This window comes from Bosea sp. 685, from assembly GCF_031884435.1.
Lineage (GTDB): Bacteria > Pseudomonadota > Alphaproteobacteria > Rhizobiales > Beijerinckiaceae > Allobosea.
Window position 1 is genome coordinate 4,407,628 of record NZ_CP134779.1, and the last position, 56,204, is coordinate 4,463,831.

Here is a 56,204-nt window from a genome sequence, read left to right on the forward strand (position 1 = left end):
AGCAGGTTCGCCGCGAAAAAGCTGACCGACCCCCACAGCCTGACGCGGCCATAGTCGATCGCGGCACCCGCCTTGATCTGCGCCGTCGTCAGCACATCGGCCAAGGGCACGACGCCGGAGATGGCGGCGGCGTTGAGCGCCATGGTCAGGCCGATCAGCCAGATGCCATACGCCGGCAGCAAGGCGAGATAGAGCAGCGCCGCCAGCCCATTGAGCGCAGCCAGCAGCAGGGCCGGCGAAAGGCGGCTGTCGGCGAGCCCCGTGACCCATGACGTAGCGACGACGCGCATCAGGATCGGAATCGTGAGAACGACGCTGATGGCGACATCGCCGAGCCCTCTGGAGGCAAGCCAGATCGGAAAGAACGGCATGTAGATGCCGACGCCGAGGAAATTCAGCGCATGCATCAGCGACAGTCGGGGCCCGATCCCACCCTGCGGAAGCAGCGCCATTTTCAAGCCCGATCGCATGGCGCCGGCAGCACTTCCTTAAGCAATACGGAGGCACGGTTGGAGATGGTGCATTTCGACTGACGAATGGCGATTCGGCCAGTCCTTCACGAGCAGGTTGGTCATGGTTGAGGCGCGTTCGCTAACGCCGCTGAGCGAAACCGACTACGAGGCCATCGCGGCCGCCGTCATGGAGACGGCGCGCGGGCGCTGGTTCATGGCCGAATTCGCCAAACGCAACCGTCAAGCCGATACTGCCCAGCTGCTCACCGCCATCGGCCGGATCGAGCGCGTCGTCGGTGTCAGTGCCCAGCCCTCGCCGCCCGAGCCCAGCCTGCGCGAGGCCGCCGCGCTGATCACCGATCTCAGGCTCGACCTCGAACGGATCAGCGGACGCAACCAGGAGCCGTCATCGGGCCTGGCAGCGCGCATCGAGGGCGCCTCCGGCACCATCGCTGCCGCGGTCGAGAGCATCCAGGAGGCGGCCTGGGGCCTGCGCGAGGCCGGCGCGGACGAGGCCCTCTGCGACATGCTCGACCGGCGCGCCACCGAGATCAACGCAGCGACCACCAGCATCGACGGCACGGCCCAGCAGATCGGCAAGATCGCCGATACGATCGCGATGCTCGACAGCAGCCTGCGGGCGTTCTGCGAGAGCGCGCAGGATGAGGGCGACGCAGGGCAGTTCCAACCGGCGCGCGGGCTCAGCCTGCGGGACGCAGCGCCGCTCGGCGCTTATGACGACGTCGAGATCATCGAGATCGACGAGGCTCCGACCTCAGCCGTGACCGCGCCGCGCAAGGTCTCCGCGCGGCCGACGACCGAGCTCAAGCACCAGGCGAGCTCGCTCATCCACGACGATGTCGACTTCGAATATATCGACGTCCCCAGCGAGGCGCCGCCTCCAGCTCCCGTCGCCCCCCCGGCCACCTCGGAAGCCGATCTGCGCGAGATCGACGCGCTGCGCGCCGACAAGAAGCTCGCCTACTTCGCGTAGTTCACGCGTTTGGAAATCTTCTGAGCCCTCATCCTGAGGAGCGCTCCGCAGGAGCGCGTCTCGAAGGATGCTCCAGGAGGCACCCGTGCAAGCTGGAGCACCCTTCGAGACGCCGCTTACGCGGCTCCTCAGGATGAGGGCTGGAGTTTCCAAACGGGCTCTAAACCGCTCCCGCGGCGACATAGCTCGCCATCTTGCCGGGGTTGAGCAGGCCGAGCGGATCGACCTCGCGCTTGAAGCCGAGCTGGTCCGCATCGGCGCGCTTGTGCCGGCTGCCGGCCTCGAGCGAGACCACATGCGGATTGGCGATCATCACGCCCGCCGCCTCATGCAGGGCGATGATCTCGTTCAGGCGCTCGGGCGTCGAATAGCGCAGGATCGGCAAGGCGCTCGCGGTCATGCGCCCGCCGAAGCGGATGAATTCGTGATGCGCCAGAACCTCGTCGGGAAAGCGCGTGATCATCTCAGCCGCGCTCTCGAGCAGCCGGTCATGCGGGAACATGCATTGCAGATAGGTGATCGAGCGGTCGCCCTTCAGCCATTGCAGCGTGGTGTGGTTCCAGGTGTATTCGTAGAGCGGGACCGTGCCCGGCCCCTCCTCCGAGGGCGCCTCATAGGTCACCGCGCCGCGCTGGCCGATGATCGCCTTGAACGGCCCGAGCGAGGCCTCGGCGATCATGCAGATCAGGAGGCTCTTGCCTTCAGGACAATGCTGCTTCAGCGCTCCGAACGTCGCCGGGATCGGCCATGAGATCGGCGTCACCAGCTTCTTGACCACGCCGTCGGCGAGCGCGACTTCGTAACCGGCCTGGAAGGCCTCCATATAGTCGTCGAAGGCGACGATGACGTCGATCCAGGGCCAGGCCGGAGCCAGCGGCATTTCGAGCGCCGTGATGATGCCGGTCGTGCCATAGGCGCGGTTGACCTTCTGGGCCGCGTCATCGCGCAGTTCGAGGATGCGCGGCTGCGCCTCCATCGTGACGATACGCGCGGCCAGGATGTTGCCGGGCTCGCGCAGGCCGCCATAGGTGACCGAGCCGACGCCGCCCGAGCCGCCGGCAACGAACCCGCCGATCGTGGCCGAGCGCTTGGTCGAGGGGTGCATGCGCAATTCGAAACCCGCCTCGCGCGTCGCCATGTCGATGTCGAGCAGGCGCGAGCCGGCAGCGACCCTGACCACGCCGGGCTTTTGCCAGGCGATGCCGCTCAGCGCGGTGATGTCGAGCAGAACGCCGCCTTCGAGCGGCACCGCCTGGCCGTAATTGCCAGTGCCGGCGGCACGGACCGTCAGCGGGATGCGCCGCTTCACGCAAGCCGCGGCGACCCGCACCACCTCGTCCTCATCGCGCGGGCAGGCGATGATGTCGGCGGATTTGTCGGCCAGTTCCTGGTTCAGGATCGGCGAATACCAGAAGAAGTCGCGCGAGCGCTTGCGCACCACCTGCGGCTCGTCGATCAAGGGCACGCCGTCGAGATCGGCCTTCAGCCCGGCGATGTCATAGCGCGAGGGCTGCGGGGCCTTCGGCCTGCGGTCCGGAGCAGCGCTCATGATCGTCTCTCCGCGTTACACGTCATTCTCATTGCCCGTCATTCTCGGGCTTGGCCCGAGAATCTCATGACGAGATGGCTGGTTTCCGAGATGCTCGGGCCAAGCCCGAGCATGACGTGCTTCAATTCTCCCGTTTCAGCGCGCTTTCATGCCAGCGCCGCAGCAGGAGATGCGAGATCCAGCTCGTTGCGAGGAAGATCGCTATCCCCGACAGCGAGATCATGATCAGGGCGGCAAAAACGCGCGGGATCTTGAGCTGATAGCCCGCCTCCAGAATGCGGTAGGCGAGGCCCGACGAGCTGCCGCCCGTGCCGGCGACGAATTCGGCGACGACCGCCCCGATCAGTGCGAGCCCGCCCGAGATCTTCAAGCCGGCGAGGAAATAGGGCAGCGCGGCCGGCAATCTGAGATGGCGCAATGTCTGCCAGCGCGTCGCGCCATAGAGCTGGAACAGGTTGATCAGGTTGTGGTCGGCCGAATTCAGCCCGAGGATGGTGTTCGACAGGATCGGGAAGAAGGCGACGATCCAGGCGCAGATCAGGAGCGAGAGGTTGATGTCTCCGGCCCAGATGATGATCAGCGGCGCGATCGCCACGATCGGCGTCACCTGCAGGATCACCGCATAGGGCAGAAGCGACATCTCCAGCCATTTCGACTGGGTGAACAGCACAGCCAGCGCAACGCCGACAATGACGGCCGCCGCCAGCGCCATGAAGGTGATGCGCAGCGTGATCCAGAGCGAGCCCGAAAGCGTGCCCCAATCGGCGACCAGCGTCTGGCCGATCAAGAGCGGCCCGGGCAGGACATAGGGCGGGATCTCCTTGTAACGGACCAGGAACTCCCACAGGCCGAGCGCCAGGACACCGATGACGATCGGCGCCAGGAGGCGCGGCCAGGCGCTGGCCGGCAGACCGAGGATGCGGGGCTCCGTCGCGAAGACGGGGCGGGCTTCAGCGTCAGTGCCGTCATGGGCGGGAGGTGGCAGGGCTGTCTCGAAGGATGGCGCGCTCATGAGCCGATCGCCTCCTTGAGCTTGCCGGAGACGACGCGGCAGAGATGGGCGTATTCCGGCGAGGTGCGGAAGAGATCGTCGCGCGGATAGGGCGCATCGACATCGAGATCGGCCATCACCCGGCCGGGCCGCGCCGCCATCACCACGATGCGCTTGGAAAGATAGACCGACTCGAAGACCGAATGGGTGACGAAGACGGCGGTGAATTTTTCTTTCCACCAGAGCTCGAGCAGATCGTCATTGAGGCGGTGGCGGGTGATCTCGTCGAGCGCCGCGAAAGGCTCGTCCATCAGCAGGATCTTTGGCCGCAGCACGAGCCCGCGCGCGATCGAGACGCGCATCCTCATGCCGCCGGAGAGCTCGCGCGGATAGGATTTCTCAAAGCCCTTGAGCCCGACCAGCGCCAGCATCTCGGCGGCACGCTCTTGCGCCTCGCGCTTGCGGACGCCCTTCAGCGTCAAGGGCATCATGACGTTGCCGAGCGCGGTCGCCCAGGGCATCAAGGTCGGGTCCTGGAAGACGAAACCGAGATCGCGCTCAGGCTCGCCCGAGGCGTCATGGCTGGTCGTGGGCCATTCGATCGTGCCGGCCGAAGGGGCGCCCAGCCCGGCGATCATGCGCAGCAGGGTTGATTTCCCGCAGCCGGAGGGGCCGAGCAGGCTGATGAACTCGCCGGCACCCAGATGCAGGTTGACGTCGCGTACGGCGAGCGTGCCGTTGGCGAATTGTTTGGAGACATGGCGCACGCAGACGAGCGGCTTGGCCTCGCTGCTGCGGACGGCATGGGGTGTGCTCAGATAGGCTGTGTCCAAAGCCTGATGATCCGTTGTCTGTGACAGTCACAACGAGTGCGACGTCATCCCGGGCTTGCCCCGGGATCCATCGAAGGGCGCCGCACTCTACGATGGATCCCGGATCTGCGCCGCTTCGCGGCTTGTCCGGGATGACGGCGAGGAGGCGGCCGCCGAACGCCTCACGCCTTGCCCACGCCCTTGTTCACGAACTCCAGGCTATAGGCCTTCTTGATATCGACGCCGGCCGGGAAGACGCCAGCCTCCGTCATCGTCTTGTAGAAGCTCGCCCAACGCGCATCGGTCATGGCGCCGATGCCCAGCGTCAGCGCGTCGCCGGAGAGCACGATGCCCTTCTCGTTCATGACCTTGACGGCGTAGTCGATCTTCTCCTGATCCATGTCGGGATTGTCCTTCAGGATCTGGGCGTTGGCCGCGGCCGCGCTCGGCCCGGCCTTCATGTACTCGGCCCAGCCCTCCAGCGAGGCGGTGACGAAGCGCTGGACCAGGTCCTTCTTCTCTGCGGCCATCTTCTGCGAGATGTTGATCGTGGTGTTGTAATTCTCGAAGCCGGCATCGGCGATGAGATGCACCACCGGATTCACCCCGCCCTTCTGGATGGCGAAGGGCTCGGACGACAGGAAGCCCTGCTGCGAGATGGTCTTGTCGGCCAGGAAGGGCGCCATGTTGAAGGTGTAGGGCCTGATCTGCTCGTCGGTGTAGCCGAACTTCGCCTTCAGGAAGGGCCAGTAGCTGGTGCGCCCGGCAGCGCCGACCAGGATCGGCTTGCCCTTCAGCGCAGCCAGCGAGTCATTGCCCTGGCCGGGATGCGAGATCAGGACCTGCGGGTCCTTCTGGAAGATCGAGGCGATGCAGAGGAAGGGGATGTTCTCCTGGGCGTAGCGGATCGCCTCGAAGGAGTTCGACATGATCATGTCGACACGGCCGCCGAGCAGGAGCTGCGAAGGGTTCTGCTGCGGTCCGCCGGGGCGGATGTCGGCGTCGATGCCGTATTTCTTGTAGATGCCGTTGGTGACGGCGAGATAGAAGCCGCCATGCTCGGCCTGGGCGCGCCAATTGGTCTGGTAGGAGACCTTGTCGAGGGTCTGGGCGCTGACCTTGCTGCCGGGCACCGGCACTAGGACGGAGGCGGCCGAGCCGCCGATGAGGCCCAGCGCCGCGCGCCGGTTGATGCGATACTTCATCATCATGCTGGAGACCTCCTGGACAAGGCTTTTGCGCAATTGCGCCGTGATCGCGGGCCAGCAACATACATGCCATGCAGCACCGCTGGCTGGAAATGCGGCATGACGCTCTTGCGCACAGAGAACGTGCAATTGCCCAGGCCGCAAGCAGAAACACCGCGCTGCACGCCGTCATTCCGGGGCAGGCCGCAGACCTGAGCCCGGAACCCAGAACCGATGCCGCTGCTTGGGAAGGCACAGGCAGCCGATCCGCTTCACGAGGACGCGCATCGGTTCTGGGTTCCGGGCCCATGGCGGAGTTTACCCTTGGGCCGATCGAAGATCGGACCCGAGGGCCATGTCCCGGAATGACGGCGGAGAATAACGCCAGCGCTCAGCGCTCAAGGCCGTCAATATCCTGCATCGGCTTGCCCCGAAAACCGGTTCCCACTTTTCGGGCCGATGCCCTAGGCTGGCGCAATGCGCTGCGAACAGGCCATCTCGGATACGGTGCTCGCGGTGCTCCGGCGGGCGCCCCTCGACAACGTCGTCCTCCTGAAGTTTCTGCTCGCCTCTCCGGAGGGCGCGACCGTGCATCAGATCGTCCGGGGCGATGATGCGGCGACATTGCTGCTGCTCGACCACCGCTTCAGCGATTTCGATCGCGAGACCTATCCGGCAGCCAGCGCGTCGGCCCTCATTGCCAGTAACCGCCCCGAACTCACGCGGGACCTGCTGGCTTTCGTGCCGCGGCGGGAGACCCTGGTCTTCAAGCTGGCGAACGAGGCCGATCGCCTTGTCGTCGCGGAGGAATTTCCCCTGGAACGGCGCACCGCCTTCCTGTCCTATACCGCGACAATCATGCCCGCGCTCGATACGGGCGCAGACATCGAGACGACCACCGCTGCGGCGCCGTTCGAGCTGTTGGCGGCGCAAGGCCACAGCGCGGCGTGGCTGGGCCCTCTCATCGAGAGCGGGCGCGCCTTCGTCAGTGTGATCAGGAACGGTCCCAGGTCGCTATCGGCCTGCTTCGCCTTCCAGATCGACGGCCCGGTCTGGGAGGTTGGAGGCGTCTACACGCAGCCGCAAGAGCGCGGCAAAGGCCTGGCCTCTCGCGTCGTCCACACGGCGCTGGCGGAATTGCAGCGTCGCGGCCATGTTGCGCGCTATCAGGTCGCCGAGGAGAACACGGCTTCCATCCGGCTGGCGGAAACCCTAGGCATGAGGCGCTACCTCACTCTCACCCACTATCTCAGCGCGCCGGATCTGCCATGACCAGCACCGCCATGATCCGTCCTGCCCTCGCCGCGCTTCGCGCTGAACTCGCCGATCTGACAATCTATCAGGATGCGCCGAGCTTGCGCATGCATAGCCGTGACTTCTTCTGGTTCTCGCCGGTGCTGAAGCCCGATCTCGAGGGCAAGCAGGCCGAGCTGATCATCCTGCCCAGCGACAAGGCTGAGGTCGCCCGCATCGCCTCGGCCTGCGCGCGCCATCGCGTGCCATTGACGGTGCGCGGCGGCGGCACCGGCAATTACGGCCAGGCCGTGCCGCTGGAGGGCGGCGTGGTGATGAACCTGACCCGGCTCAACCGCGTCGTCTCGACCACGCTCGGCGCCGGCCGCTTCGAGGCGGGCGCGAACCTGCTCGACATCGACAAGGCGCTCGCTCCCCTCGGCCAGGAGCTGCGCATGCATCCCTCGACCCGGGCGCAGGCGACGCTGGGCGGCTTCGTCGCGGGCGGCGCTGCCGGCGCCGGCTCCTGCACATGGGGCCAGATCGACAATCTCGGCGCGGTGATCGCGCTCGAGGTCATGACGGTCGAGCCCGAGCCGCGCCTGATCGAGTTGCGGGGCAAGGAGATCCTCAAGGTGATGCACGCCTATGGCGTCAACGGCATCATCACCGAGGTCGAGGTGCCGCTCGCGCCGGCCCATGCCTGGGCCGAGCGGATCGCGACCTTCGACAGCCTGAAGACCGCCGCCGCCTTCGGCCAGGCCTTCACCGAATGCGACGGCATCGCCAAGAAGCTGGTCAGCATCCACGCCCCGGCAATCGCGCCCTATCTCAAGCGCCTCGGGCCCTATCTCGGCGAGAACAAGGCCTTCGCCGTCCTGATGGTGTCGGAGCCACAGAGCGACGAGCTCGACCGGCTGATAGTGGAGATGGGCGGGACCGTGACCTTTGCGCGCGGGGCGCAGGCTGCAAGAGCTGCCGCCTTCGGCGAGCATCGGGACAAAGGCGCGCCCGGCCCGCTCTACGAATACACATGGAACCACACCACGCTGCACGCGCTCAAGCTCGATCCGACGATCACCTATCTGCAGCTTCGCTTTCCGCCCGGCCGCAATCTTGAACTGTTGGACTGGGCGGAAGAGCAGTTCCGCGACGACGTGATCTTCCACATCGAGTTCCAGCGCCGGCAGGGCAAGGTCTATCATTCCAGCCTGCCACTGGTGCGCTTCAGCACGGCAGAGCGCCTGTACGAGATCATGCGCCAGGCCGAGGAGGCCGGCATCCAGGCCTCGAACCCGCATACATGGGTTTTGAACAATGCCGGCTGGAAGCGCACCGACGCGCCACAGCCGGAGTTCAAGCGCCTCGCCGACCCCTATGGGCTGATGAACCCGGGCAAGCTGCTGGACTGGGAGGCCAAGAGCTCGGAAGCGAAGGCCTCGGAAGCGGCCGAGTGACAGCGCGGCAGTGACGGCGCGGCTCAGCCGCAGATCACCTTGCGCAAATCCGCGAAGATGCGCCTGGCATAATCCGCCGGCGGCTCGGCGCCGGCATGATCGAGCCAGAGATCGCTCGCGACCCGCATCGCCCCGATCGTCACCATGGCGACGAGCCGCGCCGGCAACGGATCACCGCCTGGAGCGGCGCGTTCGGCCAGGGCCGCCGCCAGCACACGTTCCAGCTTCTCGTATTTGACCTGATCATAGGCGCGCAGCGCCGGCGTCTCCTTCACCAGCCGGGAGAGGGCGATCGCCTCCTCGCGCTCATAGCCGCTGATGCTGGCGATCAGCGCCCGCTCCGCCGCCAGCAGCAGCGGCTCGGCTTGAGGCCGCTGCGCCAGCGCAGCCACAAGCCCGTCGCCGAAGGCATCCTTCCAGGCGAAGACGACCTCCTCCTTGGAGGCGAAATAGTGGAAGAAGCTGCGGCGCGACATCTCGGCCGCGGCGGCGATATCGTCCAGCGTCGTCGCCTCGAAGCCCTTCTCCAGGAACAGCGCCATGGCCGCATTCGTCAGCCTTTCGCGGGTCTGGAGCTTCTTGCGCTCGCGCAGTCCTGGCTTGGGCGTGTTGCGCCGGGGCGCACTGAGCGATTGATCAGGCATCGGAAAACTCTTTAATTTCATCTCTTGCAATTTTGCACTTGATGCAAATATTGGCATCCAAGTTAGCATTCGCCAGCGCTCCCGCCATCCCACCCCTGGAAAGAGCCATGAAAGACAACTGGACCACTGCCGATATCCCTTCGCAAGCCGGCAAGCTCGCCATCATCACCGGCACCGGCGGCCTCGGCTATGAAGACGCGCTCGAACTCGCCCGCGCCGGGGCGGAGATCGTCCTCGCCGGGCGCAACGCTGGCAAGGGCAGCGAGGCGGTGGCGCGGATCAAGGCCGCCGTTCCCGGCGCGGCGATCTCCTTCAGCCTGCTCGATCTCGCCGAGCTGTCCTCGGTCCAGGCTTTCGCGGCGAGCTTCGCCAGCAGGCATGACCGGCTCGACATCCTGATCAACAATGCCGCGGTGATGGCGTTGCCGAGGCGGGCGACTACGGCCGATGGTTTCGAGATGCAGATCGGCACCAATTTCCTCGGGCATTTCGCGCTGACGGCGCATCTGCTGCCGCTGCTGCGCAAAAGCGCCGCGCCGCGCGTGATCCAGTTGAGCAGCCTGGCGCATCGCCGCGGCACGATCGATTTCGACGATCTCCAGGGCGAGCGGCCCTATAATGCCTGGAAGGCCTACAGCCAGTCCAAGCTCGCCATGCTGATCTTCGCGCTGGAGCTGCAGCGCCGCAGCGACGCGCAGGGCTGGGGCCTGACCAGCCTTGCGAGCCATCCCGGCTGGGCGACGACAGACCTGATCGCGAACGGTCCGGCCCAAAGCGGGCCGGCGCTGCTCTGGCGGCTGACGCGCCTGTTCGCTCCCCTGTTCAGCCAATCTGCTGCCGCCGGCGCCCTGCCGACGCTCTATGCGGCGACCGCTTCCGACGCGGAGAAGGGCGGCTATTATGGTCCCAACGGCTTCCACGAAATGAAAGGCGCACCGTCGCATTCGAAGATGGTCGGGCAAGCGAATGATCCCGCTGTGGCGACACGGCTCTGGGACGCCGCCGAGCGGCTCACCGGCGTGAGTTTCGCCGAGCCTGCCCGTGCCGCGACGACCGTCTGAGACCGAATTCCATCGCTGAAGCTAAGGATACGATCCATGAAAGTCCTGATTTTCGGCGCGACCGGCATGGTCGGGCAAGGCGTGCTGCGCGAATGCCTGCTCGATCCCGATGTGAGCGAGGTCGTCACCATCGGCCGCAGCGCGACCGGGCAAAGCCATGCCAGGCTGCGCGAGATCGTTCACGCCGATCTGACGGACTACACCGCGATCGAGCCGCAGCTTACGGGCTTCGACGCCTGCTTCTTCTGCCTCGGCATCGCATCAGTGGGGATGAGCGAGGCCGACTACCGCCGCATCACCTATGACATCACGCTCGCTGCCGCCGGGACGCTGGTGCGGCTCAATCCGGCGATGGTGTTCGTCTATGTCTCGGGCGCCAGCACCGACAGCAGCGAAAAAGGCCGCTGGATGTGGGCGCGGGTGAAGGGCGCAACCGAAAACGCCATCATGCGCCTGCCTTTCAGAGCCTCCTACATGTTCCGCCCGGGCGCGATCCAGCCGCTGCACGGCATCCGCTCGAAGACCCGTCTGTATCGCGTGATCTACGACCTGACCGCGCCGTTGCTGCCCCTGCTGCAGCGCTGGCTGCCGAATTCCATCACCACCACCGAGCAGATCGGCAAGGCGATGCTCAAGGTGGCAAAGGACGGAGCGCCCAAGCCGATCCTGGAGAATGCCGACATCAACCGGCTTTAAGCCCGCATGCGATCCCATGCATTGAACGGATCGTCCCGGACTTTGATCTTGCATCGGCTTGCCCCGAAAACCGGTTCCCACTTTTCGGGCCGATGTCCTAGGGTTGTGGCCTGACACTGGCTGCAAGGACGAGAGCATGACCGCGCGCTTCTGGGGCGAGCTGAAGACCACTGAATTCGAGGGGCTGTCCGCCGACGACACCGTCGCGGTGCTGCCGCTGGCGGCGATCGAGCAGCATGGCCCGCATCTGCCGGTTTCGGTCGACACCACGATCATGAACGCGATGCTAGCTGAGGCGATGCCGCTCGTTCCGGCCGGGCTCGACGTGCTGGTGCTGCCGACCATGGCGATCTGCAAATCGAACGAGCACCTGCATTCGCCGGGCACATTGACCTTGTCCTGGGAGACCGCGACCAGCGCCTGGATCGAGATCGGCGAGAGCGTCAGGCGCGCTGGCTTGCGCAAGCTCGTGATCGTCACCTCGCATGGCGGCAATGTCGACCCGATGAAGGTGGTCGCGCGCGAATTGCGCGTGCGCCTCGGCATGCTCACCGTGACCACGGCCTGGCGCGCCTTCGGCCTGCCGCAGGGCCTTTTTGCCGATCTCGACGCCAATCACGGCATCCATGCCGGCGATATCGAGACCTCGCTGATGCTGCATTTCCGGCCTGACCTCGTCGATATGAGCAAGGCCAAGCGCTTCGAGCCGCTGACGATCGCGATGGCGCTGGACGGCTACACCTGGCTGCGGCCGACCGGGCTGCACGCCTTCGCCTGGATGGCGCAGGACGTTCACGGCTCGGGCGCGGCGGGCGATGCCAGCCTCGCTACGGCTGAGAAAGGCAAGGCGACGGCGGCGTTCCAGGCGAAGGGTTTTGCCGAGCTTCTGGCCGACGTCGCACGGTTTCCGCTGGCGAAACTGCACGAGGCGGGTTGAGGCTCGGCAGCCCTCACTTCACGGATCTGTGGCCATAGCCGCACAAATTCGAACTGGTTGCCGGCAGGCGATGACGGGACAATGCCGTCATCGCTACCGGAACCAGGAGAGACCATGCAGCTTCAGCTTCTCCGCAACGCCGCGCTCAAGCTCAGCTATGCCGGCAGGACGATCCTCGTCGACCCCGATCTCGGAGCGCGCCACAGCCGGCGCTCCATTGCCGGCCGCTCGAACAATCCCATGGTCGAGCTGCCGCTGCCGATCGAGGATATCCTCGCCGGGGTCGACCTCGTCATCGTCTCGCATCTGCATGCCGACCATTTCGACGAGGTCGCCAAGGAGCGCCTACCCAAGGACCTGCCGCTGATCTGCCGCGCCGGCGACGAGGAGGCCATCGCCAAGGCCGGCTTCCGCGCGATCACGCCGCTGGACTGCTATCTCCGGCTCGGCCCGATCATCCTCAAATCGCATCCCGCCCAGCACGGCACCGGCGCGGTCGTCGAGACGATGGGTCCCGTGATGGGCTTCGGCCTGGAGGCGCCGGGCGAGCCCGCCTTCTACTGGTGCGGCGACAGCGTGCTCTACCCGCCCTTGCTCGATGCCGTGAAGGCGACCGACCCCGATATCATCGTGACGCATTCCTGCGGCGCGCTCTGGGACGGCACATTGATCGTGATGGATGCCGGGCAGACGCTCGACCTCTGCGAGGCGGCGCCGCGCGCGACCGTGATCGCGACCCATATGGAAGCGCTCGACCACGCCACGGTCAGCCGCGCCGCCCTGCGGCAGGCCGCCGAGGGGCGCGGCATCGGCAGCGAGCGTCTGCTGATCCCGCGGGATGGCGAGACGATCGAACTGCGGGCCAACGTCGCGGCTTAAGGCTTAGAGCTCAGAGTCTATCCTCGGAACCACGTCGTCATCCTGGGCTTCGCGCAGCGAAGTCCCGGGATCCATCATAGAGCTCCGGAGCCCTCCGATGGATCCCGGAGCTGCGCCGCTGCGCGGCTTGTCCAGGATGACGGCGTGGTTCCGAGCGGTTCCGATGCCGGGCGAATGCCGGGCGAACGAGCGGGGGCTACTCCCCCGCCTTCATCTGCCTGGCGTAGATGTCCTTGTAGGTCTCGCGCAGCAGGTTCTTCTGGACCTTGCCCATGGTGTTGCGCGGCAGATCGTCGACGATGAAGACCTGCTTGGGCATTTTGAACTTGGCCAGGCGCTGCTGCAGCGTCTTGGCGATCGAGGCGGCGGTGATCGTCGCGCCGGGCTTGACCACCACGACGGCGGTGACGCCCTCGCCGAAATCAGGATGCGGGCAGCCAATGACGGCGCTTTCGACCACGCCTGGCATCTCGTCGATCTCGGTCTCGACTTCCTTGGGATAGACATTGTAGCCGCCGGTGATGATCAGATCCTTGCCGCGCCCGACGATGTGGACATAGCCGGCCGGGTCGATCTTGCCGAGATCACCGGTGATGAAGAAGCCGTCCGCGCGGAACTCGGCCGCCGTCTTCTCCGGGTTGCGCCAATAGCCCTTGAAGACATTGGGGCCCTTGACCTCGATCATGCCGATCTCGTCGGCGCCCAGAACCTTGGCCGTCTCGGGGTCGGTGACGCGGGCGGAGACGCCCGGCAGCGGGAAGCCGACCGTGCCCGCCACCCGCTCGCCCTCATAGGGGTTGGAGGTGTTCATATTGGTCTCGGTCATGCCGTAGCGCTCGAGGATGGCGTGGCCGGTGCGCTCGCGCCATTCGCGGTGGGTCTCGGCGAGCAAGGGGGCCGAGCCGGAGACGAAGAGGCGCATATGGGCGGTCGAAGCCTTGTTCAGCCGGTCATCCTGGAGCAGCCGGACATAGAAGGTCGGCACGCCCATCATGCAGTTCGCCTGGGGCAGGTATTTGAAGACCTGGTCCGGATCGAATTTCGGCAGCAGGATCATCGCGCTGCCCGAGAACAGCACGACATTGGTGGCCACAAAAAGCCCATGCGTGTGGAAGATCGGCAGCGCATGCAGCAGCACGTCGTCCTTGGTGAAGCGCCAGTAGTCGACCAGCGCCAGCGCGTTCGAGGCCAGATTGTCATGGCTCAGCATCGCGCCCTTTGAGCGCCCGGTCGTGCCCGAGGTGTAGAGGATCGCGGCGAGATCATCGGGACCGCGCGCGACATCGGCGAACTCGGTCGCAGCCGCCAGCGCCTTGTCGGAGAGCGTGCCGGCGGAGACATCGGCTGAGCGCCAGACGCCGAGCGTCTCCAGCTTCGCACCGGCCTTGTCGGCATAAGGCTTCAGCGCCGCAGCCTTGGCGGGATCGCAGACGAAGACCGCGGGCTCGGCATCGCCGAGGAAATACTCGATTTCGGCGGGGGTATAGGCGGTGTTGAGCGGCAGGAAGATCGCGCCCGCACGCACTGTGCCGAGATAGAGCATCAAGGCCTCGATGCTCTTCTCGACCTGCACCGCGACGCGGTCGCCGGGCTTCACACCGAGTGCGACCAGCGCATTGGCGAAGCGGGCGGAGACTGCGACCATGTCGGCATAGCTGTAGCTGCGGCCGTCATCGAGCGTCGCGAAAGGCGCAGCCTGCGCAGGGATACGCGACCTGACGAGGTCGAACAGGTGGTTGCCCATGATTTCGGGTCCTTTCAGGCGTTTCCGGTCAGTCGGAATTCAGGTTGCGGCCGGCCGCAGCAGCTTGCGCACGCCCGAGGAGGCGACGACCGTGTTGCGGGTGGCGAAGGCTTCGTGGTTGGTCTCGATATCGCCGAGGTCATAGCGATAATTGACCATCACGCCATGGGCTTCGCGCAGGCCCCGCGCCGAAAGGTTGCCGCCGACATTGATGCGCTCAAGCCTGGCGCCATTGCCGAGATGGAAGCGCGCCACGGGATCGATGACGCGTCCCGAGGCCGTGCGGGCGCGCAGCAGATATTGCGCGGCCATCTGGCCGAGCAGCTTGTCACGCCGAGCCTTGGCCGGATCGTCGAGCAGGCCCGTCTCGCTGGCCGGGCGCGCGAGCTCCGAGCGCTCCTCATTGCTCAGGTGGAAGTCTCCGGGATCGGCGATGATGCCGTCGAGCCAGCGCGCTAAACCCGGCACCGGCGAGAGCGTGACGAAGGTGTCGAGCCCCGGCAATTCGCGCTTCAGGTCCTCGGCCACCTGCTTGATCAGGAAATTGCCGAAGGAGATGCCGCGCAACCCCTCCTGGCAGTTCGAGATCGAATAGAACACGGCCGTCGTCGCGGCCTGGGCCGGCAGCAGCTCGCGCTCGCCGCTCAGCAATTCGCCGATGCTGTGCGGAATCGCGCCGGTCAGGGCGACCTCGACGAAGATCAAAGGCTCGTCGACAAGCTGCGGATGGAAGAAGGCGAAGCAGCGCCGGTCGCCCGGTTCCAGTCTGCGGCGCAGATCGTCCCAGCCTTGGATCTCGTGCACCGCCTCGTAGCGGATGATCTTTTCCAGGACATTGGCGGGGGTGCGCCAGTCGATCCGGCGCAGGACCAGGAAGCCGCGGTTGAACCAGGAGCCGAAGAGGTGGCGGAAATCGCTATCGACGGCCTTGAGCTCAGGCTCGACCTCCATCGCCTCGAACAATGCCTCACGCATCCGCACCAGCACATGCGTGCCGTCGGGGGCGAGATTGAGCCGGCGCAGCAATTCCTGCCGGCGCGGTTCGGAGGCGAAATGCAAGGCTGCGATCGCAGCCGTGCCGGGCTCCTTGCGATAGGCCTCGATCGCCTTGCCCAATCGCTCCTGATCCGGCCCGAAACGCTCCTGGAGCATCATGAAGAAGGCCTGGCGGCCCTCCCGGTCGAGCCCTTCCCAGGCGTTCAGGACCGCCTGCGCCAGCGCCATGCCCGAGGCTTCGCCGCGCCCCGACAGCAGATCCTCGCAGAGCCGGTCGATCGGCCGGTTGCGCCCGGCAAAGCGTTCGAAGCCGATCAGCGCCCGGCCGCGATCCGCTACGCTGGTCAGAAGCTCCCCGAGAAACGCCATGTCCATGCGGACCTCCAGTTGAACGCCAAGCATCGTATACGAGTTTCACGGGACCGGAACCGCCCCGGCAACGCCGCCTGGCCGAAACCGGACCCAAACCCTCAGGCCAGCAAGGCCCAGGCCTTGAGGAAGAAGTCAGGCGTGCCGAAATTGCCGGATTTCAGCGCGATCACGAGATCGGGACCCGCGACGACGCGCGTCCAGGGCACGCCCGGATCGATCTCGGGACCGATCTCCAGCGTCCTGATGTCGAGCCCCTGGACAACGGCTCCGGAGGTCTCGCCGCCGGCGACGAGCAGCTTGGAGACGCCGCCATCAGCGAGGAGCCGCGCGGTCTCGGCGAAGGCGTGCTCCACCGTCTCGCCCGCCTTGTCGCGGCCGAGCTTGTCCTGGATGGCCGCGACCTCGGCCGGATCATCGCTGGAATAGAGCAGGAAGGGCTTGTCCTGCGGTTGCGCCAGCGCCCAGGCGGCAAGCAGCGCCGCCGTCTGGGTGCCGGCCGTCAGCGCCAGCGGGTCGACCTTCAAGGCAGGGTAGCCGGCCGCGACCGCCGCCTTGATCTGCCCGCGCGTCGCCGTCGAGCAGCTGCCGGAGATGATGCCGGCGCGGCCCTTCGGCGCGCTCAGGCTCACAGGCGCGGCGCGCTGCCGCAGCAGCCCGGCCTCGCGGAAATTCTGCGGCAGGCCCATCGCGATGCCGGAGCCGCCGGTCAGCAGGACATGACCGGCGACGGCCTTGCCCAGCACCATCAGGTCGTCATTGGTCAGCGCATCCGTGACGACATAGCGCGCGCCCTCTCCCGCCAGCGCGGCGAAACGCGCCGTCACGGCCTCCGCCCCCGCCAGCACCGTGGCATAGCCGACATGGCCGACCGGAGCCTTGGTCTGCGCGCCCATCAACCGCATCAGGTTCGAATCGCGCATCGGCGTCAGCGGATGGTCCTTCATCGAGCTTTCATGCAGCGGCACCGCGCCGACGAAGAGATAGCCCTGGTAGATCGAGCGGCCATTGGCGGGGAAAGCCGGGCAGATGATCGCCATCTCCGCGCCGAGCCGCCGCATCAGCGCATCCGCGACCGGGCCGATATTGCCCTCGGCTGTCGAATCGAAGGTCGAGCAGTATTTGAACAGGATCTGCTTCGCGCCGGCCGCCAGCAGCGCCTCACAGGCGGCAAGCGAATCCGCCACCGCCTCGGCGACCGGGTTGGTGCGCGATTTCAGCGCCACGACGACCGCATCGGCATCGGGAAGCGATGCGCCGGCGCCAGATGCCCTGGTGCTTGGTGCGCCGATGACCTGGACGGTGCGCATGCCGGCGCGGTTCAGCATCAGCGCGACATCGGTCGCGCCCGTCATGTCGTCGGCGATCACACCCAGCAGCATCGGCTTCGTTCCATTCCCTGATCACAACTTGGTTAGTCTAACCATGGTGCGCTTCGCGCCATCCTTGCCGCGTTGTTACCAGAGATCGCGGCGCAAGTGACAGATGCGGACGCATGGCGCGTCCTTCGCATGGCGGGCTCCTTGGCCATCAACTTGCATGCAAGGTCGCGCGGCAACAGCATGCGGGATTGCGGCGCGGGCGACAGGATAGCCATCGACGCCGCGACGAAATTGCGCCAGCCTAGTACCGAGTGGAACGAAATCAGGCGCCCCTGCCGTTCACCACAGGCGCGAGGCAACGGGTCATCAGAACCCGGCTCGCGATGGAACGGAAGAGCGGCGCCATGAGACCGAACAAGACATAGACCGAACGAGACGAGAGGGGACCACCGCATGAAGCTCCTGACCACCCTGGCCTCGGCCGGCCTGCTGGCGCTGGCGGCGCTCCCTGCCGCGGCCCAGACGCCTTCGACCCTGCGCGTCGGACTGCAGGAAGACCCCGATATGCTCGACCCGCACAAGGCCCGCACCTTCGTCGGCCGCATCGTCTTCAAGGGGCTCTGCGACAAGCTGCTCGACATCACGCCCGAGCTGAAGCTGGTGCCGAGGCTCGCAACCGAATGGAGCTTCTCGGCGGACGGGCTGACGCTGACGATGAAGCTCAGGACCGACGCGAAATTCCATGACGGCGACGTCTTCAACGCGGAGGCCGCCAAGGCCAATCTCGAACGCGCCCGGACCCTGCCCGACTCGCTGCGCAAATCCGAGCTCGCCTCGGTCGACAGCATCGAGACGCCCGACGCCTCGACCATCGTGATGAAGCTGAAGCGCCCTGACGCGACGCTCCTGGCGCAGCTCACCGACCGCGCCGGCATGATGCTGGCGCCCAAGAGCCTGAGCGGCGACGTCGCCAACAAGCCGGTCTGCTCCGGCCCCTATAAATTCGTCGAGCGCGTCCAGAACGACCGCATCGTGCTGGAGAAGTTCAAGGAGCATTGGGAAGCGGCGAATTACCACTTCGACCGCATTATCTATCGCTCGATCCCCGACACCACGGTGCGGCTGGCGAATCTGCGCGCCGGCGAACTGGATATCCTGGAGCGGCTCGCGCCGACCGATGTGAAATCGGCGCAAGCCGACAAGGCGCTCAAGGTCGCGAGCACCGCCAATCTCGGCTACCAGGGCATCACCATCAACACTGGCAACGGCGAGGCCGCCAAGCAACCCATGGGCATGGACAAGCGCGTGCGCCAGGCGCTCTCGCTGTCGATCGACCGCAAGGTGCTGAGCCAGGTCGTGTTCGAGGGGCTCTATGAGCCGATGGTCCAGCCCTTCAACCCGGGCAACCCCTATGTCAGCGCCGAATTCCCGGTGCCGGCCCGAGACGTCGCCAAGGCCAAGGCGCTGCTCAAGGAGGCCGGGCTGTCGAAGGTCTCGGTCGAGCTCTTCGTCACCAACAACCCGGTCGACGCCCAGCTCGGCCAGGTCGTCCAGGCGATGGCGCAGGAGGCCGGCATCGACGTGCAGATCCGCTCGACCGAATTCGCCAGCCAATTGCGCGACCAGCAGCAGGGCAAGTTCCAGATGAGCCGAATCGGCTGGTCGGGCCGCATCGACCCGGACGGCAACATCCACCAGTTCGTGACCACGAAGGGCAACCAGAACGACGGGAAGTATTCCAACGCCGAGGTCGACCGGCTGCTCGACGAGGCCCGCACCGTCTATGACGTCGCCGAGCGCAAGAAGCGCTACGACGCCGCCCAGAAGATCCTCGAGGACGAATTGCCGATCATCTATCTCTATAACCAGACGGTCTTCTTCGCGATGCGCGCGAACCTCCAGGGTTTCGTGATCAATCCCGACGGGATGATCCGGCTGTCGGGGCTGAAGCGGCAGTGAGACCGGCAAGACGCTTTCTGCGACCGGGCCTGACCATGTCGTCATTGCGAGCACCCGGGTCTTGGCGAACACCCGGGTCTTGGCGAGCACCCGGGTCTTGCCTTCGGCAAGCCCGAGTGCAGGCTCCGCGAAGCAATCCAGGGGCTGCAGAGCGCTACGTCCCGCTGGATTGCCTCGTCGCTTTCGCTCCTCGCAATGACGCGGCGGCTCATCGACCAGTCCAATCGGGTGGCGCACCATGCTCGCGCTGATCGGCCGTCGCGTCCTGATCGCGCTGCCGACGCTGTTCCTGGTCTCGCTCTTCGTGTTCGCGCTGCAGCGGGCGCTGCCCGGCGATCCGTTCCTCGTCATAGCCGGCGAGGAGCGCGACCCGGAGGTGATCGCGCGCCTGCGCCATCTCTATCGGCTGGACGATCCGGTCGTGGTGCAGTTCTTCGCCTGGCTCGGCCAGGTCGTGCAGGGCGATTTCGGCCGCTCGCTGCGCACCGGCGAGCCGGTGCTCGGGCTGATCTGGCAAAAGCTCGGCGTCACCGTGCAGCTCGCCGTCGCCTCGATGATCGTCGCGATCGGCATCGGCCTGCCGGCGGGCATCATCGCGGCGCGGCGCAAGGACACGCTGGCCGATTATACGGCGAGCGCGGTCGCGCTGTTTGGCCTGTCGATCCCGCATTTCTGGCTCGGGATCATGCTGATCCTGGTGGTCTCGGTCGAACTCAAATGGCTGCCGGCCTCGGGCTTCGAATCGATCTTCGTCGATCCGAAAGCCTCGATCGAGCGCCTGATCATGCCGGCCTTCGTGCTCGGCGGCGGGCTGGCCGCCTTCATCATGCGCCATACCCGCTCGGCGATGCTGGAGGTGCTGCGCTCCGACTATGTCCGCACCGCCCGCGCCAAGGGCCTCGACGAGGACACGGTGGTGAACCGGCATGCGCTGCGCAATGCTCTGGTGCCGATCATCACCCTCTCGACGCTGCTTTTCGGCGAATTGCTGGCCGGCGCGGTTTTGACCGAGCAGGTCTTCACCATTCCAGGCTTCGGCAAGCTGATCATCGACGCCGTGTTCAACCGCGACTATGGCGTGGTCCAGGGTGTCGTGCTCTGCACCGCGATCGGCTTCATCCTGATGAACCTCCTGGCCGATGTGCTCTATGTCCTCGTCAACCCGCGCCTGAGGAGCGGCTGATGGCGGATGTGATCCTCGAAACGGCTACGCAAGCGAGCGCCATCGAGCCCGCCCCGCGCCCACGCCGCAGCGCGCTCAGCAAGCTCCTGCGCAACCGCTCGGCGCTGATCGGCGGCACGATCGTGCTCGTCTTCGTGCTGATGGCCGTTCTCGCACCGCTGCTCCCGCTCGCCGACCCGCTGAAGTCGAACTTCCTCGCCATCCGCAAGCCGCCCTCCGAGCTCCACTGGTTCGGCACGGACGAACTCGGCCGCGACCAGGTCTCGCGCCTGTTCTACGGGGCGCAGACCTCGCTGCTCGCCGGCATCGTCTCCGTCCTGATCGCGCTGGCGATTGGCATCCCCTTCGGCCTGCTCTCGGGCTGGTATGGCGGCTGGATCGACATCGCGATCTCGCGCGTGACCGAAGCGATGCTCGCCTGCCCCTTCCTGATCCTGGCGATCGCCTTTGCCGCGATCCTTGGCCCCTCGCTGACGAATGCGATGATCGCGATCGGCCTCTCCGCCGTGCCGATCTTCATCCGGCTGGTGCGCGGCCAGGTGATGAGCGTGAAGGCGGAGGATTTCGTCGAGGGGGCGCGGGCCGTGGGCGCGCGCGACCTGCGCATCATGTTCGTGCATGTGCTGCCCAACACGATGTCGCCCGTCGTGGTGCAGTCGACATTGTTCATGGCGCAGGCGATCATCCTGGAAGCCTCGCTCTCCTTCCTCGGCCTCGGCCAGCAGCCGCCCTCGCCCTCCTGGGGCCAGATGCTGAACGTCGCCAAGAACTTCATGGAGCAGGCGCCGTGGATGTCGGTCGCGCCCGGCGTCGCCATCTTCCTGGCCGTGCTCGGCTTCAACCTGCTCGGCGACGGCCTGCGCGACGCGCTCGATCCGAAGGAGGGGTGATTTGTGTTCGATCCTCCTCCCGTCATTCCGGACGCAGCGAAGCGGAGATCCGGAATCCATCGTAGAGTTCGGTGGCCTCCGATGGATTCCGGATCTGCGCCGCTATCGCGGCTTGTCCGGAATGACGGCGCGTTTTGTTTCTGGCCTTCATTGCCCTGAGGACGACTGACCATGTTCACCACCCGCCCCGAAATCCTCGGCACCTTCGGTGTCGTCACCTCGACGCACTGGCTTGCCACCGCCTCGGGCATGGCGATGCTGGAAAAGGGCGGCAACGCCTTCGACGCCTGCGCGGCGGCCGCGTTCGTGCTGCAGGTGGTGGAGCCGCATCTCGTCGGCCCCGCCGGCGACATGCCGGCCGTGTTCTACTCAGCGGAAAAGAAGAAGGTCGAGGTTCTCTGCGCACAGGGGCCTGCTCCCGAGGCCGCGACGATCGAGGCCTTCAAGGCGCTCGGGCTCGACCTCATCCCGGGCTCGGGCCTGCTCTCGACCGTGGTGCCCGGCGCCTTCGGCGGCTGGATGACGCTGCTGCGCGACCATGGCCGCCTGACGCTGCGCGAGGTGCTGGAACCCGCGATCGGCTATTTCGAGAACGGCCACCCGATGCTGCCGCGCGTCTCGCACTCGATCGCGGAACTGACCGAGCTCTTCACCGGGGAATGGCCGACATCGGGCGCGGTCTATCTGCCCGGCGGCCATGTGCCCAAGGCCAAGGAGCTCTTCCGCAACCAGGCCGCCGCCGACACCTATAAGCGCCTCCTCTCCGAGGCCGAGGCCGCCGGCTCCGACCGGCAGGAGCAGATCCAGGCAGCCTTCGACGCCTGGTACAAGGGCTTCGTCGCCGAGGCGATGGACAGATTCTGCCGCACGACGGAGGCGATGGATTCGTCTGGCCGCCGTCATAAGGGCCTGCTCACCGCAGACGACATGGCGCGCTGGCAGCCGAACTACGAGACGCCGGCGAGCGTGACCTATCATGGCTGGGAGGTCTTCAAGATCGGCCCCTGGGGCCAGGGTCCGGTCTTCCTGCAGACGCTGAAGATCCTGGAAGGCATCGACATCGCCGGGATGGGGCCGACGAGCCCGGAATTCATCCACCATGTCACGGAGGCGATGAAGCTCGGCTTCGCCGATCGCGAGGCCTATTACGGCGACCCGGATTTCGTGAAGGTGCCGCTCGCGACGCTGCTCTCCGAGGATTATGCGAGCGGCCGGCGCAAGCTGATCGGCGAGCAGGCCTCACATGAATTGCGGCCAGGCCTGGTCCCCGGATATGAGGAGCAGGTCGGGCGCATGCTCGCCGGCGTCCGCATTGCCGGCCAGTCGGGCAAGGGCGGCGCCAGCGTCGGCGAGCCGACCATGGCCTCGATGGTCGCGGCCGGGCGGCGCGGCGACACCGTCCATATCGACGTCATCGACAAATGGGGCAACATGATCGCGGCGACGCCTTCGGGCGGTTGGCTGCAATCCTCGCCGGTGATCCCTTCGCTCGGCTTCCCGCTGAATTCGCGGGCGCAGGCCTTCTGGCTCGAGGAAGGGCTGCCGGCCTCGCTCGCCCCGTTCAAGCGGCCGCGCACGACGCTGACGCCGACGCTCGCCTTCGAGAATGGCGAACCGCGCCTCGTCTTCGGCACGCCGGGCGGCGACCAGCAGGAGCAGTGGCAGCTCGGCATGTTCCTGCGCCGGGTGCATCACGGCCTCAACCTGCAGGAGGCGATCGACCTGCCACTGTTCCACACCCAGCACTTCCCCTCCTCCTTCTATCCGCGTGAGGCGCGGCCGGGGCATCTGATGGTCGAGGAGAGCATCGGCGAGGCGGCGCTCGCCGATCTCGTCCGGCGCGGCCACGCCTTGGAGCGCGCCCCGGCCTGGACGGTCGGGCGCCTGACCGCCGCCGAGAAGAGCCGCAACGGCCTCTTGCGCGCGGCGGCCACCCCGCGTCTGATGCAAGCCTACGCTGCCGGACGCTGAAGGGGCTGCACGCATGACATGGTCCATCGTCGCCCGTGACGCCGCCACCGGCTCCTATGGCGTCGCCGTCTCGACCTGCGCCTTCGCCGTGGGTTCGCGCGTGCCCTATGGCGGCGGGCGCATCGGGGCGATCGCGACCCAGGCTTTCGTCAACCCGCTCTACGGGGTCGACGGCCTCAGGCTGCTGCAGGAAGGCCGCTCCGCCGTCGAGATCATCGCGACGCTGACGGCCGCCGATGACGGCCGCGCGCATCGCCAGCTCCATCTGATCGATCGCGAAGGCAAGATCGCCGCCCATACCGGCTCAGCCTGCATCGATTGGTGCGGGGCGGTGCATGGGCCGCAGATCTCCGTCGCCGGCAACATGCTGGCCGGGCCGCAAGTGATCGAGGAGACGCTGAAGGCCTATATCGCGGCCTCGGCGCTCGATTTCGACGAGCGCCTGCTGGTCGCGCTCGAGGCCGGCGAGAAGGCCGGCGGCGACAAGCGCGGGCGGCAATCCTGCGCCATCCGCATCTGGGCCGGCGAGCCGATGCCGAGCTTCGACATCCGCGTCGACGACCATGTCGATCCGCTCGCCGAGTTGCGCCGGCTCTGGCGCATCGCGCATCAGCGCTATGTGCCCTTCCAGCAGGCCTCGCCCTCGCGTGCCCGCCCTGCCGGCGTCACCGACCGCGTCGAGATCGACCGGCTCTGCACCGATTATGCGGCGGCCTGGAATGCGCGGCATCCGGAAGGGTGAGGCCGCTCTGGATCAGGTTGCGATCAGATAGAATCTCGGGGCCTGTCATCCCGGACAAGCCGCGTCGCGGCGCCGATCCGGGAACCATCCGAGGGCGTCATTCTCGGGCTTGCCCCGAGAATCTCATGACCAGAGCGCTCTGGTTTTCGAGATGGTCGGGTCAAGCCCGACCATGACGACCCGAGGGCTACGCCCGGGATGACCAAGCCGTTTCAACTTCAATGCGAAACGCTATGACGCATCGCCGCTACGCCTGACGCAGTCGATGAAGCGTTCCAGCGCGCCGGATGGCTTTTCCTCGCGATAGGCCAGATGCAGCGGCGCGGTCAGCCCGGGCACGTCATCGAGGCGGGCATAGGCGATGCCGTTCGTCTCGAGGCGCGCCATCGAGGCGGGGATGATCGAGACCCCCAGGCCGGCCGCCACGAGGCTCAGCGTCGACACCATTTGCGGGGCTTCCTGGCCGATCCGCGGGCTGAACCCGGCGGCGCGGCAGGCGGCGATGATGCTGTCATAGAGGCCCGGGCCGGAGGGGCGGCGGTAGAGGATGAAGGTCTCCTCCGCCAGTTCGGCCAGAGCGATGCGCCCCTCCAGCATCCCTTGGCCCGAACGCTTCGCCAAGCCCTTGGCCAAGCGTTCCGCAATCGCATGCTGGTCGGGCAGCGCGACCAGCATCTCCTCGGCCAGCAGCGGCTCGACCACAAGCCCGACCGGGCGCTCGACCGGCGAGCGGACGAAGGCCGCATCGAGCCGCTCGGAACGCAGCTCCCCGATCAGTTCGCTGGTATTGCCCTCGCGGAGCGCCAAGGTGACGCCCGGCACGGTCTGGCGCAGCAAACGAACCACCGACGCCACCAGCGGATGAAACGCAGCCGAACTGGTGAAGCCGATGACGAGCTGACCCTGCTCGCCCCGCGCCGTACGCCGCGCGGCGTCGAGCGCCAGCTCGACATCGGAGAGGACGAGCCTGGCCTTCTCCAGCAGCGTGCGGCCGGCATCGGTGAGCTCGACGCCGCGCGGCAGGCGCCGGAACAATTGCGCACCGACTTCCCGCTCCAGCGCGCGGATCTGCTGGCTGAGCGGCGGCTGCTGGATCCCCAGACGCGCGGCGGCCCGCGTCACATGGCCTTCCTCGGCGACCGCCACGAAATAGCGGAAATGGCGCAGCTCGATCATAGGCATATCTTGTAGGTATGGATCTTACATATTTCATATATTAGACGCACGGTTCTTGAAAGCATATGGATGCTCAGGCCCTCCCGTTCTTCTCCGATGGACGGCCTGGAACAGATGATGAGCACGCCAGCCAGCCTTGCAGATCCCGAAATCGCCCGCACGGAACCGACCGTCGCCCAGCTCTTCACCGGCTTTCTCTTCCTCGGCCTGATCGGTTTCGGCGGGGTCCTGCCGATGGCCCGGACCATGGTCGTCGAGCAGCGCCGCTGGATGAGCGGCAAGGAGTTCACCGAGCTGCTCGGTCTCTGCCAGTTCCTGCCGGGCGGGAACATCATCAACATGTCGGTAGCGATCGGCCTGAAATTTCGCGGCCCGACTGGGGCGCTCGCCGCGCTGCTGGGCCTGATCGCGGCGCCCACGGCAATCGTGATCGGGCTCGGCATCCTCTACGACCACTACCAGGACGATCCGCATATCCGCCATCTCTTCGCGGGGCTGGCGGCGGCGGCGGCGGGCCTGCTCGTCGCCATGGCCGTGAAGATTGCCCTGCCCTTGCGCCGGAAGCCCCTCGGCATCGCGATCGCCCTGCTCTGCTTCCTCGCTATCGCGATCCTGCGCTTGCCGCTGCTTGCGACGATGCTGGTGCTGGCGCCGATCAGCGTGCTCGCCAGCCGGGCGCTCGATAAGGGGGAGCCCCCCGATGAGCTCGGTCCTGATCGCGCTGGCGCTGATCTTCACGCAGCTTTCGCTGCTCGCCTTCGGCGGCGGCAACACCATCCTTCCGGAGATGCAGAGGCAGGTTGTCGAGATCCATCACTGGATGACGGCGCAGCAATTCGGGGCAATGTTCGCCCTCGCCCAGGCGGCGCCCGGGCCCAACATGATGATCGTGCCGCTGGTCGGCTGGCATGTCGCGAGCTGGCCCGGCGTCCTCGTCACCACGCTGGCGAAGTTCGGCCCCTCATCCCTGCTGACGGGCATCGCCATGCAGCTTTGGGAGCGCTTCAAGGACCGGCCCTGGCGCCGCATCGTGCAGGCCGGGCTGGTACCGATGACCGTGGGTCTCGTCACCGCGAGCGCGGCGGTGATCACCCAGGCCTCGGCCCATGAATGGGTCCTGGCCGCGATCGTCGCCATCTGCGCCATCGCCGCATTGACGACGCGCCTGCATCCGCTGCTGGTGCTCGCCTTCGGCGCTCTGGTCGGGCTCAGCGGTATCGGACAGATCTGACCGGCTCTGCACCGCCTAGAGCAGGATGCGAAAAAGTGGGAACCGGTTTTTCGCATTGATCCTGCTCTAACTCCTTGGTGAGAGACGGATTCAGATTTCAGACGGAGTCACATTGTGACTCCGTCTGAAATCATCCGGCTCTAGGCGGCGTCCTGGAACGCGCGGCATCCGGACAATTGACAAGCGGCCGCCACTCTGGCGCGATTGAGTCGGCGGTCTCGGCCGGCGCATCCACCCCCCGCACCGGGCATCGCATGGGGAAGGAACAGAGCAATGGCACCTGGCGAAAGCGACATGCTCGCCCGCAGGATCGCGAGCCTCGAAGCACAGCTGCAGGCACTGCGGCAGGTCATCGACGTCAGCCCGTCCGGCCTGAAGATTCGGACAGACGGCTCACTCAGCATCACGGCGGGAGGCGCCGTGCAGGTCACCTCCGGCGGCGCGACCGCGATTAGCGCCGGCTCCGCTCTTTCGCTCAAGACCTCGGCTGCCCTCGATGTCAGGGCAGCCGCGGCGATCACCATCGCAGGCTCTCACACCATCTCGCTGGCGGGCTACACACTGAGCGCGTCGCTGATGAAGGATGTCGATGTCAGCGTCGGAAAGACGTTCTCCATCGCCGCCGGCGAGCGAGTGGCGCTGAAGGCCGGCGACGCCGAGATCGACATGAAGAAGGACGGCTCGATCAGGGTCCAGGGTCGGGACATCGACATCAAAGGCAGCGGCAAGATCGACGTCAAGGGCAGCGGCGATGTCGTGATCAAAGGCGCGAAGGTCCTGCAGAACTGAGGTTCAACAGGACCAGATGCACAGCTGCCGCGATCAAGTGAGCTTGCCGCGCGCCGCCACGGGCATTTCGCCGATGAGCTTGTCGCCGCGCACGGTGATCAACCGGTCGACCATGTTCACCACCACGCAGACATGGTTGGGGATGATGCGCACGACCTCGCCGACATTGGGCCGTTCATTCGAAGCCGCGAGGTCGAGGAAGCCGTGCTCCTCGGCGAATTTCGCGATTCTGGCCGCCGGATATTCCAGGATATAGCCATGACCGTCGAGACCGCCTGTGTCGCTGGTCAGCGTCTTCGAGCCGGAATCGAGGATGCCGCGCTCAGGCCCGGCCCGGCTGACCACCGTGGCGTAGACTGAAAGCGCGCAATCCTCCAGCGTCGCGACCCCGGCCGCGACCTGCATGCGGTCGTTGAAGATCGAGGTGCCGGAGCGGTGCTCGGTCGCGCCCTTGAGCTTGCCGATATTGGGGATGTTGGGCGAGCCGCCGGTCGAGACGATGCCTGCCTCCAGCCCCGCCTCGCGCAGGCCGGCATTGGCGGTGTCGAGGAAGATCTGTGTGCGCTCCCAGCCATCCTCGGGCGGGTACATCAGGAAGCCCGCAAAGGTCAGGCCCTTGGAGCCAGCGATCAGCTTTGCGAGCTCCACGGCCTCGCCTGGCGTCTCGACGCCGGCGCGCTTGCGGCCGGTGTCGCATTCGACGACGACCTCGAGATTGCGGCCGGCGATCTCGGCGGCGTTCGGCAGGCCGGCAATGGTGACCGGATTATCGGCCGCGACGATCATGCGCACGCGCCGCTGCAACGCGCCCAGGCGGCCGAGCTTCTCCTCGCCGAGGATGTTGTAGCTGATCATGATGTCGTCGATGCCGCCATCGGCCATGATCTCGGCCTCGCCGAGCTTCTGGCAGGTGATGCCGCGCGCGCCGGCCTCGACCTGGAGGCGGGCGAGCTCGGGCGATTTATGCGTCTTGATATGGGGGCGGTTGGCGACACCCTTCGCATCGCAGACGGCCTGGAGCCGGGCGATATTGGCCTCGACCTTGTCGAGATCGATGACGACGGCCGGCGTACCGTAGACGCGGGCGATTTCCTCAGCCAGCGCGGTCATGGCAGCACCTTGATGATCACTTCGATCTCGACCGTCATGTTGTTGGGCAGCGAGCCCATGCCCACGGCCGAGCGGGCATGCCGGCCGCGCTCGCCGAGTACGGCGACGAACAGGTCCGAGCAGCCATTGATGACCTTGGGCTGGTCGGCGAAATCGGGCACCGCGTTGACCATGCCGAGCAGCTTGATGACCTCGACCTTGTCGAGCGACCCGGTCGCCTTCTTCATCGCCGCGAGCAGACCGAGGCCGGTCTGCTTGGCGTGCTCATAGGCTTCCTCAATCGTGACGTCCCGGCCGACCTTGCCGGTGGGATAGGTGCCGTCCGCCCGCTTCGGGCCCTGGCCGGAGAGGTAGACGAGGTCGCCGACCTGCTTGAAGCTGACATAGGTGGCGACCGGCGTCGGCACGTCGGGCAGCGTCAGTCCCAACTCCTTCAGCTTGTCTTCGGCACTCATTCTGATTTCCCCTCGTCGGTCGCAAGATCGCGGACCATGTAGCGGGCCGCATCGTCGTAGCTCGCGAGCTTGCGATCAAGCGATGCGTCATGCGTCTCGCGAAAGCCGTGACGCCGCCAGAAGCCGGCCGAGCCGTTGACGGCGGCCAGCGCCATGCTGGCAAAGCCTGCTCCGCGCGCATGCTGTGCCAGCTGCGCAACGATGTCGTTGGCCGCGCCGCTGCCGCGCAGCTGCGGCAACAGAGCAAGATCATGGATGTAATAGGTGTCGGCCGGATCGGGCAGCGCGCCGAGCAGGCTGTTGAGCGCCGGAACCTGGCCGAGCAGCCAGGGATGGCTCACAACATAGCCGCCGACGCGGCCGGTCTCCTCCAGGCAGAGGCAGCCTTGCGCGGACAGCGCGAGGCGCTCGGTGAAGACCGCTTCGTCCTCGGGATAGCCGGGATGAACCCGCGCTGCGACCGCCAGGACGGACGCCAGGTCGGCGGACGTCATCACCCGCCAGCGTGGTGGGGACGGCTGGGTCACCCGACACCGAAGACGGACTCAAACCGGTGCAAGAACGGCCCTCGCGCTGAAAACGCATGCAGTCCGGCCGAAGGGCGCCTTCTCCTCGCAGAGAGAAAATCAACCTTCGCCATTCGACTCTTGTGTCTTCCGCTCGCGCTCGCAGGCTCGCAGCGTGTCGAAAACCAGATATTCTTTTGGATTTTGACCTTTCACCTCGGTGCATGTGCGGGCGCTTGCACCGGAGGAGGTATTCGATTGCGCGGTCAGATCACACCGATACCCGGTCGATTTGAAACTGGTCAGCAACGGCCCCGCCACCTTGACGCATTTTTGGCGGCCAGGATTTGCATGCCAGTTGAACGCAAATTTCCCTTGCAGAACATCAAGGTCGTCCGCCCCGGCCGGGGACGACAACAGAAACAGGGTCACGGCAACAAGGCCACTTCGATTCCTCAGCATCAGAATCCTCCGTCGGCTCAGGGAGACCCAACACCCATAGATCAGGTCGCATTCGGACGGAACCGTCCGAATGCGAAAGAGGCAACGCTCTGGAGCCATTTCCGATCGAATTCGCTCGAAAACGCTCTGGATGGGCCGCGGCGGGAACCCGCGCTCAGGAGGCCGCGACCTTCTTGAACTTGTTCGTGCGCTTGGGGTGCCACCAGGCGCCCTTCAGCACCACGCCCTCGGAAAAGATTTTCTTGTCACCGGTCATGTGCTCGCCGGTGACGTCGGCATAGTCGAACTTGCCGTCCTTGACGGTCAGGATCGTCGCGTCGCCGAGCGAGCCGACCTTGAGCGAACCGTATTCGGGCCGCTTCAGTGCCATCGCGGCATTCACGGTCGAGGCGGCGATGACGTTGTTCAGGCTCATGCCCATGAGGAGGAACTTCGACATGGTGGTGACCTGGTCATAGGCCGGGCCATCGATGCAGAGCTTGTGCACGTCGGACGAGATCACATCCGGCTCGAAACCATTGGCCAGCATGGCGCGCGTCGTCTTGAACGAGAACGAACCCTTGCCGTGGCCGATATCGAAGATGACGCCGCGCTTGCGGGCGGCCAGCACCTCGGGCTTGACCGTGCCCTGCGCCGTGCAGGGCGCATTCGGGAAGGGGCGGAAGGCGTGGGTGAGCACATCGCCCGGCCGCAGCATGTTCACCACCTCCTCATAGGACGGAGGCGGATGGTCGATATGGCACATCAGCGGCATGCCGACCTCGTTGGCGACCTGCAGCGCGATGTTGAGCGGCACCGTGCCCTGATCGCCCGAGGCGTGCAGGCCGACGCGGACCTTGATGCCGACGATGAGGTCGCGGTTGGCGTCGGCGACCGCGACGGCGTCGATCGGGTTCATCAGGCGCAGATCGCCGCTCTCGCCGACCATGACGCGGTGGTCGAAGCCGTAGATGCCGGCATGCGAGACATGGAGATAAGCCAGGATGCGGGCCTGGCTCCTCTCGATGACATGCTTGCGGAAGCCCGGCCAGTTGCCGGGGCCAGCCGAGCCGGTGTCGACCGAGGTGGTGACGCCGGACGCCCGGCAGAACTCGTCGGCGTCGATGCCGAGCGAGGTGCCGCCCCAATAGACATGGGTGTGCAGGTCGATCAGGCCCGGCGTGACGATGTAGCCGGAAACGTCGCGGATTTCCTTGGCGCCCTTCAGATCCTTGCCGAAGCCGGAGACCTTGCCGTCGGTGAAGGCGACGTCGAGCACGCCGTCATGCTTCTGCGAAGGGTCGATGACACGACCGCCCTTGAGGATGAGATCATGGGTCATTTCAGTTGCAGGCCTTCACGTTCGACATAAAGGAGATAGAGCGCCGTCATCCAGGCCGGCGCGAAGCGGAGCGCCGGGATCCATCATAGGGCGCTGAGCCCTATAACGCATCTCGGGACGACCTTTCGGCCGCCCAGGATGACACGTTGGAAATCGCGCAGCCATCACACTGGTCCCACAGCACCCTTGCGCTCGACGATGAGCCCATAGGCCTGCGGTTCGCGGTGCTTGGCGAAATTGAAGGTGGAGTTCTTGTAGCTCTTGCCGAGATCCATGTCGCAGCGGGCGATAACGAGCTCGTCGCCCTCGGTCACGGCCTGCGCCACGACCTCGCCGGTCGGCGCGATGATGCAGGAGCCGCCGATCTGGTCGACGCCAGCCTCCAGCCCCGCCTTGGCGACGCCGACGACCCAGCTCGCGTTCTGATAGGCGCCGGCCTGCATTACGAGCTGGTTGTGGAAGTTGCCGAGCCGGTCATGGTCGGGCGCCGGCGGGTTGTGCTTGGGCGTGTTGTAGCCGAGCACGATCAGCTCGACATCCTGCAAGCCCATCGACCGGTAGCTCTCGGGCCAGCGCCGGTCATTGCAGATCATCATGCCGAGATTGGCATCCATCGCGCGCCAGACCGGCCAGCCGAGATTGCCGGTCTCGAAATAGCGCTTCTCCAGATTTTGGAACGGCGCGTCGGGACGATGCTCGGGATGGCCGGGCAGATGGATCTTGCGGTACTTGCCGACGATCGCGCCGGTCTTGTCGACCAGGATCGCGGTGTTGAAGCGGCGCTTGCGGCCCTCCTCGAAGGCAAGCTCGCAATAGCCCAGATGGAAGCCGATGCCGAGGCGCTGGGCTTCGGCGAAGAGCGGTGCGGTCTCGTTGCCGGGCATCGCGCTCTCGAAATAGCTGTCGATCTCGTCCTCGTCCTCGATCCACCAATGCGGAAAGAACGCGGTCAGCGCGGCCTCGGGATAAACCACGAGATCGGCGCCATGGCCCTTGGCCTGGCGCATCAGCTCGATCAGGCGGGCAACCGCCGAGGCGCGGCTCTCGTCACGCTGGATCGGCCCGAGCTGGGCCGCGGCGACGGTCAGGATACGGCTCACGTCAAGCTCTCCCCGGGCCAACGGCAGACCGTGCCGCGATGCGTTGCGGCATGTGTCGCCTCAGAGGCGGCGGTGTCGCCGCCGCCTTGCTCAGTCCCGCAAGACTCAGTCCCGTAGGAGCAATGACGACGCATCGGCTTGCCCCGAAAACCGGTTCCCACTTTTCGGGCCGATGCTCTAGCCCCGCCGTGCGCCATATGGCGCCGGCCCCGGCCGACATGTCAGGCATGGTCTCAGAGGCTCTTGGCCAGGCGCGGATCGAGCGAGTCGCGCAAGCCGTCGCCGAGCAGGTTGACCGCGAGAACGGTGATCGAGAGGAACAGCGCCGGGAAGAAGATGATATGCGGCCTGACCTGCCAGAGCGCCCTGCCCTCGGCCATGATGTTGCCCCAGGACGGGGTGGAGGGCGGTACGCCCGCGCCGATGAAGGACAGGATCGCCTCGACGATCATGGCGCTGGCGCAGATATAGGTCGCCTGCACCATCATCGGCGCGACCGTATTGGGCAGGATGTGGCGGAAGATGATGCGCGGCACGCGAGCGCCTTGCGAGATCGCCGCCTCGACATAGGGCTGCTCGCGCAAGGACAGCACGACGCTGCGCACCAGGCGGGCGACGCGCGGGATCTCGGCGATGGTGATGGCGATGATGACGTTCTGGACCGAGCCGCGCGTCAGCGCCATCAGCGCGATGGCGAGCAGGATCGGCGGGATCGACATCATGCCGTCGATGATGCGCATGACGATGCCGTCGGCCCAGCGCACGAAGCCGGCGAAGAGACCGACGGCCAGCCCAATGACGGAGGCCAGGAAGGCCACGCTGAAGCCGACCAGCAGCGAGACCCGCGCGCCATAGGTGACGCGCGAATAGATGTCGCGCCCGAGCATGTCGGTGCCGAACCAGTAGAGCTCGGAGGGCACGCGCGTGCGCCGCGAGGTCGCGATCGCGGTGGGATCGACGGTCCACAGCAGGGGCGCGAAGATCGCGACCAGGATCATCAGCAGCAGCAAGACGCCGCCGACCGTGACGGCAGGGTGCTTGCGCAGATAGGAACGCTTCTTGGGCGACAAGGCAGACTCGGGCGACAAGACAGACTCGGGCGGCGAAATCTCGCTGACGGCGGGAGCCGCGAGCGGCGCGGCGATGGTGCTGGATTGAGCTGTCAATACCGTATCCTCGGATCGACCAGAGTATAGATGAGGTCCACGAGCAGGTTCACCAGGACGTAGACGAAGCTGAAGATCAGCACGACGCCCTGGATCACGGGGTAGTCGCGCCGCAGGATCGCATCCAGCGTCAGCCGCCCCAGGCCTGGAATGGCGAAGACGCTCTCGGTGACGACGGCGCCGCCGATCAGGAGCGCCACGCCGATGCCGATGATGGTGATCACCGGAACCGCCGCATTCTTCAGAGCATGCACGAAGAGCACGTTGCGCTGTTCGACGCCCTTGGCGCTGGCGGTGCGGACATAGTCCTGCTGCAGCACTTCGAGCATGGTCGCCCGGGTGATGCGCGCGATCAGCGCGATATAGACGAAGCCAAGCGTGATCGAGGGCAGGATCAGGTTCTTGAACCAGGGCCAGATGCCTTGCGAGATCGGCGTATAGCCCTGCACCGGCACCCAATCGAGCTTCAGGGCGAAGACATAGGCGAGCATGTAGCCGACGACGAAGACCGGAACCGAGAAGCCGAACACGGCAAAGCCGACGACGCAGCGGTCGATCCAGGAGCCTGCCTTCCAGGCCGCAACCACACCCATCGGCACGGCGACGACGACCGCGAAGATCAGCGTCAGCAGCATCAATGAGACCGTCGGCTCGATGCGCTGGGCGATGAGCTGCGTCACCGGCAGCGAGGTGAAGATCGAGGTGCCGAGATCGCCCTGGAGCACATGGTAGAACCATTCCCCGAAGCGGATGAGATAGGGCCGGTCGAGACCCAGACTGGCCCGGATCCTCTCGACATCGGCCGGCGAGGCCTGGTCGCCGGCGATCACCGCGGCGGGATCGCCCGGCGCGATGTAAAGCAGCGAGAAGACGAACAGGGCGACGAAGGCCATCACCGGTATGGTCGTGATGATCCGTCTGACGATGAAAGCGAGCATTCTGGCGCTTAGCCTTGGTTATGGTCGATCAGAACTGTTGCAACGCGAGCCGCCATTCCGGCGGCTTATGTCCAGGGGAGTGCCGGGCTCCTGGGGAGCGCCGGCACCCTGCGATAAATCCCAGCTCGGCGCGGCTTTGCCGCTCGTCCGGGATGGACGGGGCAGCCGCGAGAGCTGCCCCTGCCGTCAGGCCTTCGACACGCCCCAGAAGAATGGCAGCGGGCCGCTGGTGACGCCGGAGAGATTCGACCGCCAGGCCTGGTAGCCGAGATAGAAGCCGGTCGGGGCGTAGACGACCTCCTCCATCGCAGCCTTGTTGAGCTTGGCGATCGCAGTCTTCTCCTCGGCCATGTCCTTGGCGTCGAACCAGTTGGTCACCTCGGTCTCGACAGCCGGGATATTGGGCCAGCCGAACCAGGCCTTGTCGCCATTGGCGCGGATGGCGGTGTAGGCGGCGGGATTGATGCAGTCGGCGCCGGCATGCCAGGTGTGGAACATGCTCCAGCCGCCCTGGCCGGGAGGCGTCTTCTGGGCGCGGCGTGCGCCGACGGTGCCCCAATCGGTGGCGACGAAATCGACCTTCATGCCGATGCTCTTGAGCAGCTCGGCGGTGACGTCGCCCATCGACTTGGTGGCGGCCATGTCCTGCGCAACGACGCAGACCACGGGCTCGCCATTATAGCCGGATTCCGCCAGCAGCTTCTTGGCCGCGTCGACATTGCGCTGCTTCAGGATGTCGCCACCCTCTTCGGTGTAGAGCGGCGTGCCGGGGGTGAAATAGCTCGGCAAGTTCTTCCAGAGCTTGTCGTCGTCGCCGACGATCGAGCGCATGTAGTCTTCCTGGTTCAGCGCGGTCAGCACCGCGCGGCGCACCTTCACATTGTTGAAGGGCGGGAAGAGATGGTTCATGCGGAAGGCGCCGATATTGCCGAGCGGATCGCCGATATCGACCTTGACGTTCTTGTTGGCCTTGAGCACCGGCACGAGGTCCGACAGCGGGGTCTCCCACCAGTCGACCTCGCCGTTCTGCAGCGCGGCCGAGGCCGTCGCCGGATCGGGGATGATGACCCATTCGATCCGGTCGACCAGGATCTTCTTGCCGCCGGCGAGCCAGTCAGCCGGCTCCGAGCGCGGCACGTAATCGGCAAACTTCTCGAACACCGCCTTGGCGCCGGGCACCCATTCGCTGCGCATGAACTTCATCGGGCCCGAACCGATATATTCGGTGATCTGCGTGAACGGATCGGTCTTGGCGATGCGCTCGGGCATGATGAAGGTGCAAGGCGCGTTGTTCTTGCCCAGCGCCAGCAGCATCTTCGGGTAAGGCTTGTTGAGCGTCCACTTCCAGCTCATGTCGTCGATCGGGGCGAGCTCGACCTCGATCGCCTTGATCATCAGGCCCATCGGGTCGCGGGCCTGCCAGCGCTTCAGGCTCTGGACGACGTCCTTGGAGGTGACCGGCGCGCCGTCATGGAATTTGAGACCCGGGCGCAGCTTGAAGGTCCAGACCAGCCCGTCGGCGGAGACCGTCTCCGACTCGACCATCTGGCGCTGCGGCTGAAACTTCGAATCGATGCCATAGACCGTGTCCCAGACCAGGGCGGCCGCGTTGCGCACGACATATTGCGTGCCCCAGATGGGATCGAAATTGGCGAGGTTGGCCTGCGGCACGAAGCGCAGGGTCTTGGCCGCCGCGCTTTGCGACAGAGCCGGCATGGCCAATCCGCCCGAGGCCGCCAGGGCGCCCGTCCCCACGGCGGTCTTCAAAAATGTCCTGCGATCCATGCACTCACTCTCCCCTGTAACGGCAACCTCTGCGCGGGCGACCTTGGCGCGAGTTTGGGCAGAAAACTTCTGCGCTGACAACACGCTTGACCGGCCCTTCTTGGCCGGCGGGCAGCTTGCAGACTTCGTGCCAAACGGGACTGAACCGCCGGAAGCGCACGGAATTCGGCAATCTCTGCCCGCCCCGCAGCGCTGCGGGCAGAAAATTGCGAATTAGGGGATTAAACCGATTTGATCGGCGCATCGACCCGCGCAAAAGGCCTTGCAAATTCGAAGGCCGCCGCGGCGCGCAAAACCAGTGCATCACGCCCGAAAGCGCCAACGATCTGCAGGCCCGCCGGCAAGCCGGCTTTCGTCAGCCCGCAAGGCAGCGAAATCGCCGGCGCCTGCGTGATGTTGAAGGGGTAGGTGAACGGGGTCCAGCGCGTCCAGTCCTCGCCATAGCCGCCATGGGCGGGGGTGTCCCGCCCGACCTCGAAGGCCGGCAAGGGCAGCGTCGGCGTCAGCAGCAGATCGAAGCGTGCATGAAATTGCGCCATGCGGTGCGCAAGCGCATTGCGCTGGGTGAGCAGCGCATCGACATAGGCCGTGCCCGACACCTTTTCGCCAGCTTCCGCCACCGCGACGAGGCCGGGATCCATCCGCTTGCGGTCGTCGGGGCCGGCATTGCGCAAGGCGAGTGCTGCTCCCGCCCCCCACAACGTCATCAAGGTCTCGATCGGGTCGGCAAAGCCCGGATCGACCTCCTCGACCGTCGCGCCAAGCTCCTTGAACGCCATCGCTGCCGCTTTCGTGAGCGCCGCGATCTCGGGATCGACCGCGACATCGCCGCCAAGCTTCGGCGACCAGGCGAGGCGCAGGCCCCTCACGCCGCCAGGCAGGCCGGCGACATAGTCCAGGGGCTCGTCGAGCACCGCCGTCATGTCGCGGGCATCGGGCCGGGCGATCACGTTCATGGCGAGCGCCGTGTCGGTCACGGTGCGCGTCAGCGGGCCGAGATGGGCGAGGAAGCCCATGGTCGAGACCGGGAAGGCCGGCACACGGCCATAGGTGGGTTTCAGCCCGACCACACCGGTGAAGGCGGCAGGAATGCGGACCGAGCCTGCGCCATCCGTTCCGATATGGATGCAGCCGAGATTGAGTGCGGCGCAGACGGCAGCACCGGACGACGAGCCGCCCGGGCCCGTCCCGGTGCCCCAGGGATTACGCGTGATGCCCGATTGCGGGGAATCGCCGACGCCCTTCCAGCCATATTCCGGCATCGTCGTCTTGCCGAGGAAGACCGTACCCGCCTCGCGCAGCCGGGCGGTGGCGGGCGCATCCTCGGGCCAGGGCGCGTCCGAGCCCACGGCCGAGCCGCGCCGCATCGACCAGCCGGCAACGCCGATATTGTCCTTGATGGTGACGGGCACGCCGTCGAGCGGGCCGAGCGGCTCTTTCTTGAGGTAACGCGCCTCGGCCGCCTGCGCCATGGCGAGCGTGACCTTGTCGTCGCGCACGGTGAAGGCGTTGACCTCGGGCTCGAAGCGCTCGATGCGCGCGAGCGCGTCTTTCGTCACCTCAACGGGAGAGAGCTCGCCGCTGGCATAGAGGGGCTGGAGTTCGGCGGCGGACAAAGAGGCGATGTCGGTCATGAGGTGGCCTGTCCTTCAAGTCATGAGCATTGGAACCTCCTCGTCATCCCGGGCGCAAGACCCGGGATCCATCGTAGAGCTCCGGAGCCCTCCGATGGATCCCGGTTCGGTGCCGCGGAGCCTGTCCTTGGGCCGATCAAAGATCGGACCCGAGGGCGGCTTGCCCGGGATGACGGAGAGGCTGAGAGATTGCTGTCATGGTGCTACGCATTCGCCGCGCGCCAGGCGGCGCTGAGCAACACATTGGCGCCGGCGACCATGTCGTCATCGGTGCTGAATTCGGCCGGGTTGTGCGAGAGACCGCCGATCGAGGGAATGAACACCATGGCCGTCGGGCACAGGCGCGACATCATCTGCGCGTCATGCCCCGCGCCCGAGATCATCCGCCGGATCGGCAGGCCGAATTCGGCCGCGCTCTGCTCGACGCTGGCGATCAATTCCTCGGTGAAGGGCGTCGCCGGAAAACGGGCGAGATCGCGGATCGAGATCTGAATGTCGTCGCGCTCCGACAGCTCAGTGCAGAAGGCGCGGACCGCCGCCTCGGCTTCAGCCAGCGGCGCGTCGAGCGGGTTGCGCAGATCGAGCGACATCACCACGGTTTCGGGCACGACATTGACGTTGCCGGGCTGGACGCGGATGACGCCGGAATTGGCGAGCTGCCCGGGGATCGTCTTGGTCAACTCATTGGCGAAGATGTTGATCCGCGCCGCCGCCAGGCCTGGATCCTTGCGATAGGCCATCGGCGTCGTGCCGGCATGGCTCGGCCGACCCTTCAGCGTCAGTTCGAGCCAGCAGATTCCCTGGATGCCGGTGACCGCGCCAAGCCCGCCGCCTTCGCTCTCGAGGACCGGCCCCTGCTCGATATGCAATTCGAGATAGGCATGCGCCTTGAGGAAGCCCGGCTTTTCCTGTCCCTCATAGCCGATGCGCTTGAGCTCGGCGCCGAGACCTACGCCTTCGGAATCGACTTCCGCATGGGCGGCCGCAACGCTCATGCCGCCGGCCCAGACATAGGAGCCGAGCATGTCGGGGTGGAAGCGTGCGCCCTCTTCATTGGTGAAGGCGATCACCGCCATGTCGCGCTTGGGCGTCAGGCCAGCGTCGCGTAGCGCCGCCAGCACCTCGACGCCGGCGATGACGCCGAGCGCGCCGTCGAAACGCCCGCCGGTGCCGACCGTGTCGATATGCGAGCCCATGATGACGGCCGGCCCCTCCTGCTGCCCCTTCAGGACGCCGACGATATTGCCGATCGCGTCGATCTTCACCGCGAGCCCGAGCGCCTGCATCTGCCCGACCAGCCAATCGCGGCCCTGCTTATCCTCATCGGTCAAGGCCAGGCGCCGGCAGCCGCCCTCTGGCGTCGCGCCGATCATCGAAAGCGCCGTCAGGCGCGACACCAGCCGCGCGCCATCGATCCGCAGATTACTGCTCATTCGTCTCAAGTCTCCGTGAAGGCCATCGCCGCTGCGCTCAGCCTAGGCAAGATGCAAGCCGCTCAACCGCCGAGCAAGCCGGGCCGGCGTCTGTCGACCCAGCCGGTCGCGTCCTCATAGGCCTGCGCGACCTGGAGCAGCAGCAATTCGGACTGGTTCGGCCCCCAGAGCTGCATGCCCATCGGCAGGCCCGCCGCATTGAAGCCGGCAGGCACGCTGAGCGCCGGACAACCCGACATCGTCACCGGGATCACCACCTGCATCCAGCGGTGATAGGTATCCATAGCGCGGCCGGCGATCTCCCTGGGCCATGGCGTCTCGACCGCGAAGGGAAAGACCTGGGCGCTGGGCAGGACCAGGATGTCGTAGCGTCCAAAGAGCCCCTGGAGATGCTGGTACCAGCGCGAGCGGAGACCCGAGGCCTGCATCACCTCGAAGGCGGAGACCTTGAGCCCCTGCTCGACCTCCCAGCGCGCCTCGGGCTTGAGCAGGTCGCGCTGGGCCGGATCGGCATAGACGGGGGCAAGGCCCGAGCCCGCCTGCCAGGCGCGCAGCGTCAGCCAGGCCTGCCAGATCGATTCCGGATCGAAGCCGAGCGCAACATCCTCGACAACCGCGCCCATGTCCTCGAACGCCGCCAGGGCCTGCCGGCACAGGGACAGAACACCCTCCTCCATCGGCAGATGGCCGCCGAGATCGCCGAGCCAGCCGATCCGCAAGCCTGTGACGTCGCGCTCCAGCGGCCCGAGAAAGATCGCCGGATCCTCCCGCAAGGACATCGGCACGCGCGGATCATAGCCGGATTGAACCGCGAGCAGCGCCGCGAGATCGCGGACTTTACGCGCCATCGGCCCGGCGACGCCCAATTGCGGGATGAAGACCTCATCCGTGCCCGACAGCACCCGGCCATAGGAGGGGCGCAGGCCCAGCACATTGTTGAAGGCGGCGGGGTTGCGCAGCGAACCGGCATGGTCGCTGCCATCGGCCACCGGCAGCATGCGCAACGCCAGCGCCACCGCGGCCCCGCCGCTGGAGCCGCCCGAGGTCTTGCTCTGGTCATAGGCGTTGCGCGTCGCCCCGAAGACCGGATTGAAGGTCTGCGAGCCGAGCCCGAATTCGGGCGTGTTGGTCTTGCCGATGATGATGGAGCCGGCGGCCTTCATCCGCTCGACGAAGATCGCATCGGTCTGCGCGATGATGTCCTTGAACAGCGGCGAGCCCTGCGTGGTCGCGAACCCCTTGGCGGCAGAGAGATCCTTGATCGCCTGCGGAAAGCCATGCATCCAGCCGCGCGAATGGCCGGCCGCAAGCTCGGCATCGAGCACGGCCGCCTCCTTCAGCAGATCGCCGCGCTCGCGCTGCGCCACGATTGCGTTGACGCGCGGGTTCAGCCGCTCGATCTGGTCGAGGAAAGCCGCCATCACCTCCACGCAGGAGAGTTTTCGCGCATGGATCGCCTGCGAAAGCGCGACCGCATCCAGCGCCACGATGTCGCTGGTCGCCGCAGTGCTGACTGTATCTGGCATGCCTGGCCTGTCTCCTGCCGGGAAGAATCGGGTCGATGATGGCCGCAGCCCGCGCGCCCCGCCAGCGGCGTTTCCGGGCAGAGCCCGTGCGGAGGGCGCATCACGCGGGGCGGCCCGGCGTGCAGGCGGCTGTCCCCCGCAGTCCAAGGCAGGTACTTGCATCGGCTTGTCCCGAAAACCGGTTCCCACTTTTCGGGCCGATGCCCTAGAAGCGACGCCCCATGTCAGACCTCGCCCTCCCGTTCCGCCAGACCGCCCCTTGGCTCAACGAGACCCGGGCCATGCTCGCGTTGAGCTGGCCGCTGGTGCTGACCAATGTCGCGCAGACGGCGATGACGGCGACGGATGTGATGATGATGGGCCATCTCGGCCCCGACGCATTGGCCGCGGGCGCGCTCGGCTCCAATCTCTACATGGCCGTGCTGATCTTCGGCATCGGCGTCATGGCGGCCGTGTCGCCAATGATCTCGATCGAACTCGGCCGCAATCGCCACGCCGTGCGCGAATTGCGCCGCACCGTGCGGCAGGGCTTCTGGGCCGCCTTGGTGCTGGTCGGCCCGATGTGGCTGTTCCTCTGGCAGGCCGAGACGATCCTGCGCGCGATGGGCCAGGACGCGGCGCTGGCGAAGGCCGCCGCCTCCTATGTGCGGACGCTGCAATGGGGCCTGCTGCCGTTCTTTCTGTTTCTCGTGCTGCGCGGCTTCGTCGCCTCGCTGCAACGCCCCTTCGCCGCCTTCGTCGTCGTCCTGCTCGCTGTCGGTTTCAACGCGCTGGCCAATTGGTGCCTGATGTTCGGCCGGCTCGGCTTCCCGGCGCTCGGCCTGCCGGGTTCGGGGCTGGCGACGGCCTTGTCCTCGGCCCTGATGATGTTGGGCCTGAGCCTGGTCGTCAGCTTCGACCGCCGCTTCCGCCGCTACCGCCTGTTCGGCCGCTTCTGGGTCGCGGACTGGCCGCGTTTCCGGGCCTTCTGGCGGATGGGCCTGCCGATCGGCACGACGCTCGCCTTCGAGGTGGTGATCTTCAACGGAGCAGCCTTCCTGATGGGGCTGATCGGCCCGGCCTCGCTTGCGGCCCATGCGATCGCGATCCAGATCGCCTCGCTGACCTTCATGGTGCCGATGGGTATCGGCCAGGCCGCCACGGTCAGGGTCGGCCGGGCTTTTGGCGCCGGCGACCAGGACGGGGTCGCGCGGGCCGGCGCGACGGCGCTCGTGCTGGGCATCGGCTTCATGGCCCTGACCGCGCTCGTCATGCTGTTTGCGCCACAATGGCTCGTCGTTCCCTTCCTCGATGTCGAGAAGCCCGGCGCGGCCGAGGTCGCGGTGCTGGCCGCGTCCTTCCTGCTCTATGCCGCGATCTTCCAGATCGCCGACGGGGCGCAGGTCGTCGGCTCCTGCCTCCTCAGGGGGCTCGGCGACACACGGGTGCCGATGCTCTTCGCCGGGCTCGGCTATTGGGCGATCGGGCTGCCGCTTTCGATCGCGCTCGGCTTCTTCACGCCGCTCGCCGGCATCGGCATCTGGATCGGGCTTGCGATCGCACTCGCCATCGTCGCGGTCTTGATGCTCGGCCGCTGGCGAGCCCGCGACAGGCTCGGCCTCGTCACCGCGCTCTGATTGCATCGGCGCGATCCGTCTCTCAGTCTAAGAGTGAGAGCAGGATCAATGCGAAAAACCGGTTCCCACTTTTTCGCATCCTGCTCTATCATTCCCCCGTCGCACGTTCAGCCTTGGGGGAGGCAGGTCATGTACAAGGACGACGACGTTCAACGCATCCGGGACAGCTTCGCCCATCTCCACCGCCGCAAGGCCGAGACCGGAACGATCTTCTACAACCGGCTCTTCGAGATCGCGCCCGAGGTCAGGCCCTTGTTCAAGGGCGACATCAAGGCGCAAAGCGTCAAGCTTATGGAGACGCTGACGGTCGCCCTCGCCACGCTCAATGACAGGGAGGGCCTCGCCATCCTGCTGCGCAAGCTCGGCCGCGAGCACAAGGGCTATGGCGTCAAGGACAGCCATTACGACAGTGTCGGGGCGGCCTTGATCTGGACGCTCCGGACCTCACTGGGCGACGCGTTCACGCCGCGCGTCGAGCAGGCCTGGACGCAGCTCTACGCCGATATCGCCAGCGTCATGATCGCAGCGAGCCACGCGGAGTGAACGAGGAGGCGCCCCGCCCCTCAATGACTGTCTGGACATGTCCTGAGCCGTCATTCTGAGAGGCTCGCCCGCGATGAAGCCGATGATTTCAATGACTCTGTCTTGATCATCTACACACCGTCATTCCGGGCGCAGCGAAGCGGAGACCCGGAATCCATCGTAGAGTGCGTCGCCCTTCGATGGATTCCGGATCAGCGCCGCTTACGCGGCTTGTCCGGAATGACGGCGCGGGGATGGAAAGCGAACGGCCCCTGAGGATAAGCGCTCGGGAGGTTTCCAATCGGAGAGGTCTCTCAGAACTCCTCCCAGCCAGCGTCGCTGGCGCGGCTGTTGACGGCCTTCTTCACTGGGGCGGATCTGGCTGGAGCCTGTCCGAAGGCGGCCTCAGCGAGCTTGCGCAGGCGCGCGGGCTCGGAGCCATGACCGGCCGGGGCGGCCCTCACCGGAGCCTGGGCGTAGCTGGCCGATGAGGCAGCTGCGCCCTCTGGGCCGGTCCTGAAGGCTGCGACGAGGTCGTTGAGCTGGACGATGCGGCCCGAGAGCGAACCGGCCGAGGCTGCGCTCTGTTCGGCGAGCGCCGCATTGGCCTGCGTCATCTCGTCGAGATGGGCGACAGCCTGGCTCATCTCGTCGATGCCGTTGGCCTGTTCGCCCGAAGCCGCCGAGATCTCGGCGATGGTGGCGGCAACCTTCTGCGAGGCCGCCAGGATCTGGGTCAGGGCGTCGCCGGCCTGGCGCACCAGCTTGACGCCCTCGCCGACCTCGGCGTTCGACGAGGAGATCAGGCCGGAAATGTCCTTGGCGGCAGCGCCCGAGCGCTGCGCCAGCGTGCGCACTTCCGAGGCCACCACGGCAAAGCCCTTGCCGGCATCACCGGCGCGCGCCGCTTCCACCGCCGCGTTCAGCGCCAGGAGGTTGGTCTGGAAGGCGATGTCGTCGATCACCCGGATGATGTCGGAGATCTTCTGCGAGGCGCTCTCGATGCGCGCCATTGCAGCCACGGCCTCGGTCGCGATCGCACCGCCCGACTGCGCCGCCTGCATCGCCTCGGTCGCAATCGCGGCGGCCTGCTTCGAGGCCTGGGCCGAGGCCTTCACCGAAGCTGCGAGCTCCTCGGTCGTGGCTGCGGTTTCCTCCAGCGACGAGGCCTGCTCTTCCGTGCGCTTGGACAGATCATCGGCGCCCATGGTGATCTCACGCGCCGCCAAGCCGACATCCGCAGAAGTCGTCTGGATCGTGCGCACCGTCGAGGACAGGCGGTCGACCGTCTCGTTGATCGCGCCCTTGAGCTCGGCGAACTTGCCGCGATAGGCGGTCTCGATCCGGGCGGTCAGGTCCCCGCCCGCAACCGCGTGCAGGGCGGCCGCGAATTCGGATGTGGCTGAATCAACCACCGCATTGATCTCGTTGATGCCGGCGACGAGCTTCTGCATCTGCTCGTCGGCATGCTCGATCTGCAGCCGCGCCGAGAAATCGCCCGACGCCGCAGCCGCGACCACATCGCCGACATCCGTCACCACCGCTTCCATCGACTGCGCCCGCGCCAAGCGAGCGGCCGATGCCGAGCGTTCCTGCTCCTGAAGCACGGCAACCTGCTCGGTACTCTCGCGCAGCACCGAAACCGCGCGCGCCATCGCGCCGATCTCGTCCTGGCGCACAACATGGGGCACGTCGACCTTGGTGTCGCCGGCGGTCAGGCGCTGCATGACACCGCCCAGATCAATCAGCGGCCGCGTGATCGAGCGTTGCGCGAACAGCAATGCCGCAGCCAGTGACGCCAGCAGCGCCGCCAGCAGCACGGTCGGCAGGATCCATTGCACCTGCTTCGTAAAAGCATCGGCCTCCTGTCCTAGCGCATTGCCGGCTGTCTCATTCTGCGTGCCGAAGGCGACGAGGATATCGTTCAACGCCTTGCGGTTGGCGCGGTTGAGCTCGTTATTGCCCTGGGCATTCGCCGCCGTCGTCGAGACGTCGCGGCCAAGGCGGACGGTCTCCGAGCGGAAGGCGATGAACTCACTGATCGCTTTTTCGATCTGCGCCACACGCTCATCTGCGGGAGCGAGCCGCCTCAGATCGGCGGTCAGCTTGCGCAACTGCCCGAAGCGGCTCTCGATGCCCTTGGCGTAAGGCTCGGCTTCCGCCGCGGTTTTCGACATGTAGATGCCGCGCGCGTCCATCACCACGCCGGTAACGATGCCGTTGAGCCGTTCCGTCAGCAGCGCAATGTCGCCCTGCACGCTCGAGCGCTGGTTGAGGTCATTGGCCCGCGACAATGCGTAGAGGCTGAGCCCGGCGGAGACGACGGCGCCGGCTGCGACGATTGCCAGCATCGCGACGATCTTGATGCGAATAGACTTCAAGGACCCGGCCTCCCCGGCCTGTTGGCCCGGCGAATCGGGGCGCATCTCTGGCGCATCTGACCCAGCCGGTTTTTTGAGATGGTTAGGCATCGGCATGGTCGCTGCCGCAATGCGTCCAGGAGATCCGAGCCATGCGCGACCCGCCGCCTCTATGGCGGAAGCCGGAGCATCGATCGTCGCCGTGACGTTGCGACATCATTGGATTCACAGCGAAATCGCTAAACAAACGCTTAAAATTCGCGCTTTTCGGCCTATTCGAAGCCGATGAAGTATCCTGCAGGCACGATCTCAGGCATCGAATTCCCGCAATGATAGCAGGTCACTTATCGACTCCCGTATAGGGATTGTGATTGTTGCCGATTCGTCACAGCTTGTGTCCGCCACAATTTCGCCACGCACTGTTCACCCCACGGCCATCTCGCACACCTTGAAAGAGGCATCGGGGTAAGGCGTGGAACTTGAGCGTCGCTCCTTCGTTTTCATCGCCGCCCGCCAGATTCACGCATCGAGCCCCCATCCAATGTCCTTCGTGCCCTCCGCCTTCGCCAGCCTCCCCCTCAAGCGCCTCGCGGCGCTGCTAATGCCCCTTCTGCTCGCGGCCTGCGTGAGCACGCGGCAGGAGCCCTTCGAGGCGGCGCACGCGCCCGGCGTCAGCGCCGAATACCTCGCCATGTATGGCGACCAGCCCGATGAGACCTACCCGCTGCCGGCGACCGATGTTTCGGAGGTCGATCCGAAGTTCCTGCGCCAGGAAGTGTCGTATCCGACACGCGAGAGGCCCGGCACCATCGTCGTCGATACCGACAACCGCTTCCTCTATCTCGTCCGCGAGAACGGCCGTGCCATCCGCTACGGCATCGGCGTCGGCAAGCAGGGCATGTCCTGGCGCGGGCGCGCCACCGTCGGCCGCAAGGGAACCTGGCCGCGCTGGACCCCGACGCCTGCGATGATCGCGCGCGATCCGGCGAAGAACGGCCCCTGGGCCGGCGGCATGCAGGCCGGCCTCGACAACCCGCTCGGCGCGCGCGCACTCTATCTCTACCAGGGCGACCGCGACACGATGTACCGCATCCACGGCACTTCGGAGCCCTGGTCGATCGGCCAGTCGGTCTCCAGCGGCTGCATCCGGATGTTCAATCAGGACATCATCGACCTGCACAGCCGGGTGCCGACCGGAACCACCGTCGTCGTGCTGAACCGCGGCACCTTGCTGACGCCGGCCCCGGGCGAGAACTTCGACGAGTTCACCTCCGACACGATGTGAGGCCAGGGCCATGTCCGATCCGGCAGGATCGGACATGGCCCTCGGACTTCGCCTTGCCGCACTTTTTCGGGCGAACCGGTATCCACGTCGCTCGAAAACGCTTTAGCTGACGGTTCCTGGCCCCCGCCTTGATACCGTCACACGCACCCACCACCTCTTGATGCGGCGGCGCGACCGCGCCGCCCAGAACGAGAGGAGATGACGATGACGCCGCAAGAACGCGACGTGATCGCCGGGATTTTCGACCGCCTGAAACAGGCGGCCAACCAGCCCCGCGACCCCGAGGCTGAGCGCTTCATCTCAGACCGCCTGCGCGAGCAGCCCTATGCGCCCTACGCCATGGCGCAGGCCGTCTATGTGCAGGAACAAGCGCTGACCAACCTGCAGGCGCAGGTCGAGGATCTGCAGGCGCAAATCCGCGATCTGCAGAGCCGGCCGGCCGAGCCCGCCCCCCAATCCGGCGGCTTCCTGTCTGGCATCTTCGGCGGCGCGCCACGCGCTCCCGAGCCGCAGCGTGCGGGCTCCGTGCCTGCCTTTCCGCAGCGCTCGGCGGGGCAACCCTCCCCGGCCTGGAACAGCCCGCAGCCCGGCGCGATGCAGGCGGCTCCGATGCAACCCGGCATGCAAGCGCCCCAGCCCGGCCCCTGGCCCGGTCAGGCGGCTGCGCCCCAGGCTCCAGCCGGCGGCGGCTTCATGGCCAGCGCGCTCACGACCGCAGCCGGCGTCGCCGGCGGCATGGTGCTCGGCAATGTCCTGACCAACGCCTTCGGCGGTCACGGCGGCGGCGCGGGAGCGGCCAAGGCGGCCGATCTGAGCTCGATCTCGGACAGCGCCAAGTTCAACCCGCCGACGCCCGACGCCACCAAGAACGACGCCGCCAGCACGCAGAATGCCGGCGACAACGCGAACTACAATGACGGCTCGTCCGACCCGGCGAACTACCAGAACGCCAGCACCGACGCGCCTGCCGATGAGGGCTATGACGACGGCTCCAGCTTCGCCGGAGACGACGACGATAGCTGGACCTGATCGCGCGCGCTGCTGAAGCGCAGCGTCGACAAACACGAAGCCCGCCCGGTTCGCGCCGGGCGGGCTTTCGCTTTTTCTACCCTCGAAGGCAGCGCGCCTCAGATCACCAGGACCTTCGCGCCGACACGGACGCGTTCATAGAGATCCGTGACATCGTCATTGGTCATGCGGATGCAGCCCGAGGAGACCGCCTGGCCGATCGTATATGGCTCATTGGTGCCGTGGATGCGGTAAAGCGTGGAGCCGAGATACATGGCGCGCGCGCCCAGCGGGTTCTCAGGCCCCCCTTGCATGAAACGCGGCAGGTCGGGGCGGCGCTTCAGCATCTCCGCCGGCGGCGTCCAGCTCGGCCATTCCGCCTTGCGGCTGACCGTCTTCATGCCCGCCCAGGAGAAACCGGGGCGGCCGACGCCGATGCCGTAGCGCAAGGCGCGCCCGCCGGGCTGGACCAGAAAGAGAAAGCGCTGCGGCGTGTCGATGATGATCGTGCCGGGCTTCTGCGGGCCGTCATAGGCGACCTCCTGCTTGCGGAAGCGCGGATCGATGACGCGCTCGATCGGGCGCTCCATCTCGACAGGCTCGCCGAGCGCGGCCATGCGGCGGCCGGGCGCACGCGGCTGGGCCGCGGGCTCGAAGGGATCGGCCGGATAGGCCGCGGCCTGGGCGCTGCGCCCATAGGTGGCGTAGGCGCCCGGGCGATTATAGACCGCCCCGCCCCGGCCCATCGGCGTCGGGTCGCGGCCGGTCATCAGCATCTCGATGAAACCGCCGCCGTAATTGCCCCGCCCCGAGGAGGCGGTCGCCATCGGATCGCCCGGCAGCGGCTGGGCATAGTTCTGGGCGAGGGCCGGCCCGCTCAGCACAAGGGCGGCGAGCGGCAGGAAAAGGACTGGACGCATGATGCAACTCTCTCGACATCAACCTGCCCAAGAGCCTGCCGAGCGGCAGGAGAAGGAATGGTGAATCGTTGACTCTACAGCGCGCGGCAGGCGGTTAATCCCGCCAAATCAACGAATTAACCTTAGCGATCCGGCAAGGGACAAGGTGAACGAAGCGTTGCGACTCCCGCCTCAGGCATCCGCAGGGGCCTGTCTCAGCTGCGCGGGATTCGCCGGGTCGCCCACCAGAGCCGCGCCGTCGTGCGGCAGCGCGCGACGTCGCAGGCGAGGATGAGTGTGCCATAGACCGCGACGCCCACAGTGACCTGCAAGGCCAATTCGACCGGGGCGGAGAATTGCCGTCGCAACGGCCAGATCACCGCCGCCATCACGGCCGTCGCCAGCACGACCAGGACGCAATCGCGCAGCGGCGGCAAAACCGGCAGCACGCGCAAGGCCGCCGTCGCCATCACCGCGAGCACGACCAGGAAGGCCGCCGTCTGGCCAAAGGCATAGGCGGCCGGCCCGAGCGTCGCCGCCAGGCCGAGCCCGAGCGCGAGATTGACGCCAAGCCCGAGCAGCGCGGCAAGCGTCGCGATGCCGGTGCGCTTGCCGATCAGGAAGACCGGGTAGAAGGCGGCCTGGAAGATCGTGATCGCGGCGAAGCCCGGGATCAGGATCGCCATGTAGTTGGCGAAACGGCCCTGGAAGCTCGGCGGCACGATCAAGCGGTCGAAGGCCGGCAGCACCATCCACAGCCCGGCCGCGACCGGCAAGGCGACCATCAGCACGAGCAGGACGTTTTTGGCGATGCGCTTTTGCGCGGCGATCCGGCCGCGCGTCTCGTCGAGGCGGATGATCTCGCGCAGCAGCACGATCTCGAGTGTCGCCCCCAGCGTGCCGAACAGGCGCAAACCCATATCGGAGGCCAGCGAGAAATAGCCGGCCTCGGCATAGCCCTGCGCATCGGCGAGCAGCGAACGGTTGAGCAGCGGGATCAAGGAATAGATCGCATTGCCGGCGACAAGCGGCAGCGCATAGACGAAGAAGCCCCAGGCAACGTCCTTGCGCGCGGCGGCCAGCGAGAGCGGTGCATCGGCGAGCGCGCGGCGTACCGCCAGGAGTGCGACCGCGGCGCTGAGCAGGCCGCCGAGCAACACCACGGTCGGATCCCGCGTCCACCAGGCCCCGCCGACCATCAGGATCAGCGCCATGACGTTCTTGACGATGATCAGCCGGGCATAGGCGGCGTCGAGGAAGCGGGCGCGGGCGATCGCCCCGTGATAGTCGAACAGCCCGGCGCCGATCCCGGCCAGCACAGCGGCTGCCAGCAGCATCGCGGGCAATTTGAAGTCGATGCCAACCGCGACCGCGACGACGAGCAGGCCGCAAAGCGAGATGCAGATGCCCGCGACCAGGAGGTCGAGCGTCGCGCGGATTTCGGGCTGGGTCTCGCGAGTCGTCAGCGAATAGAAACGCAGGGCCGATATCCTCAGCCAGTCGAGCAGCGCCGTATTGACCAGCACGATGATGGCCGCGCCTATGGCGTAACGGCCGAACTCGGCCGGGCCGAGGAAGAAGGCGATGAGCAGACCGAGGACGAAGTTCAGCCCGGCATTGATGACGAAGGGCAGCAGGACGGTCATGTCGTCTCGGTCTCGGCGCCAATGCGGCAAGGATCCCTCGACTCAGGCAAGCGCCGGAATCGTGCCGTCCCACTGGCCTAGCGGGCCGGATGCGGTTTTCCAAGGGGAAGCAGCGCAGCGAGGCCTCGAGTCCGTCTGATGCCGAGCGAACCGCTGTTCTACCTCGTCGGCTGGGCGACGACGCTGGTCATCGCCATCGGCAAGAGCGCCTTTGGCGGCGGGCTCGCTATTCTCGGAATTCCATTGCTGGCGATCGTCACTGAACCGCTCGACGCCGCGATCATGGTCGCCATGCTGGTCTCGCTGATGGACATGATGGCGCTGCGCAGCTTCGGCGCCTCGACCTGGTCGAAGCCTGATCTCGTCTGGCTCCTGCCCGGCCTCGTCGTCGGGATCGGCATCGGCTATCTCGTCTTCGTCCGGATCGATCCGCGCATCGTCACGCTTCTGATCGGGCTGACGACGCTCGCCTTCACCGCGCAATGGTTCCTGAAGGGGCGGCTCGCGGCCCCGGGCTCGCGCCCGGTCTCGGGCAAGCTCGCTTTGCTGGCGGGCACGGCTTCGGGCTTCACCACCTTCGTCGCGCATGCGGGGGGACCGCCGGTCGCGATGTATCTGCTCGGGCGCGGCCTGCCCAAGAGCACGCTGGTGGGCACGACCATCGCGCTCTTCACGCTCGGCAACTGGCTGAAGCTGCCGCCCTATTTCGCGCTCGGGCTGAAGCATACCGAGGCCTTGTGGGGCGCGCTCGCGCTCGCGCCGGCCGTGCCGATCGGCATCTGGCTCGGGCATGTCGTGCATCGCAAGCTCGACCAGAAGACGCTGTTCATCTGGTGCTACGGCCTGCTGGCGGTCGCCGCTGCGAAGCTTTCGGTCGATGCGGCGCTCGCGCTATTGCGTTGAGGGAATGCTCACCTGCGGAACCGCACACTCGATCATCTCCCATTCGGACGTTCCCGCCCGAATGGGAGATGATCGATTCCAGGAGTTCAGAGCATTGCCTATGCGAAAAACCGGTGTCCACTTTTCGCGCAATGCTCTGGTCGTGCAGCCGCATAAGCCGTAAGCGAACCGCATGACCGCCCCACTCCCGCCCATCCGCGACGCCCGCGATTCCGATTCCGAGCCGTTGGCCACCCTCATCGCCGCGAGCTTCGCGGAATATCCGAACTGCTTCTTCGAATGGTCTGAATTTCCCGAACTGCGCGCGCCCGCCAGCCATTTCGCCGGGAAGGGCGGCCGGCTCTGGATCGCCGATGCACCCGGCGGCGGCATCGCCGGCTCGCTCGGCGTCACGCCCGTGCCGGAGCAGAACGCGGTCGAGATCACCAAGGTCTATGCCGACCCGGCCTTTCGCGGCTCCGGCCTGGCGCAGGCGCTGTTCGCTGAAGCGCTGCGCTTTGCGCAGGCCGGCGGTTATGGCGAGATGATGTTGTGGTCCGATACGCGCTTCGCGCGCGGCCACCGCTTCTACGAGAAGCTTGGTTTCGTGCGCTGGCCGGCAGCGCGTTACCTCGCCGATGTCTCAGAGACCTGGGAGTATCATTTCCGCAAGCACTTGGTAGGCCCCTCGACATGACGCTCCCGACGGCGCTCCGCGGCGTTCTCGGCATCGCGCTGCTCACCGCCATGGATGCTGTGGTCAAGGGGCAGATGCGCGAGCACCCGTTCATCGTGGCGCTGTTCATGCGCTTCGCCATGGGCAGCCTGTTCGCACTCATCTTCGTCGCCATCGCCCGCCCGCCGCGCCCGACACGGGCAAGCGTGATCGGCAATACGATCCGCGTTCCGGTCGTCGTGCTCACCGCCGGCAGCTTCTTCTATTCGGTCTCGGTGCTGCCGCTGGCGGAGGCCCTGACGCTCGCCTTCCTGGCCCCCGTCTTCGTCGCGCTGCTGGGCGCGCTCCTGCTCAAGGAAAAGCTCAGCGGGCGGATCTTCCAGGCGCTCGGCTTCGGCCTCGCCGGGATGCTCATCATGGTCTGGCCGCGCCTGCAGGGCCATGTCAGCAACGCCGAGCTCGGCGTTGCGGCCGCGCTGTTCTCGGCTGTGGCCTACGCCTTCAATCTGGTCCTGCTCCGGCGCATCGCGCAGAAGGAGCATCCGGCGATCATCGTGCTGTTCCAGAATGGTGGACCGGCCCTGTGCCTCGCCATCCCCGCCGCGCTCGCCTTCGTACCGATGAGCTGGGCCGATCTCGCGACCTATGCCCTGGCCGGCGCACTGGGCGTCGGCGGGCATTTGATGCTGGTTTCAGCCTATGCCCGCGCCGAGGCGTCACGTCTCGCGCCGCTCGAATACACCGCACTGATCTGGGCGAGCCTGCTCGGCTACCTGATGTTCGCAGAGGTGCCGCTGTTCACGACCTTCGCCGGCGCGCTGCTGATCGTCGCGGGCGCGGTGGCGGTGAGCCGGAGGTAGGCGCGGAGCGCGCTTCGCCGCCGAAAGGGCCGCGGACGCGCGATGTCCATATCAGCGATCCGCACCTCAACCGGATCGATGCCTCTGGTCGCGATCATGCCGCCTCCCGGGCCTGCTCGCAAAGCCAGGCGCAAAACTGCCGGGGCGCCAGGCGGGGGTCGTCGCTGCGCATCAGGGCAAAATGCCAGGCCGGCCCGCTCAGCACGTATTGAAACGGCGCGATCAACACGCCCTCGGTCAAAAGCGGCCGGAACAACGCGGGCGACAACAGCGCCACACCCACGCCCGCCAGCGCCGCGCCGGCGTCCAGCTCATGCGTCGGGTAATCGACCGCCGCAAAGCGCAGACCCTGCGGGGTCGCGCATTGCGCACCCTTGAACCATTGATCCCAGTCGGGATGCGGCAAGAGGTCGAAGTCAGCCAGCGCCTCCGGCGCATCGAGCCTCCGCGCCCGGAGCAGGGACGGCGCCAGCATCGGCGTCACTTCAACCGGCGCGAGCCGATATTCTTCAAGCCCCGCCCATCCGCCGCGGCCAGTTCTTATGGCGACGTCGAACGCGCCGGGGTCGCGGATATCCGCGGACACGTCGACCTCGATCACGGGCGCTCCCGGCGCTGGATAACGCGCCAGACGCGGGGCAAGCCAACGTGATGCGAATGTCGGCGGCGCCGTGAGCCTGAGAGGCGGCGTCGCCGCCTGAAATTCATCGAGCGCGCCGGCAATTCCATCCAGCGCCTTGCGGACATGGCTTGCCAGCACAGAGGCGGCGGCCGTCGGGACCACCCGCCGTCCGGCACGCGTGAAAAGCGGCTGGCCGAGTTCGGACTCCAGCGTACGCATGCGTAGGCTGACCGCCGCCGGCGTCAGATACAGGCGTTCGGCCGCACGCGCGAAGCTCCGGGCGGAGACGCAGGCTTCCAAGACTCGCAGAGATTCAAGGGAAGGCCGCATGATCAGCTTCTCCTCATGACCAGAGTCCCTACCAGCCTCTAGCATCTCCATTGGTCAGCTTTTCTTGTGAGGACGACAAGCAAAGCTCGTTTTGGAGGCAGGACGCCCTGGTTCAGGGTCGGGGCAAGAATAGGAGCCTCGTCATGTCCCTGCAATCTCGACACCTGTTTACACTGCTGATCACCCTTCACCCGCCACTGGAGCTAGGCCGGACGCCAGCCGGCGGCCGGCGCATCTTTCCCGTCTCGGGCGGACACTTCCATGGAGAGCGCCTGAACGGCGCGGTATCGCCGATGATCGGCTCCGATCTCCTGCTTGCTCGGCCCGATGGCACATTTCAGCAAGACGTCAGGCTCCTGCTGGTCGCCGATGACGGGGGTCTCATCCTCATGACCTATCGTGGTGTCAGGCGTGCATCACAGGATGTCGATGAGCGCCTGGGGCGCGGCGAAACCGTCGACGCTTCCGAGTATTATCTGCGCATCACACCGTATTTCGAGACCTCCGCGCCTGCGCACGCGTGGCTCAACGGTATTGTCGCGGTCGCGAAGGGCGGACGGTGTCCGGATGGCGTCGAATACGATGTCTTCGAAGTGCTCTAGAATCGGATCGATTCAGATGGGCTCACAAAGTGATCCCATCTGAATCCGTCGAAACCATATCGCTCGTGTCTCGAACGCTCATTGATCATGATCGTCGCGGGCGCGATCGCGGTCAGCCGGTGCTGACCCCGGCGGCCTCGATCTCAGGCGGCGCCGCAATAAGCCTCGATGCGATAGCCGTCCGGGTCGACCACGAAAGCCGCATAGTAATTGGGACCATAGGATTCCCGCAGGCCGGGCCGGCCGTTATCGACTCCGCCCTGCGCGATCGCCGCGGCATGGAACGCATCCACGCTCTGCCGCGTCGGCGCAACGAAGCAGAAATGCAGGTTCGAGCCGGGATCGGGCGGCACCGGCGTCGCGACCGCGCCGAGCCAGAAGGCGACGGCGTCCCGGCCATAGCCCAACGAGGCCTCGTCCTCGCTGAGGCAGCGATAGCCGAGCGCACCGAGCGTGGCATCGTAGAACTGCTTCGAGCGGGCGATCTCGCCAACGCCGATGGAAACATGATCGAACATGGTCGTCTCCTTGGTCAGAGTGGATCAGGGGATTGGGTCAGAGTGGATCAGGGGATTGCGCGGCGTTGCAGCCTCAGTGCGAACCTGTCGAGGAAAGGCGCTGGGGCTGCTGCCATCTCCGGGCTCCCGCTGGGCATATCCCTCGACGTAGAGCCCCGCCCCTCCCGGCGCTTGGGGAAAATTGCTAAATTGCGGCGATGACTGCGACCTCGCATCTTCTGGCCTCAGGCCCCGGCTGGCGCGTGCGGGACATCACCTGCACGGCGGGGCCGGGCGACCGCGCCTTCGAAGAACAGCACGCGCATTGCTGCATCGCGGCCGTGACGAGCGGCAGCTTCAGCTACCGCTCCACCCAGGGCGCCGCGCTGCTCGCACCGGGCGCACTCCTGCTCGGCAATCAGGGCGCCTGCTTCGAATGCGGCCACGACCATGCGGCCGGCGACCGCTGCCTCGCCTTCCAGTTCGACCCGGCCTATCTGGAAGACATCCTAGCCGGCGTCCCCGGCGTGCGGCGGCTCGCTTTCGCCCGCGCCCATCTGCCGCCCTCGCCGGCGCTCGCGGGCTTGATGGCCGAGATGGCGACGAGAGCGTTTTCGAGCGGAGTGGATACCGGGTCGCGTGAAGAAAACGCGTCGAAACTAAGGGCAGGAGCAATAGAACGATCCAGTTCGATCGGAGATTGCTCTAGCGGCGGCAGCACCGCTGCCTATGAGGAACTTGCGGTCCGACTGGCTGGCGCAGTGGCGGCGACGCTCGCGGATGCACTGCCGCCAACAACCGCGCCGACGGCGCGTGACGCCAGCCGCATCACCCAGGCCCTGCGATGCATCGAGGCGCGCTCCGACGAGACCCTGAGCCTGACCGAGCTCGCCCGGGAAGCCGCGATGAGCCGCTATCATTTCCTGCGGACATTCAAGGCGCTGATCGGCATGACGCCGCATCAGTTCCTGCTCAGGACACGCCTGCATCGCTCCGCGCTCCTGCTGCGTGGCTCGGAGCATGGCGTCGCGCAGATCGCCTTCGATTGCGGCTTCGGCGATCTCTCGACCTTCAACCGCCATTTCCGTCTGGCAATGGGCAAAAGCCCCAGCGCCTATCGCACGAGCCGGGACCGCGCCGCCTCAATATGCTGTCTTGGCACGTAAACACCGCGTCATCCTGGACAAGCCGCCCCCCGGGTCCGGCCTTCGGCCGGCCCGAAGACAGGCTCCGCAGCGTAGGGAGCCATCTTAGAGCGTCATTCTCGGGCCGGAAGGGGCGTCGGCAAAGGCAGCCTCTCCATCACGAGATGGTCCGGTCAAGCCCGACCATGACGCGCCTGGGGTCCCCGGCCTCCGCGGAGTTTATCCTTGGGCCGATCGAAGATCGGACCCGAGGGCTACGCCCAGGATGACGGCGTGGCTCGAGTATAATCAGGCCTTCGGTTTCGCTGGAAAGATCAGGCAGGTCTCGGTGCCATGCGCGAGCAGCTTGCCGTGCCCATCTCCTGCGCGGCGGTCGCTTTCGCCGGCGCACAAAAAAGGCCAAGCAAAAGCTTGGCCTTTTCTTGAATCACGACTGTCGACGATGCCAGTACATCCGTGGTCATCGTCAAAGAGGCAGTCAGATCACGCTGCCTGGAGCTGCTCGGCAGCCATCTTGCCAGACCTGTTGTCGCGGGCGACCTCGAAGCCGAGCT

51 protein-coding genes and 1 pseudogene (2 of these 52 only partly in view) are annotated in these 56,204 nt (G+C 66.3%); 24 read left to right on the forward strand and 28 right to left on the reverse strand.

Features of this window, described 5'->3' with window-relative positions; translation table 11 throughout:
• A protein-coding gene (locus RMR04_RS21730) for an MFS transporter (protein ID WP_311910463.1) crosses the window boundary here: on the reverse strand, positions 1-452 show its 5' end (the start). 787 nt of this gene lie to the left of the window's left edge; only the first 452 of its 1,239 coding nucleotides appear in the window; the start codon lies at positions 450-452; its stop codon lies beyond the left edge, outside the window.
• A gap of 121 nt (positions 453-573) precedes the next feature.
• Here RMR04_RS21730 and RMR04_RS21735 point away from each other — a divergent pair, with 121 nt between their 5' ends.
• Entirely contained in the window at positions 574-1,446 is an 873-nt protein-coding gene (locus tag RMR04_RS21735; RefSeq protein ID WP_311910464.1) for a hypothetical protein, read from the forward strand.
• 160 nt (positions 1,447-1,606) lie between these two features.
• Here RMR04_RS21735 and RMR04_RS21740 read toward each other — a convergent pair whose 3' ends face one another.
• From RMR04_RS21740 to RMR04_RS21755, 4 genes are all read right to left on the reverse strand, one after another.
• Positions 1,607-2,995 carry an FAD-binding oxidoreductase gene (locus tag RMR04_RS21740; RefSeq protein ID WP_311910465.1) on the reverse strand — a complete coding sequence of 463 codons (1,389 nt, stop codon included), beginning with the start codon at positions 2,993-2,995 and terminating at the stop codon, positions 1,607-1,609.
• Positions 2,996-3,116: 121 nt separating this feature from the next.
• Positions 3,117-4,007, reverse strand: a complete 891-nt coding sequence (locus RMR04_RS21745; RefSeq protein WP_311910466.1) for an ABC transporter permease — start codon at positions 4,005-4,007, stop codon at positions 3,117-3,119.
• A complete protein-coding gene (locus tag RMR04_RS21750; protein WP_311910468.1) occupies positions 4,004-4,819 on the reverse strand; it encodes an ABC transporter ATP-binding protein in 816 nt (271 codons plus the stop codon). Before RMR04_RS21750 ends, RMR04_RS21745 begins: the two co-directional genes overlap by 4 nt.
• Positions 4,820-4,980: 161 nt before the next feature.
• Complete coding sequence (locus tag RMR04_RS21755; RefSeq protein ID WP_311910469.1) at positions 4,981-6,009, reverse strand: ABC transporter substrate-binding protein; 1,029 nt, start codon at positions 6,007-6,009, stop codon at positions 4,981-4,983.
• A gap of 453 nt (positions 6,010-6,462) precedes the next feature.
• On the opposite strand from RMR04_RS21755, the gene RMR04_RS21760 reads away from it, so the two are divergent.
• On the forward strand, positions 6,463-7,257 hold the full coding sequence (locus RMR04_RS21760; RefSeq protein WP_311910470.1) for a GNAT family N-acetyltransferase: 795 nt from the start codon (positions 6,463-6,465) through the stop codon (positions 7,255-7,257).
• On the forward strand, positions 7,254-8,675 hold the full coding sequence (locus tag RMR04_RS21765) for an FAD-binding oxidoreductase (RefSeq protein WP_311910471.1): 1,422 nt from the start codon (positions 7,254-7,256) through the stop codon (positions 8,673-8,675). Before RMR04_RS21760 ends, RMR04_RS21765 begins: the two co-directional genes overlap by 4 nt.
• 23 nt (positions 8,676-8,698) lie before the next feature.
• Here the strand turns inward: RMR04_RS21765 and RMR04_RS21770 are convergent, their stop codons facing one another.
• The gene (locus RMR04_RS21770) at positions 8,699-9,319 is read right to left on the reverse strand and encodes a TetR/AcrR family transcriptional regulator (RefSeq protein WP_311910472.1); all 621 of its coding nucleotides are present in this window, start codon (positions 9,317-9,319) and stop codon (positions 8,699-8,701) included.
• Positions 9,320-9,426: 107 nt separating this feature from the next.
• Here RMR04_RS21770 and RMR04_RS21775 point away from each other — a divergent pair, with 107 nt between their 5' ends.
• The 4 genes from RMR04_RS21775 (at position 9,427) to RMR04_RS21790 (ending at position 12,892) form a co-directional block, all read left to right on the forward strand.
• Entirely contained in the window at positions 9,427-10,380 is a 954-nt protein-coding gene (locus RMR04_RS21775; RefSeq protein ID WP_311910473.1) for an oxidoreductase, read from the forward strand.
• Between the two features lie 36 nt (positions 10,381-10,416).
• The gene (locus RMR04_RS21780) at positions 10,417-11,076 is read left to right on the forward strand and encodes an NAD-dependent epimerase/dehydratase family protein (RefSeq protein ID WP_311910475.1); all 660 of its coding nucleotides are present in this window, start codon (positions 10,417-10,419) and stop codon (positions 11,074-11,076) included.
• Between the two features lie 136 nt (positions 11,077-11,212).
• On the forward strand, positions 11,213-12,013 hold the full coding sequence (locus RMR04_RS21785; RefSeq protein WP_311910477.1) for a creatininase family protein: 801 nt from the start codon (positions 11,213-11,215) through the stop codon (positions 12,011-12,013).
• 114 nt (positions 12,014-12,127) lie between these two features.
• Entirely contained in the window at positions 12,128-12,892 is a 765-nt protein-coding gene (locus RMR04_RS21790) for an MBL fold metallo-hydrolase (protein ID WP_311910478.1), read from the forward strand.
• A 196-nt stretch (positions 12,893-13,088) separates the two neighbouring features.
• On the opposite strand, the gene RMR04_RS21795 is transcribed toward RMR04_RS21790, so the two are convergent.
• The 3 genes from RMR04_RS21795 to otnK all read right to left on the reverse strand — a co-directional run bounded on the left by RMR04_RS21795 (position 13,089) and on the right by otnK (position 17,383).
• Complete coding sequence (locus RMR04_RS21795) at positions 13,089-14,636, reverse strand: malonate--CoA ligase (protein ID WP_311910480.1); 1,548 nt, start codon at positions 14,634-14,636, stop codon at positions 13,089-13,091.
• Between the two features lie 39 nt (positions 14,637-14,675).
• Positions 14,676-16,007, reverse strand: a complete 1,332-nt coding sequence (locus RMR04_RS21800; RefSeq protein WP_311910482.1) for a malonyl-CoA decarboxylase — start codon at positions 16,005-16,007, stop codon at positions 14,676-14,678.
• Positions 16,008-16,102: 95 nt separating this feature from the next.
• Entirely contained in the window at positions 16,103-17,383 is a 1,281-nt protein-coding gene (gene otnK, locus RMR04_RS21805) for a 3-oxo-tetronate kinase (protein WP_311910484.1), read from the reverse strand.
• Between the two features lie 393 nt (positions 17,384-17,776).
• On the opposite strand from otnK, the gene RMR04_RS21810 reads away from it, so the two are divergent.
• From RMR04_RS21810 to RMR04_RS21830, 5 genes are all read left to right on the forward strand, one after another.
• Positions 17,777-19,282 (forward strand): ABC transporter substrate-binding protein, encoded by a 1,506-nt coding sequence (locus RMR04_RS21810; protein WP_311910485.1) that lies wholly within the window; start codon positions 17,777-17,779, stop codon positions 19,280-19,282.
• Positions 19,283-19,520: 238 nt separating this feature from the next.
• The gene (locus RMR04_RS21815; RefSeq protein WP_311910486.1) at positions 19,521-20,465 is read left to right on the forward strand and encodes an ABC transporter permease; all 945 of its coding nucleotides are present in this window, start codon (positions 19,521-19,523) and stop codon (positions 20,463-20,465) included.
• Complete coding sequence (locus RMR04_RS21820) at positions 20,465-21,355, forward strand: ABC transporter permease (RefSeq protein ID WP_311910488.1); 891 nt, start codon at positions 20,465-20,467, stop codon at positions 21,353-21,355. The genes RMR04_RS21815 and RMR04_RS21820 overlap by 1 nt, the downstream gene beginning before the upstream one ends.
• Positions 21,356-21,520: 165 nt before the next feature.
• Positions 21,521-23,326, forward strand: a complete 1,806-nt coding sequence (locus tag RMR04_RS21825) for a gamma-glutamyltransferase family protein (protein ID WP_311915905.1) — start codon at positions 21,521-21,523, stop codon at positions 23,324-23,326.
• A gap of 13 nt (positions 23,327-23,339) precedes the next feature.
• Positions 23,340-24,068: a DUF1028 domain-containing protein gene (locus RMR04_RS21830; RefSeq protein ID WP_311910489.1), complete on the forward strand. Its 729-nt coding sequence runs from the start codon at positions 23,340-23,342 to the stop codon at positions 24,066-24,068.
• Positions 24,069-24,299: 231 nt separating this feature from the next.
• On the opposite strand, the gene RMR04_RS21835 is transcribed toward RMR04_RS21830, so the two are convergent.
• The gene (locus RMR04_RS21835) at positions 24,300-25,244 is read right to left on the reverse strand and encodes a LysR family transcriptional regulator (RefSeq protein WP_311910490.1); all 945 of its coding nucleotides are present in this window, start codon (positions 25,242-25,244) and stop codon (positions 24,300-24,302) included.
• 234 nt (positions 25,245-25,478) lie between these two features.
• Here RMR04_RS21835 and RMR04_RS21840 point away from each other — a divergent pair.
• The 3 genes and pseudogenes from RMR04_RS21840 to RMR04_RS21850 all read left to right on the forward strand — a co-directional run.
• Positions 25,479-25,835: pseudogene (locus RMR04_RS21840) on the forward strand (chromate transporter); the annotation flags it as partial.
• Between the two features lie 109 nt (positions 25,836-25,944).
• Positions 25,945-26,475: a chromate transporter gene (locus RMR04_RS21845; RefSeq protein WP_311910491.1), complete on the forward strand. Its 531-nt coding sequence runs from the start codon at positions 25,945-25,947 to the stop codon at positions 26,473-26,475.
• A gap of 273 nt (positions 26,476-26,748) precedes the next feature.
• Complete coding sequence (locus RMR04_RS21850; protein ID WP_311910492.1) at positions 26,749-27,264, forward strand: DUF2345 domain-containing protein; 516 nt, start codon at positions 26,749-26,751, stop codon at positions 27,262-27,264.
• Positions 27,265-27,297: 33 nt separating this feature from the next.
• On the opposite strand, the gene RMR04_RS21855 is transcribed toward RMR04_RS21850, so the two are convergent.
• The 12 genes from RMR04_RS21855 to RMR04_RS21910 form a co-directional block, all read right to left on the reverse strand.
• A complete protein-coding gene (locus RMR04_RS21855) occupies positions 27,298-28,374 on the reverse strand; it encodes a D-TA family PLP-dependent enzyme (RefSeq protein WP_311910494.1) in 1,077 nt (358 codons plus the stop codon).
• Positions 28,371-28,829: a RidA family protein gene (locus RMR04_RS21860; protein ID WP_311910496.1), complete on the reverse strand. Its 459-nt coding sequence runs from the start codon at positions 28,827-28,829 to the stop codon at positions 28,371-28,373. The genes RMR04_RS21855 and RMR04_RS21860 overlap by 4 nt, the downstream gene beginning before the upstream one ends.
• On the reverse strand, positions 28,826-29,323 hold the full coding sequence (locus RMR04_RS21865) for a GNAT family N-acetyltransferase (RefSeq protein WP_311910497.1): 498 nt from the start codon (positions 29,321-29,323) through the stop codon (positions 28,826-28,828). Before RMR04_RS21865 ends, RMR04_RS21860 begins: the two co-directional genes overlap by 4 nt.
• 132 nt (positions 29,324-29,455) lie before the next feature.
• Positions 29,456-29,797, reverse strand: coding sequence for a hypothetical protein (locus tag RMR04_RS21870; RefSeq protein ID WP_311910498.1), 342 nt, complete (start codon positions 29,795-29,797; stop codon positions 29,456-29,458).
• Between the two features lie 154 nt (positions 29,798-29,951).
• On the reverse strand, positions 29,952-31,118 hold the full coding sequence (locus RMR04_RS21875; RefSeq protein ID WP_311910500.1) for an amidohydrolase/deacetylase family metallohydrolase: 1,167 nt from the start codon (positions 31,116-31,118) through the stop codon (positions 29,952-29,954).
• A 164-nt stretch (positions 31,119-31,282) separates the two neighbouring features.
• Positions 31,283-32,218, reverse strand: a complete 936-nt coding sequence (locus RMR04_RS21880) for an N-carbamoyl-D-amino-acid hydrolase (RefSeq protein WP_311910501.1) — start codon at positions 32,216-32,218, stop codon at positions 31,283-31,285.
• A gap of 233 nt (positions 32,219-32,451) precedes the next feature.
• Positions 32,452-33,306, reverse strand: a complete 855-nt coding sequence (locus RMR04_RS21885) for an ABC transporter permease (RefSeq protein WP_311915906.1) — start codon at positions 33,304-33,306, stop codon at positions 32,452-32,454.
• Between the two features lie 74 nt (positions 33,307-33,380).
• The gene (locus RMR04_RS21890; protein WP_311910503.1) at positions 33,381-34,322 is read right to left on the reverse strand and encodes an ABC transporter permease; all 942 of its coding nucleotides are present in this window, start codon (positions 34,320-34,322) and stop codon (positions 33,381-33,383) included.
• A 186-nt stretch (positions 34,323-34,508) separates the two neighbouring features.
• The gene (locus RMR04_RS21895; protein WP_311910504.1) at positions 34,509-36,107 is read right to left on the reverse strand and encodes an ABC transporter substrate-binding protein; all 1,599 of its coding nucleotides are present in this window, start codon (positions 36,105-36,107) and stop codon (positions 34,509-34,511) included.
• Positions 36,108-36,328: 221 nt separating this feature from the next.
• Positions 36,329-37,741: an amidase gene (locus tag RMR04_RS21900; RefSeq protein ID WP_311910505.1), complete on the reverse strand. Its 1,413-nt coding sequence runs from the start codon at positions 37,739-37,741 to the stop codon at positions 36,329-36,331.
• A 203-nt stretch (positions 37,742-37,944) separates the two neighbouring features.
• Entirely contained in the window at positions 37,945-39,174 is a 1,230-nt protein-coding gene (locus tag RMR04_RS21905) for a Zn-dependent hydrolase (RefSeq protein WP_311910506.1), read from the reverse strand.
• A 62-nt stretch (positions 39,175-39,236) separates the two neighbouring features.
• Positions 39,237-40,700, reverse strand: a complete 1,464-nt coding sequence (locus tag RMR04_RS21910; protein ID WP_311910509.1) for an amidase — start codon at positions 40,698-40,700, stop codon at positions 39,237-39,239.
• A 221-nt stretch (positions 40,701-40,921) separates the two neighbouring features.
• On the opposite strand from RMR04_RS21910, the gene RMR04_RS21915 reads away from it, so the two are divergent.
• Together RMR04_RS21915 and RMR04_RS21920 are read left to right on the forward strand one after the other, a co-directional pair.
• Complete coding sequence (locus tag RMR04_RS21915) at positions 40,922-42,316, forward strand: MATE family efflux transporter (RefSeq protein WP_311910511.1); 1,395 nt, start codon at positions 40,922-40,924, stop codon at positions 42,314-42,316.
• A 129-nt stretch (positions 42,317-42,445) separates the two neighbouring features.
• The gene (locus tag RMR04_RS21920) at positions 42,446-42,859 is read left to right on the forward strand and encodes a globin domain-containing protein (protein WP_311910512.1); all 414 of its coding nucleotides are present in this window, start codon (positions 42,446-42,448) and stop codon (positions 42,857-42,859) included.
• 293 nt (positions 42,860-43,152) lie between these two features.
• Here the strand turns inward: RMR04_RS21920 and RMR04_RS21925 are convergent, their stop codons facing one another.
• Positions 43,153-45,219 carry a methyl-accepting chemotaxis protein gene (locus RMR04_RS21925; RefSeq protein WP_311910514.1) on the reverse strand — a complete coding sequence of 689 codons (2,067 nt, stop codon included), beginning with the start codon at positions 45,217-45,219 and terminating at the stop codon, positions 43,153-43,155.
• Between the two features lie 520 nt (positions 45,220-45,739).
• Here RMR04_RS21925 and RMR04_RS21930 point away from each other — a divergent pair.
• On the forward strand, positions 45,740-46,483 hold the full coding sequence (locus tag RMR04_RS21930) for a L,D-transpeptidase (RefSeq protein WP_410492281.1): 744 nt from the start codon (positions 45,740-45,742) through the stop codon (positions 46,481-46,483).
• A 204-nt stretch (positions 46,484-46,687) separates the two neighbouring features.
• A complete protein-coding gene (locus tag RMR04_RS21935) occupies positions 46,688-47,512 on the forward strand; it encodes a DUF2076 domain-containing protein (protein ID WP_311910518.1) in 825 nt (274 codons plus the stop codon).
• A gap of 98 nt (positions 47,513-47,610) precedes the next feature.
• Here the strand turns inward: RMR04_RS21935 and RMR04_RS21940 are convergent, their stop codons facing one another.
• Together RMR04_RS21940 and RMR04_RS21945 are read right to left on the reverse strand one after the other, a co-directional pair.
• Entirely contained in the window at positions 47,611-48,411 is an 801-nt protein-coding gene (locus RMR04_RS21940; protein WP_311910520.1) for a L,D-transpeptidase, read from the reverse strand.
• 194 nt (positions 48,412-48,605) lie between these two features.
• Positions 48,606-50,036 carry a lipopolysaccharide biosynthesis protein gene (locus RMR04_RS21945; protein ID WP_311910521.1) on the reverse strand — a complete coding sequence of 477 codons (1,431 nt, stop codon included), beginning with the start codon at positions 50,034-50,036 and terminating at the stop codon, positions 48,606-48,608.
• A gap of 138 nt (positions 50,037-50,174) precedes the next feature.
• Here RMR04_RS21945 and RMR04_RS21950 point away from each other — a divergent pair, with 138 nt between their 5' ends.
• From RMR04_RS21950 to RMR04_RS21960, 3 genes are all read left to right on the forward strand, one after another.
• Positions 50,175-50,939, forward strand: coding sequence for a sulfite exporter TauE/SafE family protein (locus RMR04_RS21950; RefSeq protein WP_311910523.1), 765 nt, complete (start codon positions 50,175-50,177; stop codon positions 50,937-50,939).
• A gap of 172 nt (positions 50,940-51,111) precedes the next feature.
• The gene (locus RMR04_RS21955) at positions 51,112-51,615 is read left to right on the forward strand and encodes a GNAT family N-acetyltransferase (protein WP_311910524.1); all 504 of its coding nucleotides are present in this window, start codon (positions 51,112-51,114) and stop codon (positions 51,613-51,615) included.
• Complete coding sequence (locus RMR04_RS21960) at positions 51,612-52,454, forward strand: DMT family transporter (protein WP_311910525.1); 843 nt, start codon at positions 51,612-51,614, stop codon at positions 52,452-52,454. The genes RMR04_RS21955 and RMR04_RS21960 overlap by 4 nt, the downstream gene beginning before the upstream one ends.
• Before the next feature lie 94 nt (positions 52,455-52,548).
• On the opposite strand, the gene RMR04_RS21965 is transcribed toward RMR04_RS21960, so the two are convergent.
• Positions 52,549-53,406, reverse strand: coding sequence for a LysR family transcriptional regulator (locus RMR04_RS21965; protein WP_311910527.1), 858 nt, complete (start codon positions 53,404-53,406; stop codon positions 52,549-52,551).
• Between the two features lie 143 nt (positions 53,407-53,549).
• On the opposite strand from RMR04_RS21965, the gene RMR04_RS21970 reads away from it, so the two are divergent.
• On the forward strand, positions 53,550-54,008 hold the full coding sequence (locus RMR04_RS21970; RefSeq protein ID WP_311910529.1) for a DUF3237 domain-containing protein: 459 nt from the start codon (positions 53,550-53,552) through the stop codon (positions 54,006-54,008).
• Between the two features lie 143 nt (positions 54,009-54,151).
• On the opposite strand, the gene RMR04_RS21975 is transcribed toward RMR04_RS21970, so the two are convergent.
• The gene (locus tag RMR04_RS21975) at positions 54,152-54,526 is read right to left on the reverse strand and encodes a VOC family protein (protein WP_311910530.1); all 375 of its coding nucleotides are present in this window, start codon (positions 54,524-54,526) and stop codon (positions 54,152-54,154) included.
• Positions 54,527-54,723: 197 nt separating this feature from the next.
• Between RMR04_RS21975 and RMR04_RS21980 the strand changes: the two genes are divergently transcribed.
• The gene (locus tag RMR04_RS21980; protein ID WP_311910531.1) at positions 54,724-55,671 is read left to right on the forward strand and encodes a helix-turn-helix domain-containing protein; all 948 of its coding nucleotides are present in this window, start codon (positions 54,724-54,726) and stop codon (positions 55,669-55,671) included.
• Between the two features lie 462 nt (positions 55,672-56,133).
• Here RMR04_RS21980 and RMR04_RS21985 read toward each other — a convergent pair whose 3' ends face one another.
• On the reverse strand, positions 56,134-56,204 hold the 3' end of the coding sequence (locus RMR04_RS21985) for a cold-shock protein (protein ID WP_305693457.1). The gene runs 139 nt beyond the window's last position; the window shows 71 of its 210 coding nt (coding positions 140-210); the start codon falls outside the window, past its right edge — the gene reads right to left on this strand; its stop codon occupies positions 56,134-56,136.

Bases quoted from the DNA above. Each gene is read 5' to 3' on its own strand.
- RMR04_RS21970 (WP_311910529.1), top strand. From the start codon at position 53,550: ATGTCCCTGCAATCTCGACACCTGTTTACACTGCTGATCACCCTTCAC.
- RMR04_RS21835 (WP_311910490.1), bottom strand. From the start codon at position 25,244: ATGATCGAGCTGCGCCATTTCCGCTATTTCGTGGCGGTCGCCGAGGAA.
- RMR04_RS21760 (WP_311910470.1), top strand. From the start codon at position 6,463: ATGCGCTGCGAACAGGCCATCTCGGATACGGTGCTCGCGGTGCTCCGG.
- RMR04_RS21790 (WP_311910478.1), top strand. From the start codon at position 12,128: ATGCAGCTTCAGCTTCTCCGCAACGCCGCGCTCAAGCTCAGCTATGCC.
- RMR04_RS21785 (WP_311910477.1), top strand. From the start codon at position 11,213: ATGACCGCGCGCTTCTGGGGCGAGCTGAAGACCACTGAATTCGAGGGG.
- RMR04_RS21810 (WP_311910485.1), top strand. From the start codon at position 17,777: ATGAAGCTCCTGACCACCCTGGCCTCGGCCGGCCTGCTGGCGCTGGCG.
- RMR04_RS21975 (WP_311910530.1), bottom strand. From the start codon at position 54,526: ATGTTCGATCATGTTTCCATCGGCGTTGGCGAGATCGCCCGCTCGAAG.
- RMR04_RS21795 (WP_311910480.1), bottom strand. From the start codon at position 14,636: ATGGGCAACCACCTGTTCGACCTCGTCAGGTCGCGTATCCCTGCGCAG.
- RMR04_RS21905 (WP_311910506.1), bottom strand. From the start codon at position 39,174: ATGAGCAGTAATCTGCGGATCGATGGCGCGCGGCTGGTGTCGCGCCTG.
- RMR04_RS21965 (WP_311910527.1), bottom strand. From the start codon at position 53,406: ATGCGGCCTTCCCTTGAATCTCTGCGAGTCTTGGAAGCCTGCGTCTCC.
- RMR04_RS21745 (WP_311910466.1), bottom strand. From the start codon at position 4,007: ATGAGCGCGCCATCCTTCGAGACAGCCCTGCCACCTCCCGCCCATGAC.
- RMR04_RS21935 (WP_311910518.1), top strand. From the start codon at position 46,688: ATGACGCCGCAAGAACGCGACGTGATCGCCGGGATTTTCGACCGCCTG.
- RMR04_RS21820 (WP_311910488.1), top strand. From the start codon at position 20,465: ATGGCGGATGTGATCCTCGAAACGGCTACGCAAGCGAGCGCCATCGAG.
- otnK (WP_311910484.1), bottom strand. From the start codon at position 17,383: ATGCTGCTGGGTGTGATCGCCGACGACATGACGGGCGCGACCGATGTC.
- RMR04_RS21920 (WP_311910512.1), top strand. From the start codon at position 42,446: ATGTACAAGGACGACGACGTTCAACGCATCCGGGACAGCTTCGCCCAT.
- RMR04_RS21980 (WP_311910531.1), top strand. From the start codon at position 54,724: ATGACTGCGACCTCGCATCTTCTGGCCTCAGGCCCCGGCTGGCGCGTG.
- RMR04_RS21735 (WP_311910464.1), top strand. From the start codon at position 574: ATGGTTGAGGCGCGTTCGCTAACGCCGCTGAGCGAAACCGACTACGAG.
- RMR04_RS21755 (WP_311910469.1), bottom strand. From the start codon at position 6,009: ATGATGATGAAGTATCGCATCAACCGGCGCGCGGCGCTGGGCCTCATC.
- RMR04_RS21770 (WP_311910472.1), bottom strand. From the start codon at position 9,319: ATGCCTGATCAATCGCTCAGTGCGCCCCGGCGCAACACGCCCAAGCCA.
- RMR04_RS21900 (WP_311910505.1), bottom strand. From the start codon at position 37,741: ATGACCGACATCGCCTCTTTGTCCGCCGCCGAACTCCAGCCCCTCTAT.
- RMR04_RS21780 (WP_311910475.1), top strand. From the start codon at position 10,417: ATGAAAGTCCTGATTTTCGGCGCGACCGGCATGGTCGGGCAAGGCGTG.
- RMR04_RS21960 (WP_311910525.1), top strand. From the start codon at position 51,612: ATGACGCTCCCGACGGCGCTCCGCGGCGTTCTCGGCATCGCGCTGCTC.
- RMR04_RS21765 (WP_311910471.1), top strand. From the start codon at position 7,254: ATGACCAGCACCGCCATGATCCGTCCTGCCCTCGCCGCGCTTCGCGCT.
- RMR04_RS21855 (WP_311910494.1), bottom strand. From the start codon at position 28,374: ATGACCGCGCTGGCTGAGGAAATCGCCCGCGTCTACGGTACGCCGGCC.
- RMR04_RS21865 (WP_311910497.1), bottom strand. From the start codon at position 29,323: ATGACGTCCGCCGACCTGGCGTCCGTCCTGGCGGTCGCAGCGCGGGTT.
- RMR04_RS21775 (WP_311910473.1), top strand. From the start codon at position 9,427: ATGAAAGACAACTGGACCACTGCCGATATCCCTTCGCAAGCCGGCAAG.
- RMR04_RS21740 (WP_311910465.1), bottom strand. From the start codon at position 2,995: ATGAGCGCTGCTCCGGACCGCAGGCCGAAGGCCCCGCAGCCCTCGCGC.
- RMR04_RS21850 (WP_311910492.1), top strand. From the start codon at position 26,749: ATGGCACCTGGCGAAAGCGACATGCTCGCCCGCAGGATCGCGAGCCTC.
- RMR04_RS21945 (WP_311910521.1), bottom strand. From the start codon at position 50,036: ATGACCGTCCTGCTGCCCTTCGTCATCAATGCCGGGCTGAACTTCGTC.
- RMR04_RS21940 (WP_311910520.1), bottom strand. From the start codon at position 48,411: ATGCGTCCAGTCCTTTTCCTGCCGCTCGCCGCCCTTGTGCTGAGCGGG.
- RMR04_RS21950 (WP_311910523.1), top strand. From the start codon at position 50,175: ATGCCGAGCGAACCGCTGTTCTACCTCGTCGGCTGGGCGACGACGCTG.
- RMR04_RS21845 (WP_311910491.1), top strand. From the start codon at position 25,945: ATGAGCTCGGTCCTGATCGCGCTGGCGCTGATCTTCACGCAGCTTTCG.
- RMR04_RS21800 (WP_311910482.1), bottom strand. From the start codon at position 16,007: ATGGACATGGCGTTTCTCGGGGAGCTTCTGACCAGCGTAGCGGATCGC.
- RMR04_RS21815 (WP_311910486.1), top strand. From the start codon at position 19,521: ATGCTCGCGCTGATCGGCCGTCGCGTCCTGATCGCGCTGCCGACGCTG.
- RMR04_RS21895 (WP_311910504.1), bottom strand. From the start codon at position 36,107: ATGGATCGCAGGACATTTTTGAAGACCGCCGTGGGGACGGGCGCCCTG.
- RMR04_RS21875 (WP_311910500.1), bottom strand. From the start codon at position 31,118: ATGACCCATGATCTCATCCTCAAGGGCGGTCGTGTCATCGACCCTTCG.
- RMR04_RS21910 (WP_311910509.1), bottom strand. From the start codon at position 40,700: ATGCCAGATACAGTCAGCACTGCGGCGACCAGCGACATCGTGGCGCTG.
- RMR04_RS21955 (WP_311910524.1), top strand. From the start codon at position 51,112: ATGACCGCCCCACTCCCGCCCATCCGCGACGCCCGCGATTCCGATTCC.
- RMR04_RS21890 (WP_311910503.1), bottom strand. From the start codon at position 34,322: ATGCTCGCTTTCATCGTCAGACGGATCATCACGACCATACCGGTGATG.
- RMR04_RS21860 (WP_311910496.1), bottom strand. From the start codon at position 28,829: ATGAGTGCCGAAGACAAGCTGAAGGAGTTGGGACTGACGCTGCCCGAC.
- RMR04_RS21930 (WP_410492281.1), top strand. From the start codon at position 45,740: ATGTCCTTCGTGCCCTCCGCCTTCGCCAGCCTCCCCCTCAAGCGCCTC.
- RMR04_RS21870 (WP_311910498.1), bottom strand. From the start codon at position 29,797: ATGCTGAGGAATCGAAGTGGCCTTGTTGCCGTGACCCTGTTTCTGTTG.
- RMR04_RS21830 (WP_311910489.1), top strand. From the start codon at position 23,340: ATGACATGGTCCATCGTCGCCCGTGACGCCGCCACCGGCTCCTATGGC.
- RMR04_RS21915 (WP_311910511.1), top strand. From the start codon at position 40,922: ATGTCAGACCTCGCCCTCCCGTTCCGCCAGACCGCCCCTTGGCTCAAC.